Origin of the sequence: Alteromonas sp. CH_MED4-4, from assembly GCF_037029575.1 — a bacterium.
Lineage (GTDB): Bacteria > Pseudomonadota > Gammaproteobacteria > Enterobacterales > Alteromonadaceae > Alteromonas > Alteromonas macleodii.
Window position 1 is genome coordinate 1 of the sequence record NZ_JAYMEU010000016.1, and the last position, 57,671, is coordinate 57,671.

Consider the following 57,671-nt stretch of genomic DNA (forward strand, 5'->3'; position numbering starts at 1 on the left):
CCAAAGATGAGTAATAGATCAAAATGGGGGATCGGTGTCAAGAAAAATAAATCAGTTAATTAGGTGCGGAATGACGGTTACTGTTAAATACGACTGGCTATACTTCCCGACATGCCTGCAATAAGCTATGCTGTTGATACTAAAAATCAACTAGTTATACCTCTAGGCTGCTATCTATCATACAACGAGCATACAAAAAGTGGCGTGCAAAAGCATATGGCTGAATCAAATACGTTATCTATAGTTTGTGAGCAATGCCATACTCAGGTACACATTCCCGCGCTAGCACACAGGCAACGGGCCGTGTGTCCAGTATGTAACCACACACTAATATCTCATCGCGATGGCGCAAGCGAAAAGTTGCTCGCTTATACCTTCAGTGCCCTGATATTTTTATTACTTTCGTTACCTTTTAACTTTCTGACATTTAAAGCAAGCGGTCAAAAGCACAGTATTGACTTGCCCACCGGTATTACCGTACTCATCGAAAACGATTATTTATCACTAGCGATAGTAACCAGCTTAGCAACATTATTGCTGCCCGGAATGGTACTAGGCGGCCTGCTATTGTTATCGTTAGCTCAAATACAAAACCGACGCCCCTTTTACTTGCCGCGGCTTTACAAACTTGTGAAAGCCCTCTTACCGTGGAGCATGGCAGAAATTTTTCTGGTTGGTACCTTGGTTAGCCTTATCAAAATTACCGAGTTGGCCGACGTTTCCATAGGCCTGTCATTTTACGCATTCGTTGGCTTTTCAGCGTTCACGGCTCTTTGTATATCCCAATTTGATCCCACACGCTATGCCATGTGGATGTCTCAAGGCCAACCACCACAACCTAAACCATTGTGTGAAGCGCAAGCGCGAGAGAGTATTCAGCGTACGTGGGCGTTGTTGATCACTGCTTGTATCTTATATATTCCTGCTAATGTATTGCCAATTATGTATACTGAATTTTTTGGCCAAGAGACGCCCAATACCATTATTGGTGGTGTCATATCGTTGTGGGAATCGGGCTCATACCCAGTGGCGATAATTATTTTAGTTGCCAGCGTGGTAGTGCCAGTGGCAAAAATTATCATTCTTGCTTGGCTCAATTTTTCCGTACAGCGAGAGAAAACCACTTCAAAACAATTACGTATACGTTACTACCGCATCACTGAGGCGATAGGCCGCTGGTCGATGATAGACGTTTTTGTTGTAGCAGTGCTGGTATCCCTTATTCAGATGGGGAACACCATGTCTATTTATCCGGGCCAAGCGGCACTCGCCTTTTGTGCCGTTGTATTTGTAACGATGATAGCCGCGATGACGTTTGATTCGAGGCTAATTTGGCAGCAGTGGAAGCAATTACCATGACCACAAACGATCCGAACATTAATGAAGCTAAGGTCAAACCGACCTCGTCCATTTCTCGCATTTGGATTATCCCAATTCTTGTTATCGTTATTGGTGGCTGGATGGTGTACTACCAATGGAAGAATCAGGGCCCTCTCATTACGATAGAGCTGCATTCGGCAACAGGTATTGAGGTAAACAAAACACCAATAAAAGTGCGGGACCTAGATATTGGACAGGTAAAAAAGATAACGCTAAAGCCTGACTTAAACGGCGTACTTGTCACGGCCAGAATTGATGCTAGCGCGGCCCATCTACTCAATGAAAATGCAAAGTTTTGGGTTGTCGCCCCCCGTATAAGTTTTTCAGAGGTTTCAGGGCTTAACACCCTCTTGTCTGGCAGCTATATTGCCATGTCAGCCCGTGATAAAGGCAAAGAGCAACTCCATTTTACGGCACTTGAGCGCCCACCGGTTACGCCTCCTGGCACTCCAGGGCTTCATGTTATGTTAAAAAGTGACGACGAATTTGCCTACAAACCTGGCGATCCCGTTATTTATAAAGGGTTTAAAGTTGGCGAGTTTGAAGACGCTACCTTTAATATTGAAGAACGTGTGGTGTATTACGACGCATTTATTGAAGCGCCTTACCATAAACTCATAACCAACACGACACGTTTCTGGGATGTCAGCGGTGTTAAATTGTTGCTTGAATCGAACGGTGTAAGCATTGAAACAGGCAGCTTGGAAACCTTATTAGCAAACGGTATTACCTTTGGGATCCCTGACGGCGTGCCAAAAGGTGAACAAGTGCTAGATAACGCCTTTTTCACAATTTATGGGGATAGCACATCCGCCTCAGATGCACGTTATAAAGTCGCCGCTGAATACTTGCTACTTATCGATGAAAGTGTGCGAGGTCTAACCGTTGGCGCACCGGTTGAATACCGTGGTATTGAAATTGGCAACGTAACTGCTATCAACTCCTTCCCTGCTTTAGATGGCAACATTTTGGAGCGAGATTATCCCATCCCCGTGCTTATTAATATTTACCCCGGTAAAGCAAGGCAGCCAGATACCAAAGAAGGCCTTAGTGCAATAAAGCAAACCATTCGAAACTGGCTAGAAAGAGATCTTCGCGCATCGCTACGCATGGGTAATGTATTAACAAGTGGTTTGTATGTAGATTTACAGCATGTACCTGATGCCGACAGTAACGGCGGCATTGAAGTGATTAACGGCTACGAAGTAATTCCTACTGTTAGTAACGAGTTCACGCAATTGACGCAAAAGGCCGACGCAATTTTAGACAAAATCAATCAGCTTCCGCTTAAGGAAATGGTGGAAAATGTGCAGTTAGCCGTTGAAGACATGCGTTTAGCTGCTGAGTCTGTGGAAACGGCGAGCAGCGACTTTGATGTACTTATCGCTGATATTGATGCGAAAGCATTAAATAGTAATCTTAATCAGGTTCTTGTTAGCCTTGATGGCCTGCTTAAAAATTACAGCGAGGGTGGTTTTAACCAGTCTGAGATAAAAGAGACCGTTGATGCGCTGCAAGAAACCATGCGCAACATTCAGCCTTTATTGTTAAAGCTAAACCAGTCTCCGAATAGTTTAATATTTTCAAAGGATGATGAAGCGGACATTCAACCTAAAGCGAAGAATTAGCGCAGTAGAGTCAAACAAATACGCGGTTAATTTTCGAGCAACAATGGCGTAAAAAATGAATGCTCTTTATCCTTGATAATTAGCCGATATTAAGAAAGTAATACGCTACAGTGAATGTCAATTGACAGTATTGCCATAGCGAAACATCCAAAAACAAGGATGGAAGGAATAAATAGAATGATACAGCAGTTTAAGGTTTTCCCATCTCAACCTACAGGTAAAGCACTGTTTATCGGTGTATTTGCGCTTTTCACCTGCGTATTATCGGCGTGTAGTAGCGCGCCTCGTTCGCTGACATACTACTTACTTCACACCACGGGTGACAGTGCATATACCGTAAACAAAGCATCAACGGCTGTTGTAATAGATAAGATAACCCTACCGGAATATCTCAAACACCGTGGGCTTGTGTACCAAACCAGTGACACCAACTTGCATATCTCAACCAGTCACTTATGGGCCGAACCTGTAGACGAAGGGCTTACTAAGGCGCTAACCAGCGCGTTAGCATCAAAGCAAGTGTCATTGCTTCGCCCCGATCACTACGCAAGTGAAGAAGCCATTCATATGGCGTTGCACCTCAATGATTTTGTCAGCACCTATGAAGGGGAAGTTATTCTATCTGGCCAATATGTGATTACTCACGTGGAAGGCCAAACGCAAAGCTATCCATTTTTATTCAAAACGCCCCTTGAAGATGATGGATTTTCTCCAAGTATCAAAGCAATGAGAAATACTATCCAACAACTCGCAGAAGATATTAGAAAAACTGTGACAAAATCTGTTTAATCATGTTCGGCGCTCTCAAGCAATACGTATTTAGTGGCGTAAGCCGTCACTACAAGGATGAAACCAACAGACGCATTATGGTGGTGAACCTTTTTGCGGCAGTGGGTATGTCTATCACGTTCTTGCTTGGCTCTAGGGCTTTTATTGACGGTGAATATTCTCTTTCAACTACGCTCTATACTGCCAGTGTAGTATTTGCTATTTCACAGCGCTTACAAGTTCGGTTTGCGTCAGCCAAAGCTCGTACATGGTCTATAACACTTCTCATTATCTGTTTAATGGTACTGACTCTCCTGCTGCTGATTACCGGTGGAAAAGACAATACCGGTCCCCTTTGGATTTACTTGGTGCCGCCAGTCACTATGTTTTTTGCAGGCTTTGTCAGAGGCCTCATCGCACTTATTGCCTATACGCTAGTTAGCGCCATCGTGCTGTTCGCCTTCAATGACGCTTCATTTGTAGCAAACTACACCTACGCGTTTAAAACTCGTTTACTGTATTCTTTTTTAACCGTTTCATTTCTGTCGGCGTTTTATGAGTACAGTAGACAAAAGAGTTACGACACAGCACTTTATTTAAGTGAGCAGTTTGAGCGCCAGGCCAAGCATGACCACTTAACTCAGTTATTAAACCGGCGAGGTGCGCAGCAGTGTCTAGAGCGCGAGTACGCAAGAATGCTGAGAAGCAAACGTAAATTTTCAGTCGCCATTGCAGATATTGACCGCTTTAAAAGTATTAATGACACCTTAGGCCATGAACAAGGTGACGAGGTCCTTCGTCAGATTTCAAAAGTGTTTAGTTCTCGTCTGCGAGGACAAGATATTCTCGCACGGTGGGGTGGCGAAGAATTCATGTTCATCTTTACCGATACTGATGAAGCGGGTGCTGTAAATGCCTTGGAAAATATTCGAGATATTTTGAACAACGCACCGCTTAATATTAACGGTAGCGAGATCCATGTAACGAGTAGTTTCGGGGTGAGCGAAGTAAATCCCGATATAGATATTTCCTGCGCCGTTCGTCGAGCAGACCAAGCACTTTACTATGCCAAAGATAATGGTCGAGATTTCGTGTGTGAATTTTCGTCGTTGAGCTCCCCCTCTTTTTCGGAAAACTAAACCAATTTCCCTGTTTAAATCAGTACGGATAACTGACTTTACACAAAATTGACTCATGTTTAGTTACATTTGCGCTGTATTCCTGAAACACTTTAGCGCTACACTATGTAAAGTATTCGCTATAAAAGTAGATTTAGCCATGAAATGGATGAAAGTTGCACTGCCTATTGGTGTTTTATTAGTAGGCTACTTAGGTATGAAAGGAATCGAAGCCTCTGCCTCTGATAATACTATTACAGAAGAAGTTGATACCCGCCCAACGGTGACTATTGAAGCTTTATCGCCAGAAGACGTGCGCGTTCAACTTACCTCGTATGGCGAAATAACGCCCCTTGAAACCACAAACCTTGCAGCTCAGGTATCGGGAGAAGTTGAGCGCTGGAACCCTAAGTTTGTGAGCGGCGGTCTGGTTCGACGTGGCGAAACCTTATTTGAAATAGAAGCTGACGCATATGAAGCGGCATTGTTGCTGGCTGAAGCTAACCTCGCTAGCGCGCAAGCACAGCTTATCCAAGAGCAAGCCCAAGCTGATGTCGCTGCCAAAGAAGCGAAAACGATGCCTAACGCACGGGTTACTGACCTTTACCTTCGCAAACCTCAAGTGATGAGTGCGCAAGCTGGCGTAAAATCAGCTGAAGCGCAGCTTAAAATCGCAAAGCGTGACTTAGACAACTGTAAGGTAAAAGCACCATACGATGCACTTATAGTATCTAGAGATATCAGCACTGGTGACTATGTAACTCAAGGCACGCCAGTCGCTGTCATTAACAACATCGAATACGCTGAAGTAACCTTCCCTGTAGCCGGCTTTGACCGTGTTTTTCTAGCAGACAACACCATTGGTAGTGAAATCGCCATCGAAGTAGATGATGTGCAGGGCGCTACTGTAAAAGGTACCATTCACCGTGATACGGGTGTGGTAGATAACACCACGCGTATGAGCTATTTCGTTGCCCGTATTGAAGATCCTTACGCCATCAATTCGTCGAAGCCTATCGTAAAGTTTGGTTCGTATAGCACAATCGCATTTGAAGGAAAAACCCTTAGCGACGTATACCGCGTACCTCAAGAGTTGGTAACCAATCGATTGTTGTGGACGTTAGATGACGAAGACAGATTAAAATCGCAAAAGGTTAAAGTTGTTCGCGAAGAAAATGGCGACTTCCTTATTCAAGGCGATTTCAATGCCAAAAAAGTCGTGATGAGTTTGCCCGAATATCCTCAAAACGGTATGCCTGTTAAGGTCATTGAGACCACGACCGAAATTGTGACAGCAAAAGCGAACTAAGGAGCTGTCATGGAAAACCACAACGATACACAAACCGGCATTATTTCTTGGTTCGCCAGAAACTCCGTGGCCGCCAACCTACTGATGATTTTTATCATCATCATGGGGATAGCGAGCTATTTCACTATTCAGCGTCAGATGTTTCCAAACATCGAAATAAACTACATCACCGTTGAAGCCAACTACCCTGGTGCTTCACCTCAAGAGATTGAAGAGAGTATTTTCATTAAAGTTGAGGAAGCAGTAAAAGACATTACTGAGATTAAGCGTACGGTTTCACGTGCATTTCGCGGTGGCGGTGCAGTTACACTGGAAATTGACACTAAAGCTGAATTAACAGATGTACTTGATAAGGTGAAGCTTCGCGTTGACAGTATTGCCACCTTCCCCGCTGGCATGGAGCCGGTTAATGTTTCCCAAGTAGAGTTCCAGCAGCAAGTTATTGAAATGCCTATTGTCGGTGACTTGCCTTTATCAGAACTCAAAGTGCTGGCAAAAGAGGTGGAAGATGAGCTTCTACAACTTGGCTCTATCTCTTTGGTTGAAGCCAATACGCCGGACGATGAAATTGCCATTGAAATTAAACCTGATACGCTTAGGAAGTACGGCTTAACTATTGCCGATGTCACACAGGCAATTAATAGTTACTCTGCCAACATTTCCGCAGGTCAGCTTAGAACTAACTCAGGTATCGTATCGGTACGTGTTGAAAACCAGTACTACAGCGGCGATGAGTTTAAGCAAATCCCTATTAAAATTGGCACAGGCGGCGCTAAGGTAACCTTGGGCGATGTCGCTTATATCAACGATGGATTTGTTGAAGGTGAACGCTACTTTAAATACAACGGCATGAACGCTATCTACATTGCCGTTAAAGCCACTAAAACCCAAAACACCATTCCTGTAGCCGAAACCGTAAAAGCCTATATTGATCAGAAAAACGAAAGCCTTCCTCAAGGAGTAAGCCTAGAAATTCTGGTTGATATGACCTATTACCTTAACGCTCGTTTAGACATGATGTTGTCGAACCTGGTTCAAGGCTCAATTCTAGTGGCGCTAATGTTAACCCTGTTCTTGCGCTTTAGGCTTGCCGTGTGGGTTATGGTTGGTTTACCGGTATGTTTCCTTGGTGCCATGATGCTAATGCCTTTGTTTGGTGTAAGCATAAACATCCTTTCGCTGTTCGCATTTATCATGGTACTGGGTATTGTGGTTGATGATGCGATCGTTATTGGCGAGAGTGCTTACACCGAAATTGAAAGCAAAGGTGGCGGTGTTGACAATGTAATCCGCGGTGCCAAGCGCGTAGCTACGCCCGCCACATTCGGTGTTTTAACCACTATCGCCGTGTTTGCTCCGTTTACGCTAAGCAGCGGGCCTGAAGGCGCGTTCTTCTATAATATCGCTGTTGTCGTAATCTTGTGTTTAGCATTCAGTCTAGTTGAATCTAAGCTCATTCTGCCGGCCCACTTAGCCCACACTAAATTTTCCCCAGTTAAACAAAATAGCTGGCGGTCGCGTTTTAACAAGCGATTCTTTGCTTTTGTTAACGGTCCTTACAAGCGTTCTCTAGCGAAAGCGATTGAATGGCGCTGGGCTGTACTCATGATGTTCGTCGCAATGCTAATGCTAAGTATGGGGCTTATTGGTGCTAATTACGTAAGAATGGTCCCCAATCCGAAAGTACCTCATGACTTCCCAAGCGTTAAAATAGAGATGAATGAAAACGTCTCAGATTTAGCAACCATTAACGCGTTAAAAATTGTTGAGCAAACAATCTTAGACGTTGAAGAACAAATCATCGATGAGTTTGGTCAAGGCATGATAAGAGACCGCCTGGCGTTTAACGATGACAGAACTGAAGGCCGTATTTTAACGCCGTTAGTTAATGAAGAAGACCGCCCTATTGACACGTTTGAGCTTGCTCGTCGCTGGCGCGAAGCCATTCCTGAAATTACCGGCATGAAATCATTTACCGTAGTTGATGACGTAAACGGTGATGGTGATGACGGCGAATTTGGTTATTTACTCTTTGGCCCTGATATCGACACCCTAAACGCAGCAGGTCTTAAGTTTATTGAAATGCTGCAGCAGCAAGAGGGCTTGTTTGACGTTAGCTCAACTATCGACCCTCCAAGCAAAGAAGTACAAATGACATTGCTTCCAGTTGCGTACGACTTGGGTCTTACTTTATCTAATATCGCTTCTCAAGTAGGTGCAGGCTTCTACGGCGGCGAGGCACAACGTGTTATTCGAAACGGTGAAGAAGTGAAAGTAATGGTGCGCTACCCAGAACTTACCCGCGAACGCTTCGCCGACTTGAAGTACTCTTTGATCACCACGCCTAATGGTCAGGAAGTTATGCTGGGTGACGTTGTGGCCTTAGAGGAGAAACCAGGTATAAGCTACATTCGCCGTGAAGGTGGATACCGTAGCGTTTACATTTGGGGCAATATCGATGAAGAAAAGATTGAGCCAAACGAAGTGGTCACTGAAATTAGAGAGAAGCTACTTCCTCAATTAAAAGAGTCGTTCCCGTCGGTTATGACTGAACTTGGTGGTGACATTGAGGAGCAGCAAGCGCAACAGAATGAGCAGATATTGTTTTTCTTAGCTGCCATGATCATGGTGTATATCCTTCTTGCTGTACCACTTAAAAGCTATGGGCAACCACTTATTATCATGTCGGTTATCCCGTTTAGTTTTACAGGCGCAGTCTTCGGCCACTTTGTGCTGGGCTTAGACTTATCTATGATGTCTAACTTTGGCCTAATCGCTGCTGCGGGGGTTGTTATCAATGACTCACTAGTCATGACTGACTTTGTGAACCAGCGCCGTGCACAAGGCTACAGCATTAAAGAAGCGGTGACCGAAGCTGGTACCGCGCGCTTCCGAGCGATTACGTTAACCTCAATCACTACGTTTGTGGGCGTACTGCCCATTATGTTTGAAACAAGCCTACAGGCAGCGTTTGTTGTACCAATGGCTGCAGCACTCGGCTTTGCAGTACTTTACGCTACGCTTGTAACGCTTATATTGGTGCCGTGCTTGTACTTAATATTGCTTGATTTACGTGGTCCGTTTACGTTTATTAAGCGCAAGATTGTACGCAAAAAGCCTACTAAGGATAACGACGGCAATAGTACTTCACACACACATGTACCTCAGCCAAGTGCATCGATGGACTAGCTTTTATCGCTGAGAAAAGCTACAAACACCTAACTGTTTTAAAATGAGCCTTTATTGGCTCATTTTTTTTGATTATTTATGATGGGAGTCACCATGAGCAACGCCATTTCAATAAGACCCGCCACGCCTGAGGATATTTCACAAATTCGCCAGTTCATTCTGGAACTTGCTATTTATGAAAAAGCAGAGCATGAAGTAGAAGCAGATGAAGAAGCGCTATTAAAAACATTATTCGGAGAAGGCGCAACCGCGCATTGTGTAATGTGTGAAAGCGATGACGCACCTATTGGTTTCGCTGTGTATTTCTTTAATTACTCAACGTGGCAAGGACGCAATGGTCTCTACCTTGAAGATTTGTATGTTTCACCAAAATCACGTGGCCTGGGTGCAGGGAAAGCGTTATTGCAACACTTAGCTAAAACAGCGGTAGAAAACGACTGCGGGCGTTTCGAATGGAGCGTTTTAGATTGGAACAAACCAGCTATCGATTTTTACGAGTCACTTGGCGCTAAACCAAAGAGTGAATGGTTAGGCTATCGTATGGATGGACAGACACTTATCGACTTTGCAAAGCAAGGCGAATAGAGCACAAAGCCTCTAAATACAAAGTGCAAAGATAAAAAAAGCCACTCGCTTTCGCGAATGGCTTTTAAACAATATTTTAAAACTGACGGTTAATTTAGAAAGAACCAATCAGTGATAGACGCGCATTAATTGGCGCACCTACTGTTACCTGATGCGTAGAGTGTGCATTCGGGAAGTAAAGCGTATCAGTCAAGTTTTCAACGTTTAACTGAAGGCGCATTTTGTCGCTAAGCGTGTAGTAAGCAGACGCATCAACACGCGTATAGCTAGGTAGTACAGGCGATGAAGCACTTGTCGATACCTTACTTTCGTCCTGATATGTAGCACCAATGCCGAAGCCAAATACTTCATTCACTTCGTAGGTTGTCCACACAGACATCGTATTTTCAGGCAGCTCACGAAGCTCTACGCCACTTGCGTTTTCGCCGTCAAGGTTGCTGTAGTTTGCAGTAATATACCACTTGTCTGTGATATAACCTTGCAGCTGTAGCTCAAAACCAGATACATCTGAGTCAACTTCAACAAAGCTTTCAGGGTCATTCGGGTCGTTATCCAATGACGTCTGCTCGTTCTCAAAGATAGCTGCTGTAAAGCTCATGCTGTCGTTGAAGTCCCACTTAACACCAATTTCTTGGTTCGTGAACGTGTCTGGATCTAGCGCGTTTGCGTCGCCATTAATATTCGCATATTGCTCGCCGCTGCGTGGCAAGAATGACTCACTGTAGCTAGCGTATATAGAGATATTTTTCTGTGGCTTATACACTAGGCCTGCACGCGGTGACACTTCTTCGTCTTTTCTGCTGCGTGTCTCTAAAACTTCAGGGTCCGCGTTGAATACTTCAATATCGAAGCTGTCAAAACGTGCACCTAGTACAAGGTCGAAGTTGTCTGATAGTGCAATTTCATCTTGAACATAGAAAGAGTATACATCCAAGTCTACATGCGTATCGTCGTTCAAGTCAGAGAAGTCTGCTGTAACTGTTACGCCTTCAGCATTTGTACCAGTTAAACCACGGAAGCTTAACGGACGTGAAATATTAAACGTTTCTCTATCACCGTCAGTGGAATCAAACACAGGGTTGTAACGATCTTGGTTTGACTTGGTATTAATAACCTCACCACCGAAGATAACCGTGTGCCCAATGCTTCCCGTTTCAAATTCGCCAACTAGGTTAGAAGACAAGATCATGTTTTCACGCTGCGTAGTATCAACGTATCCGTCTAGCGTTACTTGCTCAGTCTCAGCGTTATAACCTGCCGCATAAAAGGTCGAGTAAACTTTGTCATAGTCACCGTAAAAAGCGTTGAAGTTACCTTTCAGGTTATCTGAGAAAGTGTGCTCAACGTTTGCACGGAACACGTCAGCGCCCAATGTTTGGTAATTGTTATCTGGATCGCCAAACACGATTTCTTCAAACGCTTCAACTGGCTCGCCGTTGGCTGTTGGCACACCGCGGTCAATAAAGCGCTCGTGGTCGATATATTCATACGACACATCAACAATTGTGTCATCGCTTAACTCAAAGCGTGCCGTTGGGTTGAAGCCGTAACGATCTCCGTAAAAGAAGTCGCGATGATTATCTAAGCTTTCGTACATGGCGTTAATGCGCAGGGCCGACTTATCGCCCGTGTCAACATTGGTGTCTAACTGTAAGTTGTATGCACCAAACGTATTAGCAGATACGTTGTAGTTTACAAACTTATCGCTCGTTTTCGCTTTCTTAGATACACGATTTAAGATACCGCCCGTACCACCGCGACCGAATAGCAATGCATTTGGACCACGAAGAATTTCTACCTGTTCAACATTGTAAAGTGCACGGTAGTATTGAACGTCATCACGGTTACCATCTAAGTAGAAATCTGCAGTAGAGCGCACACCACGGAATACTACCGAGTCGCGGTGACCTTCACCTTGCGATGTATTAACACCTGGTGCGTAGTCAATAATTTGTCCAATGCTAGTAATACCGCGAGCCGTTATTTCTTCAGCCGTAATAATCGACAAGCTCTGTGGCACGTCGATAATAGGTGTAGGGCTTTTAATTGAGTTGGACTGGTTAACCGAAAGGTACTTCCCTTTCACCGTTAGTCTCTCAATATCTTCCATATCAGCAGCAAAAGTTGCTGGGCTTAGAATTATCGCAGCAGCAATACTCGTAAGTTTGAATTTCAAAATTGCTCTCCAAGTGTTCTGTAAGTGTTGTGTGTTTACTTTTAAAAATCTGTAAAACCCTATTATCACGACCCGGCTTTCTGCCGAACTTTGCAATTGCAAATAATAATAGTTGTTATTTTTGGTCGGGATATTATAAAAATTTAGAACAAATGACGAGAGCAAAAGCGACAAAATTTAAAAACTCTTTATAAATTTTCTTAATTTATTAGATGAATAAGACTCAAATTGCACCAAAATAGACTAAAGAATAAGCAGGTGAATATATTTCGTACGATTGTAGAGGAGCATATTGCAGGTGTCGGAGGACGAGCGACAGGGAGAACAAACAGCTAAGTGAAAAGGTATTTACTGGCTACATCATCTGAAGTGTAGTCCGTTTGAATCAAGAGGGATCTGTGAAGTTAGCGCGAAGACGGATAAGCGGAAAAAATGTTTGGGAAGTAAAAGTTCAATGGCCCTTCAATACTGAAAGAGCCTTGAACAAACTCATTGATATAGCCTGCCAACTACACAACAGCATAGCGGCTTAAAATCAAAGCCACTGTGTGTTTTGCTAAGCTCTTCTTATCGTTATCGCTGAGGGAATCTTCAATTTTGAACAGCTGAGGCCAAAAGCACTGCCCTTTTACTAAGCTATCAATTTCATCGACAACCCGATCCAAGTCGTCAAACGCGAGTTTATTGTCGGCTTTGGCATCCTTTAACCAGCGGTGCATAGCCGTCTCTTGGGCTTTTAATTGCGCAACTTCATCTTTTAGCTTTTCCGGCTCGTAGAAGAAGTGGCCAATCGCAACCCGAGCTAAATCGAGGTGTGATTCACTCACCATAAACTCAATGTCTTGCAAAATAAGGTCTTCTAGCTGCTCGTCTAGCGGAAGCGTAGCATCGTACTTTTTATTAATATTTAAAATAGCCGTTTGCCACTGCTGCGTAACCAAATGCATCACCAGCTCTTCTTTTGTAGAAAAGTGATTGTACACAGTGCGCTTTGACACATTTGCCAGTTCAGCCAGCTTATCCATGCTTGTGCCGTTAACGCCAAACTCTTGGAATGCCTGTGTTGCCGCCTGAATAATGGCTTCGCGTTTGATGTCGCTACGCGTACGTGTGTTGCCTACCATATGGAAATTCTCAAAATTAGTTATCCGCTACATTAACCCGATCATTTTACACCGAACAGTTTACTTTTCAATGTGACCGCACTAAAATGCACTCACCAGTTTACTTTAGGTAATGACTATCTTTGCTGCCGTTGTGCATATCATCACTACCTTGGTTTACACATCTATACTTTAATTACCCTGACTATGGATTACATACACCTATGTCCATGATGCGATTCTCTCACATTTTATTTTTAAGCGTTTTATCGGTTTCCACTTTAAGTGCATGTTCTTCCGAAGAGCCTGCCGAGCAACAAGCAAACGTTGCACCTCGTTATGTCAAACTCGCTACGGTTAGCAACATTCCAGATTTTGACGAATTCACCTTCCCTGCCGTTGTATCGGCAGTGAAAACCGTCGATTTAAGCTTTGAAGTTTCAGGCCGCCTTATCCAGACCGACTTGGTGACAGGCAGTGATATCAATAAAGGCAAGTTACTGGCCACTATTGATCGTAAACCATTCGAAAGACGCGTGGACGAGTCTACGACACGACTTGATCAGGCTAAACGAGAGCTTGATAGAATTGAGAAAATGTTCGCTCAAAAGCTAGTTGCACAGAGCTCTCTGGATACTGCAAAAACATCTTACGAACTAGCGGTTATCGACTTAAAAAATGCAGAGCAAGATTTGAGCTACACACAGCTTTATGCTCCTTTTGATGCAAAGGTATCTCAACGACTTGTTGAAAATAACAGTTTTGTTGCCGCAGGTACGCCGATTGCTCGCCTGCAAGATGTGTCTAAAATATACTTCAACATAAATGTTCCTGAGCGCTTACTTACTGCCAATATTGGCCGTGGGATAAAACAAGCCAGCGCCACATTAGCCACCAATCGCAGCCAGTGGTACCCGGTGAACTATGTAGAGCACTCTACTCAACCCGACCCTGTGTCGCAAACTTATGAAGTGGTGTTTGCCATGGAGCCTCGCGAAGAACTACCGTTAACGCCAGGCGCCCGCGCAGTGGTAAAAGTCAGCCTACAAGGTAGTCTGTATCCAGAGGGCTTTGTTGTGCCTGTAAGATCACTTGTGGGTAACAAGGACTCTGGCTTTGCCGTATGGGTATACAACGAAGAAACGAATGCAGTAACAAAGCGAGCTGTAAATGTTAAGCATATTGAAAATGAACTAGCAATTATCGAAGGTAAAAGCCAAGGTGAAATCACTCTTGGCCAGCAAGTGGTTGCTGCTGGAGCAACACAAATGCGTGCAGACATGAAAGTACTTCCTTACCAAGGAGAGAAGTAATTTATGGATATCGCACGCTATTCAATTGATAAGCCCGTCAACATTTGGCTAATGGTAGTCATCCTGCTTTTAGGCGGCATTTTGGCTATGAGCAAAATTGGTCGCTTAGAAGACCCTGCGTTTACCATCAAACAGGTAAAGGTATACACCAACTATCCTGGAGCCAGTGCTGAAAAGGTAGAACGTGAAGTCACTGAACGCTTGGAAATTGCCATTCAGCAAATGCCGCAGTTAAAGGAAGTGACGTCAGTTTCATCGCCGGGCCTTTCCGAAATTACCGTTGAAGTTAAGAGTACTTACGACAGTAACCTCTTACCACAGATATGGGATGAGTTGAGAAAGCGACTTCGCGACACCGCAAGCTCGTTGCCAACGGGTGCACAAAACCCAGTGGTATTTGATGATTTCGGTGACGTTTACGGGCTTTATTACGCGTTAAGTGCACCTGATTTCGATACCCGGGAGCTTCGAGAATTCGCCCGAATTATTCGACGTGACCTGCTTACTACAGAAGGCGTTGCCAAAGTAAATGTCACTGGCGTTCAAAAAGAACAGATAGTGGCCTATATCAACCCTTATCAACTCGCGGGCTTAGGCATTTCATTTCCTGATCTCGCCTCTCTTTTTGAAGACAACCTGCGCCCGTTCAACGGCGGCCGTATTAAAGTTGACGAAAAAAATGTGCGCCTAATTGTAGAGCGCGCGCCAGACAGACTAGAAGAAATATCTAATCTGTCAGTGGTAGTGCCTGGCACAAACCGTTCCCTTCGGGTTGCTGATATTGCCACGCTAAAGTTAGAGCCTGCCGACATACAGCCCGTTCATGTACGCTACAACGGCGAAGAAGCACTTACGCTTTCAGTATCAGCGTTGACCGACGTTAACATTGTTGATGTGGGCGAGCGTGTTAACGCAAAAGTAGAAAAGCTGCTTCAAGAACTGCCTGTCGGTATTACGCTTACGCCTATTTACGATCAGGCCTCAGTCGTCGACGAATCGGTTACTGGCTTTATAAATAACCTCGTTATGTCGGTGGCGGTTGTTACCTTAACGCTATGTTTGTTCATGGGATGGCGCTCAGGCGTGGTAGTTGGCTCTGTGCTACTTGTCACCGTACTAGGTACTATTCTAATCATGTGGCTTATGGATATTCAGCTTCAAAGGATATCACTTGGTGCCATGGTTATCGCCATGGGTATGCTGGTAGATAACGCTATCGTAGTTGCTGAGGGGATGATGCTGCGCATGGCCACCGGCTCTACAGCCAAAGAATCAGCCAGCTTTATTGTTAAGCGTACACAGTGGCCTTTACTTGGCGCAACCGTTATCGGTATTGCGGCTTTTTCAGGCATAGGCCTTTCAAACGATGCTACAGGCGAGTTTCTTTATTCATTGTTTGCCGTAGTGTTGGTTTCCCTCATGATAAGTTGGGTATTAGCGGTAACCTTGGTGCCCGTGCTTGGCGCGTATTTTTACCGCAAAGGTATTGGGCAAACCACAGGTAACGAACTCTCTGCATCGCAACGCTGGTTTAAGCGTGCACTTTTAGGCGCACTTAAGCTTCGTTGGGTAACCATTGGTGCACTGTTTGTTATTACTATCGTGGCTTATGGAAGTTTTGGCATGGTAAAACAAGGCTTCTTCCCTCCGTCAAACGCGCCGCTGTTCTTTGTGCATTATTGGGGCCCGCAAGATAGAGATATACGTGCCACTGAAGTCATTGCAAAAGAAGCTGAAGCTCGTATTTTGGGAATGGAAAACGTCACGGCTGTAACCACCTTTATAGGGCAAGGCGCCGATCGTTTCACCCTCACTTATGCACCTAAAAGTGCTAACGAAAACTATGCCTTTTTCATGGTTCGTGCGAATGAACTTGATAATATTCCGGCTATTCAAAGCGCGCTTGCGAGTAAGCTTACCGACCTAGACTTCGACGCTAGCTTTTATATGGAGCGCATGCAGTTTGGCCCCGGCTCTGGTGCAAAACTTGAGGCCCGTTTTTCAGGCCCAGATACTGAAATACTTCGCGAACTGGCGGATGAAGCCAAAGCACTGCTTTTTGCTGACGGACAAGTGAAAGACGTTCGACATAACTGGCGTGAAAAAGGCTTTGCTATTAATACGCAATTTGACAACTACAACGCAGGGATTGCTGGCGTTTCGCATAGTGACTTTAGCCAGACTATACAGTATGCAAGTAGCGGCGTTCAGCTAGGTACGGTGCAAGACGGTGATTATGCTTACAACATTATTGCAAAGATGGGTAAGGCAGAAGATACCGAGCTTCAATCAATACGTGAATCACAAGTATGGTCTACGCAACAGCGCCAATATGTGCCTTTCACGCAGGTATCTCAGGGCTTGGAGTTAATGACCGAAGAAATGCGTATTCACCGTCGCGACCGCGTTCGCACCATTACGGTAGAAGCTGAGCCGGGTGACGATGAAACTGCTGCCAAAGCGTTAGCGAGAATCCGCCCACTTATTGAAGACATAGAACTTCCAGCTGGATATTCATTAGAATGGGGCGGCGAATTTGAAAGCTCTAGCGATGCACAAAAAGCGCTGGGCGCTGGCTTGCCTGCTGGCTTCCTAGTCATGTTTATTATCTCAGTGTTGCTATTCGGTCATGCTCGTCAGCCGCTGATTATCTGGCTTGTAGTACCTATGGCTATTGTTGGTGTAGTCTCTGGTCTATTAGGTACCGATATGCCGTTTGGCTTTATGTCGCTACTCGGCTTCTTAAGCTTGTTTGGCATGCTTATTAAGAACGCTATTGTACTTATTGAAGAAATTGACCTTCAGATAGAAGAAGGCTTAGCCATTCGCCAAGCGATTGTTGACGCTACGATCAGCCGTGTACGCCCTGTTTCACTGGCGGCGGTAACGACCATTTTAGGTATGGCGCCGCTGCTGTTCGACGCCTTCTTTGCCGATATGGCAGTGACCATTATGGGTGGCCTGGCCTTTGCGACGGTACTTACACTTATCGCTGTGCCCGTACTCTACAGTTTGCTGTTTAAAGTCAGCTACCGCAAAAGCTAACGCTTTAAAACTAACGGTCTCTTTACCGCAATTTATAAACGCAGGTAGAGAGACCACTCCCCTTTAAAGCGGTGTTCACTATTAATAACATACGAGTACCGACCTAACGCTTTGCCTCTACCCTACTTTGCATAAACTTCATCACATCGCGCCACGACACCATTCCTACTGGATGCCTTTTCGTGTCGATAATAGGAATGCAGGAAATTTTATGGGTATTAAAAAGCTCAATAGCCGAATAAACAGAGTCACTTGGGTTAAGTGTAATGACTTCACGAGTCATGATTTGGTGCGCTTTTTTATCCAATGTAGCGCGATCAAGCTTTCGTTCGCTTAGGGTATCTACAAAAGGACTAATCGATTTCATCAAGTCTCTGTCAGATATAATCCCCTGCAGCTTATTGTCATGCACCACGACCAAATGATGAAACCCCGTAGCAGCAAAGAGCTCGCGCAATGACTGTAAACTGTCATCCATGTGCACGCTAACCACCCGCGTAGACATAATTTTAGCAATGCTCATTAATACTCCTCGTTAATTCCAGCGCTTGGGCTTTAATTTAGTTATAGCAAGCACACGACAATTGTACTCAACATGGGTTTAAACATAGCGACACCTGATGAGGCGTTCACATGTTACGTGTACGGATTTTCTCCCATTGATACGGCCACACAGAACAAGCGTAAATCCAGCTCTAGTTGATGATAATCTGGCTCCATATAGCAGCAAAGTTTATAGAAGGCTTTATTGTGGTCTTTTTCTTTAAAGTGCGCCAGTTCATGCACTACAAGGGCTTTTAACAAGGCCTCTGGGGCATAGAGTAAATCGTTATTAATGGCCAAGTCGTGTTTGCGCGTTTTACCCTGCATACGGTAAGTATGCGTACCTAGCGCGTTAGTTATCATATCACCTTGCTTTTTAAACGCGGCGCGCCCAAACGGTGGCGCATTTTTTAAGTATCGCTTTTTTAATTCCGTCGCGTACTGATACAGCAATTTGTCGGTGGTTATATCATGGGCCTCTGGGTATTTTTTTAGTAAATAACGCTGTAGCCGATTGCTGGAAATGAGCTGTAAGGCTTGCTCCACAATAGTTGAAGGGTAGCCGTTAAAATACCGAGCATATTCATTCACGTTTTTTCTCCTTTACGTCAGGAATTATAAAGCAAATTGGAGCCGTAGACAGTGAAAGCCGCTTACAAACATTTCTGTTGAAAATAAAAAAACAGCAGTAACAATAAGTCATATTAGGAATCCCCCCTACAGTAACGACAAGCTAAATGATATGCTGGTCAAACAACGCTCGAAGATACCACTCGCATTTATCAAGCGCTCGGTTAAAAAAATAAAAAAAGCTGACTTTTCATACGTTTTCCTGTTTCTTTACTATTCTTACTGTAACCAGCAGCTCGAAAGTATGATTTTTAGGTGTTAGCAAAGACAAGCTTGAATTTGGATACGCATTGATGATTAAAAAGCCCTTCTCAGTTATCGCTATGGTGATGAGCTTCCTCATTGTTAATAGTGCGTTTGCTGAAAAAGAGAACGTAAAGGTTAGTGGTTTTGGCACCGTTGCAACAGCAACTTCCGATTCTGACAGGTATCAGTTTCGTTCAGACCGGTCTCAAGCTGAATCGGCGAAAAAAGGCGGCCTTGCATTCAAGCCTTTGAGTTTAGTTGGCGTACAGCTTGATTACAGCGTTTCTGATAACCTAGACTTTGTGGGTCAATTCGTTTATCGAGAGCAAGATGAGCAAAACCTGGATTCGATAACCCAGATGGCTTTTCTAAGATACGATATAACCCCATCGTGGCAAGTAAGAGCAGGAAGACTTGCGGCCGATATTTTTCACTTCAGTGATACCAGAGACGTGTCGATAGCCTATCCTTGGGTGAAAGTCCCCACCGAGGTTTACGGTATTGTTCCCGCAAGAAGCTTTGATGGAGGAGACATTAGCTACACTAAGCCTTACGACAACTTTAATTTATTGATTAAAGGCTTTTGGGGAAGCGGAGAGAGTGACTTTTCTAGTGACGATTACAACCCGATTAGGTTTAATAACTTACGTTCAATTGGTGTTGAATTTGTCTCATTCGACTGGAGCCTTGCTCTTAAACACACCCAAACCGAAGCGGACAATGACGACGAAGATTTAGCAGTTGTAGCTGCTTCCGTTGCGCAGCTACAGCCATTTTGGAGCGGCGCCATAGACTTTGCTAAAGAAGTAAGCCTTAAAGATACAACCATTCACTATACGTCCGTTTACTTCAACCGTTATTTTGATGCGTGGGAGCTTTCTGGCGAGCTATCATATATCGATTCAAATTCAATTGCGTTGAGACCCTCTTTTAATGGCTTCCTCAACCTCAGCTATCTTTATGGTGCGCATACATTCTACGGTTTATACTCATTTGCAAAAACAGACACATACTTTCTTAGCCAAGAGCAACCTGGCTTCCCAATAAACGAGAGCACTGCTCAACTAGCCGTTTTTGTAGAAGAAGTAGCGAGTAGCTTGGCACATCATCAACAAACACTTTCTCTCGGATGGCGTTGGGATTTGCAAGAAAACCTAGCCTTTAAAGTGCAGTTTGAGCGAACTGATGTTGAAGCTAGAGGAACTGGCCTACGCGCCAGAGATGGTCTTGTTGTAGATGATGAAGATGGGGTTGTTCACACTCTCTTTGTTGCGTTAAGTTTCAGCTTTTAGGGGGAGGAGATGACTTTTTATAAACACTTCTCACCCCTACTGGCTGTCGTGCTTGCCTTGTATAGCTTTTCCTCTGTAGCGCAATCACAAGAGAAAATCGTTGTTGTTACTAACTTAAACAATGATGTGCAGGTTTTAGATAAGAAAGGGATTATAGATCTCTTCATGGGCAAGTACTCGGCTTTCCCTAACGGTAGGCAGGCAACGCCCATCGATATAGAGCTTAATGACGAGCTAAAAGGTCAATTTTATAAATCGCTGGTGGGCCTTCCCCTTGCTCGCGTTAATGCGTATTGGTCTAGACTGAAGTTTTCTGGACGTGTTAAACCACCTGCGATAGAACAAACTATGGAAGATGTTAAACAACGGCTAGAAGACGATGAGTCAGCCTTAGCCTATGTATATGAGTCGTACGTCACCGACAAAATGAAGGTAGTGTACCGCTTTGATTAACATCCACGGCTTAGGGTTTCGTTTTTCACTCATATTAGTAGCTGCTGCTATGCTGGTAGTACTTACGACCGCCGAATTTTTTTATCGCGCTACGTATGAACACGAAATTAGTGAAGCGAACAACGATATTCAAGAACTTTACCAAACCGTTGCCGCAACGGCGTCTATCGCTGCTTTTTTAGAAGATGAAGATCTGGCAAAAGAGGCGATCAACGGCTTGGTTAAAAGTGAAAAAATACTCGCTGCGTCTATAAAAAGCGATGCAATGTATTATCAATTCAACGTGAACGATGCCATCAGCAAAGACGTCAAGCCTCGGGTATTTTTGGTGAGGCACCCATTCATTCCTGAAGACACCTTGGCTGAGGTCAATGTTTACCCTAACTTTGCCCACATTATTGAACAGGCGAAAAAAATAAGTACTGACAATAATTATTCATTGTATGTTGAAGCAGTGGTTGTCGGCATTGTTGCGTTGATAATTACCTACTACATCATAATCTCTCCTATGCTTCGCGTGGGTCGTTCACTGCATAAGATTACTCCAGGCACAAAAGAAAGAATTGAAATGCCGGAGTATCACTCCCGAAGTGAAATAGGCGAGCTGGTGCAGGACACCAATCAACTGTTAAACAAAGTCGAAGAGCAATTCACTCAAGAGCGTCAACTTAGGGAAGAAATCGAATTTCTGGAAAAGCGTTTCAGAATGCTTTTTGAAAACGCAAAGTCTGCCACTGTGTTAATGGCGGAAAATGGAATTATCGAGCTTAGAAATAAGGCCTTCAACGACTTGGTAGAAAAGATTGGCCTAGAGATAAAGCAAGGTTATGGCGAGCTACTTGAGGAGCTATTTGAAGCGCCTACTGCAATGAAAACTTCGCTTTCGGAGGCATTTGCACGCAATGAGTTTGCAACAGGTGAATATAAACTAAAATCAGAGAAAACTGACGACGCCACATGGGTTCAACTAATCGCAAGCCCTTTAGTCACTGATGATGGCGAACGCTACTATCAGCTGACGCTGAATGATATTTCTAGTCGAAAACACGAACTCCAGAAACTGGCCTTACAGGCAGACTTCGATGCACTCACAGGTATTTATAATCGCAATGGCGGTGAAAAGCTGATTGCGAAGTTAATGAGAAAAGACCACCACTTCGCTCTCGCGTTAATTGACCTGAACGGCTTCAAAGCGGTGAACGATATTTTCGGTCATGATGCGGGCGACGAAGTACTCATCTTTGTGGCTGAACAGTTACAGGAAAAAATTCGCAAAAACGATGTAGCGATACGTTGGGGCGGCGATGAGTTTGTATTATTACTTCAAGCTGAAGACGAAGTTTCCGTAAAACGCGCCATAGAAAAAGTGAATGACGGGGTGAAGCAACCTTTCTACTTTAACGGCGACCCAGAGCCAACCTTTATTTCAATGAGTGTCGGCGTTTCCTTTTTCCCTGCCATGAGCGATGACATGAATACGTTAATAAAACTGGCTGACATTGCCATGTACAAAGCGAAACAAAACAAGGTCTCAGCGCCCAATGACTATCTCTTCTTTGCTGACTCAGCATCACGTAATGGCAGCCAATAAATGTTGAAGAAAAAAAGCCGAGCAAAAATAGCTCGGCTTCTACGTGAAAGTTATCTACCTGTTCTCCCAAGGTGCAAACTTCAGTCAAAATACTTTTACGATGACGAAGGTATACACAAAAACTAGGATATTAAGCACTACTCCCCAATGGTTTTGCCTAGCATGCGCTTCAATGTGCCATCTTTATCAACGAAATGATGCTTAAGAGCGCCAGCAATGTGTAGCAAGAGTGCGACAATAACGGTATAACCAAGATAGAAGTGTATAGCGCCACCTGCTTTGGAAAGCTCATAATTTATCGGTAGCGTTTTCTCAGGATCTTCAACACTATAATTTGGCGCGAAAACCTCCAGACCAAAAACTGACAGCCCGTGCCCACCCAATACCGACGCCATCAAGCCTGAAATTGGCATTAAGAGCGTGGCGATAATTAACACCCAGTGCACAACTGACGCTAATTTATGCTCTATTGGCTTATAGTTAGCAGCAGCGCTAGGCCAACCATTTTTCATGCGCCATACCACACGTGCTAGTGCGACAAAGAGTACAAGAAAACCAATCGCTTTGTGCCAGGGGTATAGTGCATACACACCGTTTTCCGACATGTAAATCCCAGTGGCAAGCAAGCCAATAATGGTTAATCCAACCAACCAGTGCAAAAATACCGTAGTGGTAGCAAATTTGTTATGACTATCGTACTGCATGCGTTCCTCACTTTTATTTTCATATTAAGAACTACGTTTTCCTTAAAGCGTATCTCAATATTGTATATCTCCTCACACATTGTGAGGGATTAATTCTATTTATAAAGCAATTTTTAGACCGTAAGCAGTGCATAGACACAATGAGGGGTTAATACAGGTTCACTCTCTACCCTGCGATTTGATTGCTCCTTCAAGTGTTTTATTTAAATTTTTTGCCATGAACTAGCCGTTTCTAAAATGCTTATATCAGCGATAGATTATTTATAAAAACCATCTAGCCAGCGGGATAAATAACACTTAGACTGCAAAGACAAAAATAAAAACGACAGGTATTGCGCCAGCACAATAAAGCAGCGGCGTTCGACATCATTCTACGTTCAATTGATAGACACGTTAATTCAAAAGTACATGTGTTAGCGTTGAGCAAAAGGCGTAGGTGGTGAAGTACTTTTCATTTTAGTAACAAGGGTTCTCAATTTAATGTCACAACAAAAAGTAGGTTTAGTGGGCTGGCGCGGTATGGTTGGCTCAGTATTAATGCAGCGCATGCAAGAAGAGCAAGATTTCGCGCACATTGAGCCCACCTTTTTCACTACCTCGCAAAAAGGTAGTGCAGCACCAGATTTTGCTGGAAAGGATGCTGGTGTTCTAGAAGATGCGCACGATATCGAAGCGCTATCTAAACAGGATATCATTATTACCTGTCAGGGCGGCGACTACACAAAAGCCGTGTACAACGATTTAAGAGCCACTGGCTGGAACGGTTATTGGATTGATGCTGCGTCAGCGCTTCGTATGAAAGACGATGCCGTAATTATTCTAGATCCAGTAAACCGTAAAGAAATTGATAGTGGCATTGAAAAAGGCATTCGTACCTACGTAGGTGGAAACTGCACGGTTTCCCTTATGCTTCTGGCACTCGGTGGCCTGTTTGAGAAAGACTTGGTTGAATGGGCTTCGCCAATGACCTATCAAGCCGCTTCAGGTTCAGGTGCACAGCACATGCGTGAGCTAATTAATCAAATGGGTGCAATTCACAGTAATGTGAAAGCTAAAGTTGAAGATCCTGCTACCGCGATTTTAGAAATTGACCAGCAAGTGTCTGAGTTTATTCGAAGCGCAGACTACCCTAGTGAACAGTTCGGTGTTCCGCTTGCGGGTAGCTTAATTCCGTACATCGATTCGCAACTACCTTCAGGTCAAAGCCGCGAAGAATGGAAAGCCCAAGCGGAAGCCAACAAGATTTTAGGTATTAAAGGCAGTGAAGTGCCGATTGACGGTATTTGTGTACGTGTTGGCGCCATGCGCTGTCATAGCCAGGCTATCACACTTAAGCTAAAGAAAGACTTGCCTCTAGCCGAAATTGAAACAATTTTGGCTAACCACAACGACTGGGTAAAAGTGATTCCTAACGATCGCGACGCGACGATGCAAGAACTTACGCCGGCGAAAGTGACCGGTACACTGTCTATTCCCGTAGGCCGTATTCGCAAGCTTAACATGGGTCCTGAATATATCTCGGCATTTACTGTCGGCGATCAGCTATTGTGGGGTGCCGCAGAGCCACTTCGCAGAATGCTGCGCATTGTGCTTGAGCAAAAGTAACGACAAGCCAATAGCTAATTAATCTGAATTTAGAGCGCCTTGCTGTGTCGTTACACGCAAGGCGTTTTTTATCAGACTATAAAAGCCAGAATCACTAGACATCGAAGATACGATAGCGCTACTTTGCCGACTCAGACCAAACAGCAAGCTCATTACCACCTGGCTCGACAAAATGAAAGCGACAGCCCCCCGGGAAGTCAAACAGCGGTTTAGTAATTGCTCCACCTGCTTTTTCTACACATTCTTGCGCTTCAGAAATGTTAATGGAATACAGCACCAATAAAGGCGCACCACTTTCTGCCTTCATCACACGTTGTGCAGAAAAAATCCCTCCGTCCATGCCAGCATTGCTAAACGCACTGTATTCACTGCCATAATCGGTAAAACACCAGCCAAACGCACTTTCAAAAAACGCTTTTGAGCGGCGAATATCTAGAGATGCAAATTCGACATAGTTGAGTTTGGTGCTTTCTTGCATGTCACTCTCCTCTTTTTAAAAAATGATGAGCTCATACTATCACCAACTTTAGACTTATTGATTAAATTCTAAACGTGCTTAATCGTTTAACATAAGACAAATAGCATTTATTCGGGTCACTTAGTTTGCAGCATTTTATTAGTTTGGCTTTATTGCTTGCCCTAACTTGGAGTATGGGAACGGTTAGTGCTCATGCATCTATCTCAGACAAGGTCAGCGAAATTAAAGTGGACGTTGAAACCTTAGTGCCTATGCCTATAGGGGCAGCAATAAAAAAGCTTGAAGCTTGGTTGTTATCTGACACATTAACGCAAGATGAAAAAAGAAAAGTGGGCGCGCTTTATGTTCAGTACCAACTTTCGATACACCAACGCCCTTCCGAGAAAATCTTAAATTCTCTGATTGCGTTGCAAGACAACTCGAGTGAAGGTCTCACAATCGCTACTGGCGTAGCGAGAATGTATGGTATTTCAGCAGACTACGACAAAGCCTACGAGCACTTTAACCGCGTTGTTGCAACGCCTGATATTCCACCAAGCGTAAAAGCCTACGCGCTTATTTACCAGGTATTAACTTACAGCGAGGGGCAGGTTTTTGCGCCTAACGCTGAGCTTATCAACACGGTAAACGATATACTAACCAAACATACGCTTACCAAGCTTCGACCGTTGTACTATGCAATTGTGGCAGACTACTATCAATCAGTCAGCGCTTATGACATTGCGCTGTCTTACTATAAGAAATCGCTTGAGGGCGCCAAAGTTGAAAACCAGCGAATTTTGGTCAGTGACAACCTATACGCCATTGGTATTCTGTATAGAAATCTAGGAGACTATAGCAAGGCCATCGACTACTTTGAGCGCGCCATAGAATTCGATTCACAAATTGATATCAACTATTCTGAGTTCCTTGCCACTTACGGTATCGCCACCACCTATTATCGTTCAGGTAACCTCCAGAAAGCACTGACACTGTCTGATATCGTTCTTGCTCATCCTCTCTCATCTTCTTTTTACAACAGCGAAATTTACCGTTTAAAAGCGGAAGCTCACCTTAGTTTAGGAGAACTGGATAAGGCGACAAACGCGCTCAATAAAGCACGTGTACTCTACGATGAAAACCGCGAAGCCGAGCAAACGACTTGGCGCGCACAGCTGGACAAAACAGAAGCCTACATTACTGCTGCGAAAGGTGATCACGCGCTGGCATTCAAACAATTTGAGGTTTTCCATGAAGCCTATTTGAATGCAAAGAAATATGAAGACTTAGAGCTAATAAAAAGCGCCAACTTAATTGATCAGATAACCCAAGAGAAAGACAGAGCAAATCAACTTGAGAATGAGAATAAAGCATTCGAGGAAGCGCTTTTGTTGAAAACAGAGGCTCAGCGCACCCAATCACTTTTTTCCACGTTGCTCGTCATACTTATCACACTCACACTAGTAACAATTGTTATCATTCTGATTTTATTGAGTAAATCAAGACAGGCTAATGCGCTTTACTTAACGGCGAAAGAAAAAGCAGAATTAAACAATCGGTTAAAGTCTGAGTTTATTTCTAATATTAGTCACGAGATTCGCACGCCTTTAAATGCCATTATTGGTTTTGGACAATCATTAGCGAGCCGCGCAGCAGACGTGCAAGCAAAGGATCTTACCAAGAAAATCGTCAATGCATCTGAAATGCTGCTTCAACTTATTAACGACCTACTCGACTTTTCAAAGATTGAAGCGGGCAAGCTAACGTTGGCTATCAGGCCTCACGACATCAATGAAAGCCTGTGTACATTAGTCGACATATTTTCAGACCAAGCGGAACGCAAAGGATTAGTGCTCCAGCTTCATATCGACAAAAACCTTAATAACGATTTGATGTTTGACGAACTTAGATTTAAGCAAATATTGGCAAACCTAATAAGCAATGCCATCAAGTTTTCTGATAAAGGAATTATAGAAATTGGATTATCCGTATCAGAGTCGAACGATAGTCATTGTGCCCTGCACTGCTGGGTAAAAGACAACGGGATTGGTATTTCGAAAGAAAACCAAGTAAAGCTGTTTACGCCTTTTACGCAAGCTGAAAGCTCCATAGCGAGAAAGTATGGCGGCACAGGCCTAGGGCTTAACATCAGTAATAATCTGCTTAAGCTAATGGGCTCTTCACTAACGCTTGAAAGCGAATTAGAACGAGGCTCTACTTTTTCTTTTGATGTCACGTTTGCTGTTGCAGCAGATATTGATGTTTCGCTGTCTGAGACAACTCAGCAACACGTTACGCTAGAAGGCGCTCGTGTCCTCCTTGCAGAAGACAACGACATTAATGTTGAAGTAATAAAAGCGCTTCTTGATGAATTCCATTTAGATTTAACACACGTATCAAACGGACAAAAGGCCATTGATGCATTGAAAGCGTGCACTTATGATTTGGTACTAATGGATATTCAAATGCCTGAAGTTGATGGGCTTAGCGCCACACGGCATATAAGAAATGTGCTTAAGTTAAAAACCCCCATTATTGCCCTGACGGCTAACGCCATGCAGCAAGATATCGACAACTGTCACGCGGCAGGAATGGATGCCCATGTGGGCAAGCCCGTAGACAAGGCTCGCCTTGTTAACACACTAGGCGAGTTTCTTGCTCGCCCGGCGTGAGTAGTTAAAAACTGACGTCCCACTGCAGAGAGTAGATGGTCTCGTCCCCTACTTCAGCATCGAACTGATCCAGTGAAACCCTGCTTACCTCTGCGGTTAGTTTGTTTTCGTGGCCATTAAAAAAATAGTTGAATGCTACTGTCTTTTCAAAAAAGCGTTCGTCTTGTTCACTGTCTCGGGGCGAATAGGTCCCGAAGCGTGCAGCCATTTCAAGGGGCTCTGGCCACCAGCTGATTGATTCACTCAAAAAATAACCCGCCTGCACATAATAGCCGCGCAGCGTAGTTTCTCTATCGTTGTCCGCTAAATCCACAATATCTTTTTCATGATATTCCGCTTGAGCATTAAACCCTTTATAAAAATAGGCACCATCAATCACAAACTGCTGAATGTCGTACTGACCTTCGATCTCGCCCGCACTAAAGTTGGCTAAATTACCAGCGCCAGACGATGAAAAACGCGTAAACTGGCTTTTGAACTTCGCACCTGCTATTGCTAGAGCGGCTTTGGGCGTAGCTGTTCGTTTAATGTCACTGTTTTTAAACCCGACAGACTCACCTAAGAAATTCCACTGTAATCGCCCTGTATACATATTCTCGCCATCGTGATTGCTATAATCACCACGGCCTGAGCCATTGAATACTCCTACCCAGTAATTGAAATTGGCCGCGCCTGGGCCATCAAAATTACCGTACAGGGATGCCCCCATTTGCCTATCTAGCGTAAATATTCTGTTGATGATTGAACGATCCATCATTTGCTGGCCGCCACTGCTAACACTGCGCTCTCTGGAATACTCGACTTTCCACTGACCAACCTTAAACCGAAGCGCGTCATACTTTTCAAAGGATAGTGTAGCGGTCAGGGTGCGCTGATCGACAGCATCATATTCCACACCATATTTAATCCAAGGCAAACCAATGTGACCGTCTAATTTGACCCGCGCCCTGTTAACGCCAAATTGATTACCGGCGTTATGCTCAAAGTCAGCACGCTCGGTAGGCTGGCTTATACCGGGATTGGCATAGCGAAACTGAAGTCTACCGCGCACGCGTAGTGAGAAGGTATTGCTGTCGCTTTGAAATGAAAGGCCGTTGCCATTGTATTGAGAGAACGTTGCGCTAGATTCGCGCTCGGCATCAACCTCAGACGCTACAACCGCCGTATGGAAAAGCGACGCCCATAAAGCACTCAACAGAAGACAAGAAGAAAAACGATTTTGAAAAAGCAAAGCACACTAAATATAACGGAAGTTTGCGCGCAGGATATATACTTTAGTATAAGAATCAAGTGCTCTGACATAAAAATGACACAAAACTGTAATATTTAACGTTGAAATACACCGTTAGATAGACCTGTCACTTTAACAGTAAAGCATTTGCTGGTAAGTGAGGACTTCCTTTCTGAGCAACTTCGTGTTGTTTGATCAGGTTAACAATATGCTTATTCACTGGCGTAGCTATGTGATTTTTTTCACCGAGCCTGACTATCTCGCCGTTCAAATAATCAATCTCCGTTCGTCGCCCCAGCGCCAAATCTTCATACATTGATGAACGTGCTTCGGGATCTATTTTAAGCGTAGATGAAGCCACCACATTGAATAAAAAATCAGGTAGCTTCATAATTTTTGGCATCAGTTTGGGAATGACCTTACCGGTTCTTGCTGGTGCAATTCCTTCCGCTTTTAGTACTGCTAACGCCTCGGACAACACCTTTGCCATAACTAACCTATATTGCCTATCTCCTAGCTGTGATTTCAGCGGTATACCCGACAGTGCATTGACCGCGTTATTCAAGTTCATAATGAGTTTGCCATACTGTACAGCTTTCATATCGTTATAAACCGTAACGGCCAACGACGCGTTACTAAGCGCTTTTATGACGTCACTACATTGGTTATTGGGATCTTCAAGGGCAATATTACCCTCAGTACCACGGTGAAAATGGCCGTTACCTTTATAAAAAACATTGAAAGGCACCATACCTGCAATTACGCATTGTTTTATGTGCTGGCGAAGCAGGTGTGCATTACCCACTCCGTTTTGAAGACTGACTACGACTGCTGATTGCTTTGCATGCTGATTGATTATCTCAGCAGCCTGCTCGGTATCTTGGCTTTTAACGCAAAGCAAAATGACGTCAGCATCAACTAAACTATCGTTCTCAATTGAAAATGCGATATGCTCAGGCTTTGTTAGCTGCTCACGCCCTTGCCAATCCGTTACTTTAAGACCATTGGCAGTAATATCATCATATAAACGCTGACGGCCAATGAGCGTAAGTGCATTAGCGGCGCTCAATGTGGGGTCAGAGGCTAACAGGCAGCCCGCTACATAACATCCAATACTTCCCGCACCTAACACGGCAATTTTCATTATTGACTCCCAATGAAAGTTTAGCTTTCAATACTTTGTTAGACTGCGATTAAACGATCGAAATGTAAACACAAAAATCACAATAAAATAACAAAAAGTGTTTCAGTATCAGTTATTTCCTATCAGTCCGATTTATTCTTTCAATTTTCCCCGGCGTCGTGATCTCCCTACAATTAGACCAAGTAGTCAATTTATAGTCATGGTCAAATAGAGGGTTATCATGTCGGGTCAACAATCTGCTCCTTGTCTCGCTTATTCAAAAGCACACAATGCTGAAATGTCGAACAATGGCAAAGTTGCCTTGGTTGCGGAAGGTGGTGGACAGCGAGGAATTTTCACGGCAGGCGTACTCGATACATGGTTAGACGCCGGACACGACCCTTTCGATATTCTTATCGGCACATCAGCAGGTTCACAGAACTTAACGAGCTTTGTCGCGCGTCAAAAAGGCTATGCAAAACGTCTTATTCGCGGCTTAACTCGACACAAACGCTTTTTCCAAATGGGAAGAGGTTTAATGGGAAAGCATATTGTCGATTTAGATTGGTATTTTGACAAAACCCAAGAAGCGAACCGTTTACTTGATCTTGATACTGCGAAGGCTAATGTTGCGGACAGAGAAATTTTATTTACCGCCACAAATTCCAGAGACAGACAGGCGTATTTTCTTGATCCAATGAAAAGTACTCACAACTGGGTCGATCTTATCAAGGCTTCGAGCGCCCTCCCCTTACTTTACAAACAGGGCGTACCGCTGCACATTGATGTCGAGACAAAAAAGGCAGCCAATACCGATTTCTTTCTAGACGGTGGTTTGGCTGCACCGTTGCCTGTTACCGAAGCGTACAAGCGCGGCGCGACGAAAATCGTAGTTATTCGCACCGTAGATAGAGGCTTTCAAGTACAGTCGCCTTGGCTACAAAGGTTAAGCGCGGTAATGTGCGCAACGGGCACGTGCCCAAAGACCATCGACTATCTGCTGCAGCACGAACAAGCGTATCAAAAAGAACTGGCATTTATTGAAAACCCGCCAGAAGGCGTAGAGGTTATTCAAATTTTTGCGTCAGATAAGCTTCAAAGTAAATTGTTAGGTAGTACAGACGCACAACTTCGTCATGATTATAAGCTTGGTAAGCAAGCTGGAAGTGCCTTTTTAGAAACCGAAAACAAAGTCATTGCTTACCAGCTAGAGGAAAACAGACAGCCTGTTGCTCCGCTTTTCGATGTAACTGATACACCCAAGGGCATGCATAGTAAAGACAGCGCTAATTATAGTGTGAAATCAGAACATGCTGCATTAAATGGTAAACGTCCAATTAAGTTGCCTTTCCCAGCACGTCGAACAGGCAAAATAGATAAAGTAGACAAAGAGAATAGGATCTCCGCGTAGCCCGTTTACTCATTTGATAAAGGGTGCTTGGCAGCAGGTGCCTTTTCTCTATTTTGCTACTCTTTCAGTAATATTTCTGTGTTATTTCGGTGCTATTTCGGTGCTTTGTTCGCCATGTTTACATCATGACTTAGTAAGCTCCTCTCCCGTTCTTGCCTCTATTGGCGGCAAACGGGTTGACATTGTCTGGCAGAATATTTATAACGCGCTCACCCACATAATCTTTAAATGTAACCATGTCAGAATTATCAACACCCGTAAAACAAACTGAAGCCCATAAACTTATCGACAGCCTATTGAAGTCGAACGACCCAACTGCTGATCTAGATAAGATTGCTGAAGAATTCAACATTGCGAACTGGGGACAGTCTAACGCTGTTTCTGCTGATTTATACTCAGCAGTTAGAGACTTGCTTGGCAAAGGCGTTGTGACTGGTAATGACCTAGTTTCTGGAAAAGACACCATGGACCCGATTGTACACAAAGTACAAGCGGAGACAGAAAAGCTTATTGCTAACCCAAGTGATGCAGACGCTGATCGCGTTCAAACGTTTGTACTTGGCTTCCTACGCACGTTCGTGAGCCAATTACTTCACCCAGGTACAAAGAAAGCGATTTACGCGAAAAAGCTTCCTGACCTAATCAAGCTTCACCAGCAGGTTGCGAAGTAATTAGCAGCGGCGCGACATCACAGATGAAAAGCCATTAGCTTTAGCATACCAGCGTCGCAACAATCGCGTTTAAAAAGAAACCCGCTTCATAGCGGGTTTCTTTTTACGTAAGCGAAAAGTATCCGCGCATCATCCAGCGCTGATCGGCAGGCACAAAAAAACCGGCCTAAAGCCGGTTCTCAGTATTTGGCGGAGAGAGAGGGATTCGAACCCTCGACAATAACCACAAGATTAAAATATTTATATATAACAGTAAGTTGAGAATATCAGCAAGATTTGTTTTGTACAACGTTTTTGTACATATATTACAGGATGTCTCACTTGTCATGACGTGACTTAAACGCTCTTGTATGACGCTCAAACAATTCGTCATTCCCATCAAAGTTGGGCCTCAAGACTTCCAAATCTGGTAATGCTTCATTTTCAAAGAAAGCATGCCTTCTCTCTAAGTCCCAATCTTCAAATTGTATAATTGGAGTAAGTAAATCTTTTGGTAGTGCTGGATTGAGCCTAGGTTTATAAGCATGGTGAAACTCTGCTAAGAAATCCCCAAAGTCTACATAAAGCTCTCTCGACAAACTGACAACTCTTTCTGTTAGCGACATAAGCGTTTGTTTAGTTATTGGGTCTAGAAATGAATACAACTGTGTCTCAGGATAGCCAAGGGGAACATTACGTGCTGTTAGCATACGCTGAATATCTTCTCTAAGGACGTTACGTTCCATCCACAACCTAGCCAGTGTGTTATAGTTTGCTAGTACCATTTCAATATCACCAAGTTGAGACCACTTCTCCCCCTCTTCCCCTTGCGGCGGAACAAGGAAAAAGAGTCTCGTTAACACCTGCTTGTCTACAGGCTCTAGGACTACACCCTTGAGTATTGGAACTTGGAACATCCGCTCATTTATGTCGTTTGATAGAAGGTCACTGTAGTTTTCTCTAACGGCTGCCAGAGTGGTATAGCAAGTATTAATCAAGAGAATTAATTCATTGATAGCCTCTCGATTCAAGTTCTCTCTTATTACTAATTGGTCCTCCTTATGACGTCGGTCTTGCTCTGCTTGCTCTTCAAAGTACCTTCTCCTTTGATCTATCAGTGATTTGTTGTAGCGCCACTCAGCAGCCTTTTCTGCTTTATTGTGTAGATGATAGGTGTACCAAAAAGTTATGCCTGACGCGATTAGGGCCACTATAGCGGCTGTGATAACGGGTGCTCCAAAATCCCACCACCAATCTTTTGATGCTATATCATTTAACTCTTGAGCTATCTCAGAGAGAGAGCTATGCAACAGCACTGCGTCTAGTTGCTCTACGTCCTTTGCCATTCTGATCATCCTTTTAGTAGTTTATTGAGCAGCCATAGAGACAACCCTTTGAATAGAGTCTGTAGATTATTGCACTGATTCAATTACTTAGAAACTCACATTACATTGAGAAGCTTTCATATCGCTCGTGAGTGCATCATACTAGACCTCTACACAGGTCCCCTAGTAACTATCAAAGTCTTCTCACAGATCTTCTAAGGATCTTCTGTTAGGTAAAGGGGGGGAGGTGCTAGGTAATGACCCTTAGTAACGATTGCGTCGTACCATGACTCTACAAAAAAACGTTATTATCGTTTGCTCATTTTTTCAGTACATTCTATTAACAAGCACTGAAAACCGTGAAGGGTCAATTCGAGTCGATGGTATTCAGTGTACGATTCAACACACTCTATTTTTGTGACTTTGGAGAAGGGCTATTGTATCGTCAGGTCGTGCGCACAAGGGGCTCGAAGAACCCCCTATCACCCTTTAAAATCAAGGGATCCACAGGTATCATCAGCGTGTTTATCGTGGCAACGGTGTGACCCTCTGAAGTAACCTAAAAGTCTTCTTCTTGACACTCTTTAGTTCCATCATAGAACTCATCGAGCTCACCACTACCAAGACCAATTCCATAGACAAGAGCAGATGTGTACGAGTCGTTAGCGTTGCTGATTGTATGTCTCCACGGGTCAGTGCTGCCTCCTTTAAATCTTCTTAGTTGATGTTCCAGCATTGTCTGTGGTGGCACTCCTTGTGGTAAGAAGTCAGGGTTTATATCACCACTGCTGCTTTTCTTAGGTGCGTACTTCTTGAGCTCTAATTCCCTTACAAGCCCTGTTAAGTCATATTGACCTCCACACCACTCTCTTACCTTTGCAGCTGTACCAAAAGGCCTCTTATCAGTATAGACCCTAAACCCATGATCTATTGACTCATTGTTATAGGCCATCTTATTGGCTTGAGCGGTAGCTATGATTAGGTTCGCAGTGGTAAAACGACCTTGAAAGCCTTCTCCCTTCGCTGGGTCTCTGTGACTAATGTGGTAATCATAGACTGGCTTTAGTTGACCGTTAACTCTAGTATAACCTGTGGCTTCCTTACGCTCTGTCCAGAGAGCATGAATGCCTTTAATATCACTCTCATCAATGGGCATACTTACTGGCGACTGTCTTTTGGCAGCCTCAGCAAACCAGCGACCAAATTCAGAGAGCCAGAATTGTCCCCCAAAACACTCTTTACACTTGGTACTCAATCGCCCATTCGACCGCTTAGCTGGAATTCGACGCTTACCGCACTCGCTACACTTTCTTGGTGTTACTACTTTTCTCATTGATGGTTACTTAAGGCTTCTCTGAGGCTGCTAGAGCCCGTTGTACAGTGGATAATGACACACCTACGATAATCGCTATCTTACGAAGCGATACACCTTCTGAGCGCAGTGTGTGAATGCGCTGGTGGTTAGATTGATTAGCTGGACGCCCACGGTATTTACCAGCTTGCTTGGCTTTCTCTATGCCTTCCTGACGTCTCTCTTGAATCATTGACAGCTCAAACTGGGCTACAGCTCCCAACATGCTCAGCATCAAGTCAGACATAGCATCAGACCCACCAGCATTGAAGCACAGTGCCTCTCTATGGAACTTTACGTGGATGCCTTCTGAGTTCCACTGGGTTACTAATGTCTTGAGGTCTACGAGGTTTCTAGCGAGCCTATCAATGCTGTGTACATGTATGGTGTCTCCCTCTCTAGCATATTCCTTAAGCCCTTCTAGTGCTGGACGGTTAGTAGTACCACCACTACAGCGGTCAACGAATTGCTTCTTGAAAGAGAGCCCAGAGTCTGACAACTGACGGTCTGTGTTTTGGTCCGCAGTAGAGACCCTAATATAAGCTAAATCAGCCACTTCCTGTACCTGTTTGATTCTAAGAGGTGGCGGAGGGTAAAGTACCCATAAATAAAAATCAAGCCATACGGATACATCGAGGAGCAATTTTGACTATGCCCGTGTGGGTATACCTAATGGGTACGTACAGCGAGACTATGCTTGTAAAGTCAGTTAAGATTGGAAGACTAGCAAAGGACGGATGCATATGAAAACACTTAAATATTTCACTTCCCAAACACTAAGAAACTTTCAGCAATTTCAAGAGCTCTTGGTAAGTGACGAACCATTAGGAATGGAGACCTTTAAAGCGCAAAGTGGGGTCGTCGCAATGACTTTCAATCATAATTTGGAGCTATTAATTGCAGAGAAGGAAGAGCAGTTTAGTAGTTTTCTTGGAGTCCAAATTGACAAAAGTAAAAATGCTCAAAGCCCAAAAAACCAGATACTCAATGCGATATTCAACCAAAACTTCACATTCAACGGTGAGTTGCTTCACGGACATATTTTAAGGCTAATACATAACATAGGTGATTTATCAAAGCATGGTCGACTTGACCGTAAAGATCGACTGGTTTCAGACTTTGCGCAAGTCGAAGAATGCATATTCATCGTGATGCATCCACATGCTAAAGAGCCTTACTATTCATTTCACAAGAGCGTGATGGTGACTGATGACAAAAACAAACCATCTAACCTTGAGGCATTGTTAAATTGTGGTATCGACTTTGTGGCATCAGTGCTCTTTGAACTTGAGATCATCGATACAAGAGTTGATATTCGTTCCATGTGCAGAAGTTTTGCTCTCAAACGCGAGGACGCAGAGAATACATTTACTCATTCTAAACCTCCATGTGTGGTACCTCAATACGGTGATAATCAGGGGCCGCCTATACTACCTATGATATACGATTCGCGGCTGCAAAGAGAGATACGAATATGCCAGCGAGGAGAAGGCTTTAACTTCCAACTTAAATTTCCAGTTGAAGTAAAAGCAACCCCCTATCTAACGAAGCCCAGATAAAATAGATTTCGTTGCTATTTAGCTCCAGCTTTTGTGAGATGTGGAATATTCAGCGTTTCTATCTGCTCGATAACATCCTTCTTAGTCTTCAGGTAGACAGTGCCGTACTTATCACCTACTGAGCCTGACGTATGCCCCGTGATGGCATCATTAACCCTGTCACTCGCTCCTAGCGTGCGTAGCATGGTCTTGAATGTATGCCTGAAGGCATGAGTAGGTTGGTGAATATCAATGCCCTGCTCTCTAACGACCTGTCCCCACCACGTAGCAAACTTAGTGGATTTAGCTCCATACTTGTCAGCTGGCACATCAGGGAATAGCCAATCATTGGAGCCCTTAACGAACTCTAAGAAGCCAAGCTCAATCAAGTGGTCATGTAATGGGATATGACGGAGAGAAGCATTGTTCTTCACTGACTGCCCTTCTCCGCGTCTTACGTTGATGTAGTGGATACCATCATGGTCAGCATCAATATCAGACCGCCTTAACTGAAGAATTTCTCCGCTTCGAGCTCCAGTGTAGCGACAAAGGAGAGGCACCCAGTAACACGCCATACCGTATTTCTTTGGAGCATTGGGGTCAGTGAACAATGGCAAACTAAATAGCTTAGTGACCTCTTCAGACGTATACCCCCTGTCTTCGTCAGCCTCTATGCGTTTAGCAATCTTAGGAGGCTTCACCTTCAAGGCTGGATTTTCATCTATTAACCCCAACTCCACTGCAAAGGTAAACACACTGGAAACGAGGTTGAAGTTTTTCTTAGCGACTGCTCTAGACAAAGTTGGCAAGCGTTCCTTTTTGGCCTTCTCGACTTGCTTAGCAACTGGCAGCGAACGCACATCCTGACTCTTCTTTTTAGGTAGCTGTAGCAGTGTATCTCTGAACACTACGAAGTCAGCAGAAGTCACCTCCGCTAAGTCCTTATCACCATGTAGCGAGATAAATCGCTGAATATTGTTGTAAGTCTCATTTAGGGTCTTTGAGACCTTCTCACCGCCCTCTGAATTGACTTCGCGCGACACTTTGAACTTCTTATAAACCTCAGACAGAGCGTTCTCAGAGGCTCCTGACGTCCTCCTTAGATGCTTTGGTTTGAGAGGTGATTCAACCATTTTCATGGGGCTAGGCTCACTCTCCCAATCGTTCTGAGCTCTGGCAAGGCAAAGGCTTTCAAACTTATACAGATAGTGATAGAACTGGGTAGTCAACTGACGATAGGACTTACTGCGCTTGGGTACGGTAATTCCCTCAATGTCCAACTGGCTTGCTATGTTAGACTCCAACTCATCTCCCAGTATATCGAGTTGCTGTTCATTGGCTCTTTCAATCTCACTCCCTTGAAGACTCAGGGTGTCAGACAGACCAAAGGTTTGATGACCCTTACTAACATTAATGAGCTCATACTCATCACGAGAAACATGAGAGAGCATATTCCCCTGAGACTCCACCTCATCGCGCATACGAGCATACCAACGCTCAGCAATGATAACGCATTCCCTAAGGGACAACTCTACATCAGACTCACCAGACAGTTTACGTCTAGCCAGTGCCAATTGTTCGTAGGCTTCCTTCAGCCACGGTATAGCTCGTAGTTGAGCTTCACTCTTATCTGTGGTCTTCAGTGAGGACTTAAACTCTCGCTTGCCAACGATAGAACGAAGGTCTTGAGGGACTACAATTCTGATGTAGTAATACTTGGAATATGAAGGAATATAAGGAGAAGCCATGATGCCCATTTGTACCACCTTTTTGTACAAGTAGGTGGTTATGCTGTTTCTCTGTAGCCCAGATACAACAAAGCCCCTAGGGTTTTAGGGGCCTGTAGGTATTTGGCGGAGAGAGAGGGATTCGAACCCTCGATACGCTATAAACGTATACACACTTTCCAGGCGTGCGCCTTCAGCCACTCAGCCATCTCTCCAAATTTTGTATCAAGAAGATTTCAACTACGAAAACCCTTGAGCGCGCGTATAGTAGGTAAAGCCGCGCGCTTAATCAAGAACTTGCTGGAAAATATTCAGCAAGTGCTTATAAAACGTGCGCTTATAGCCCGCCTTTCGCTTTTAACTCGGCTGAGAAGTTAAGCATGCGATCAAGTGGAATAAGTGCGCCTTTACGCAATTCATCATCAACAAAGATTTCATGCCCATCAGTTTCGCCCGTTAAAGACGCCTTAATCGCTTCTAAGCCGTTCATTGCCATCCAAGGACAGTGAGCACAGCTTTTACACGTAGCGCCGTTACCGCCCGTTGGAGCCTCTATAAACGTCTTCTCAGGAGTAAGTTGTTGCATCTTGTAAAAGATGCCTTTATCGGTAGCAACAATAAAGGTGTCGTTATCCATGGTTTGCGAGGCTTTTATTAGCTGACTGGTTGAGCCAACTGCATCTGCCATCTCTACCACACTTGCGGGTGATTCAGGGTGAACCAGTATCGCGGCATTTGGATACAGTGCTTTCATGTCTGCTAGTTTCTGTGCAGAGAACTCGTCGTGAACGATACACTCGCCCTGCCACATTAGCATGTCGGCACCCGTTTGCTTGGCAATGTACGAGCCTAAGTGCCTGTCAGGGCCCCAAATGATTTTCTTGCCCTGGCTGTCTAAGTGCTCAACGATTTCAAGCGCGATGCTTGACGTTACTACCCAGTCAGCGCGCGCTTTTACTGCCGCTGATGTATTCGCGTAAACCACTACAGTGTGGTCAGGGTGCTGATCACAGAATTCGCTAAACTCTTTTACCGGGCAACCAATATCAAGCGAACACGTTGCTTCAAGTGTTGGCATTAGTACGGTTTTTTCAGGGCTAAGAATTTTTGCCGTTTCACCCATGAAGCGAACGCCAGCAACAATTAAGGTTTGTTCTTGTGCATCTCTTCCGAAGCGCGCCATTTCCAATGAGTCTGCCACGCAGCCACCAGTCTCTTCAGCGAGTGCCTGAATTTCATGGTCGGTGTAATAGTGTGCGACAAGCACAGCGTTACGGGCTTTAAGTAAAGCTTTGATCTCAGCCTTTAATTCAGCTTTACGTGCTTCTGACAATGGCTGTGGTTTTGCTGGGAACGGGTACTCTACCTGATCCACTCGAAATGCTACTGACATTAACCTACATCTCTGTTGCGACAAGGGTGCGGATTATACCCAACTGTCATAAAAATTACACACTACCTAATCAACATAAGGGTAATTAAATAGTCGTAGTTATGCTTACTTGTTCTACTACATGGGGTTAGGTAAACCAGATCAAAGTGCAAATGAGACGAGTAGCGTTTCAAAACACAATAAGCATTGGCGTTTTGTACTGAGGAGATTATTTAAAAAGGGAATAGTTGAGTTTGACACTTGATGGTGGGTCGTGCTGGATTCGAACCAGCGACCAATTGATTAAAAGTCAACTGCTCTACCAACTGAGCTAACGACCCATCAAGTGACACACAGATAAGTTTAGCAATTTAAATGATGGTGGGTCGTGCTGGATTCGAACCAGCGACCAATTGATTAAAAGTCAACTGCTCTACCAACTGAGCTAACGACCCATCATTTGATGCTAGGAGAGAAAGTGGTGGGTCGTGCTGGATTCGAACCAGCGACCAATTGATTAAAAGTCAACTGCTCTACCAACTGAGCTAACGACCCTTTCTTTCCTGTTGTTGCCTGTGTCTTGGCAACGGCGGCATATAATACTCAGATTTTTATTCGACGCAACCCATAACGTCCTTTTATTTTCATTTTTCTGTCAAATTACGACTAAACGGTCAAAATGAAAACAAATCGCTGAGTATTTATACCAGTACTAATTGAGTTTAGTCAGGTTTCTACGAAATACAGTGAAATTTGGTGCAGAAGTTTTATGCACTCTAAATGGAATATTTTGAAAAAAACTTTTCTCTAACTCATAAAAAAGCCTCTTTAAAAGAGGCTTTGTTCATTACAAGTTATTTAACCGAGATTCAGCGAGGCGTTTTGCCGATGAATCAGGGTAATCATTTACAACTTGTTGGAAAAGCTGACGTGCTGTTGAACTGTCTCCCGTTCGCTCAGCAATGACACCTAGTTTTAATAAGGCATCAGGACGCTTGGAAGAATCGGTAAAGCGATTAGCTACAATATTAAATTGCTCACTTGCTTCGCTCCACTGCTGCTTATTAAACAGCAGTTGCCCTAACCAATAGTGCGCGTTTGGTGCGTAACCACTGTTGGGAAAGCGTGAAATGAACGATTGAAACGCAGGAATGGCTTTATCGTACTCACGAGACTTAAGGATCAAATTCACCGCATTTTCGTAGGCTTCATCTTCACCTGCTTGCGGAGCTTGCGTTGGCGTAGATGCTGTTGGAGAGCTCACAGAGCCCGAATCAACACCTGCACTAGGCATGGCACTACCTTGTAGCGCGCCGCTTTGCTTAAGTGCTTCCACGCGTTTATCTATTTCAAGGTAAAGCTCACGCTGACGCTCAAGTACTTTTTGAAGTTCATTGGTATTGACTTCAACCGCACCACGCAGCTGGTCGACTTCCATTTGCATATTGTCTAGTTGCGTTTGAAGCCTGTGTTGCATTTCGGTTCGGCTCTTAACAATACGCTCTAGCACAACAATACGCTGTTCTAATTCACTGCCGCCATTGGCGTCTACCACAGGCGCTTGCGCAAATGCGGTAGAAACAGCAAGGGCGGCACATAAAGTGACGCCCATTTTTAATGTCTTATTCGTTAGAATAGTCATTAGCGGTAAACAACCACTCCGCGACGGTTTTGAGCAAATGCATACTCAGTAGAACCCATCACTGCTGGTTTTTCTTCGCCGTATGAAACTACTGTTACTTGGCTGCTGCTTACGCCAGCATTAAGTAGGTAAGTTTCAACAGACTGTGCACGACGTTCGCCTAGCGCAATGTTGTACTCTGGCGTACCACGACTGTCTGTGTGACCTTCAATAGTCACTTTAGTGCTTGGGTTTTTCACCAAGAACGCCGCGTGCTTGTCTAGAATACGCTGGAACTCTGGCTTGATGCTTGAGCGGTCAAAGTCAAAGTAAACGGTTTGTTCGTTTTTCAGCGCTTCCATTTCTTGCTGAACCATTTCTTCCTGACGCTTCATACGCTGTGCAGCTTCTGCTTTAACGCGCTGTGCTTCTGCTTCACGTGCTTCCGCTTCCGCAGCCGCTTGTTCTTGTGCAAGGCGGTTACGCTCTGCTGCCAATTCTTCTTCGCTAGGGCCTGAAGAACATGCCATCATTGTCACTACTGGCAATGCGATAATGAAGCTCTTCATCACTTTATTCATTTGCATCCTACTAATCCTTAAATTTTATTGTTTAGTCGTTAAATTGTTAGAACAAAAATGGTGACCAACTTGGCGATTTAACTTGCCCATTGGCTGCTGGTAACCTAGCTTTAAAACGCCCATCTAAAGAAACCAGTGACAACACTTGGGTTCCCTCGTGAAGGGTGCTGTATATAATCATGCTTCCATTCGGCGCTACGCTTGGTGATTCATCTAAGTACGTCCGTGTCAGTACTTGAGGTGATCCACCATCCAAAGACTGCTTCGCAATGTGATAGTTCCCATTGGTTTGGTTAACCATAATCATTTGCTTGCCGTCTGGGGAAATCGTACCGCCAAGGTTCTGTTCACCTACAAAGGTAACTCGCCTTACTTTCCCAGAATTTAAATTTACGCTATATATCTGGGGTTTACCACCCCGTTCCGAGCTAAATATTAACCCACTGCCGTCTGGTAGCCACGCGGGCTCCGTATCAATCGCTCTATTTCGTGTTACTCGGCGAAGATTTTTTGTCGCTAAGTCCATCACATAGAGTTCAGGGTTTCCATCTTTCGATAAAACCATTGCAAGTTGCTTGCCATCTGGTGAAAACACCGGGCTACTATTTATTCCAGGGAAATCAGTAATGCGCGTACGCTCGCTGGTGTAGATATTCTGAATGAATATTTGCGGTCTACGATTTTCAAAACTAACGTAGGCAAGCTTCTCGCCATCAGGCGACCACACTGGCGACATAAGCGGCTCTGGCGAAGACAATAAGCGCGTTTCGTTCTCACCATCGTAGTCTGCAATGACTAATTGGTAAGGTTTTTCTACCGTGTCACGGTCGCGAACAATGACGTAAGCAATTTTCGTTAAAAATGCACCGCGAACACCGGTCAATTTTTCATACACAATGTCGCTAATTCGATGCGCATACTGGCGAAAATCTCGGCCGTTGATCACTGCCTGACGGGCAGCTAGTACGTGATCATTACTCGATACCAAATTGCCGTCTTTGAGTACTTTAGCTTGCCCATTGTCAACTTGCCCTTTAAGTACATCAATCAACTCATAGGATACAAGGTAACGGTCGCCTCCTTGTGGCTCAATACTTCCTACTAAAACCGTGTCCACACCTAAGGTTGCCCATGCAGTGAAAGACACTTGCTCCGCTGTCTCCGGGTACTGTGGCATTTTGTCGACAGATACCGGGTTAAACTTACCACTACGCATTAAGTCGGCCATCACCACTTTAGAAATATCGCCAGGCATACTGCCCTGACCTTTCCATTTAAATGGCACAACCCCGATTGGACGTGCACTATCTACGCCCTCGGTTATCACAATTTCTAAGGATGCAAACACTTTGGCACTGAATGCCATCGTAATAAGCGCTATCCATAAACCTAGTTTTTTCATACCACTATAATTCCACTTTTAAAGTAATGTCTTTTAACTGCTCGTAAACGTCTGGCGCATCAGATACCGGTAACTTTTCAGCCCTGCGAACCGCGCTTTCAGCCGCTCTACACAGCGCATCATTGCCGCCGAGTACACGAATACTCGTAACAAACCCTGTCGTTGCTAATCGAATATTCAATCGACAGGTTTTACCTTGATAGCTGTCGTCCGAATACAAATTACGCTTTATGGTTTGCTGAATAAGCGCGGTATAACGCTCTACTTCAGTAAGTACCTGTTTTCGCCTACGTTCTTGCTGAGCTGCTTGTTCTTTTGCAAGCTGCTCTTGCATGATCCTTTCCATTTCAGCGCGTTCAGCTGCTTCTTTTTTCTTTCGCTCAGCCTCAGCTTTCGCTTTTGCTTCGCGCTCCTTACGCTCTTGTTCCTTCTGCGCCGCTAAGCGCTCCAAGTCTTTCTGACGTTTCGCTTCAGCCGCTTCTGCTTCACGCTTCTCTTTCGCACGCTTGGCTGCTAGCTGCTGCTGGCGTTTTTTCTCTGCCGCGGCTTCTGCTTTTCTTTGCCTTTCTTGCTCTTCGGCTCTTGCTTGAGCTTCAGCTTGTGCCTGCTCCCTTTTTTGATCCGCAATCGCTTGCGCATCAATAAACGTCGCTTCTATCACAGGCGCATTCGACGGCATACTTGGCAACGGGTCGGGAGAGAAACTGACGCTAATTAGCAACAGCGCAGCAATAAAAAGATGCAAACCAATGGACTTGTACAAGCCTACTTGTTCTGGGCTTATACTGTTGGCTTGCTTGGCACTTTTGCCGTTCTTTTTATCACCACTTACACCGTTACTCGCGTTGTTTGAGTGGCTAGCGGTTGACGTGCTTTTCGACACTTCAGGTTTCGACATATCTATATTACTCAACCGGATCCGTCATTAACCCTACTGAAGGCACACCCGCCTGCTGTAATAACACCATTAGCTGTATCACTTCGTTATACGCTACTTGTCCATCGCCTTTTACCACTACGGGCGTATTGGGCTCTTTGGTCAACTGTGCTTTTACAATAGCGCCAAGTTCTTCTTCGCTAATTGGCGATTCCTGGTCTTCGCCTACATTAAGGAAGTAGCGACCTTTAACATCCACTGACGCAATAATAGGTGGTGTATCTTCTTGCTCTATCGGGTTGGCACTTGCTTTAGGCAAATCTACCTTTACCCCTTGAGAAATAAGCGGCGCCGTTACCATAAAGATAATAAGCAACACCAACATCACGTCGATGTAGGGCACTACGTTTATCTCTGATACCGGCCTGCGGCGTTTTCTTACGTACATAACAAGTCCTCCGTTTGGAATGTAAACGCTTAGGCTTGTTGTTGTGCTTGCGCAGCAACGGCTTGGCGATGAAGGATTGCAGAGAACTCTTCCATGAAGTTGCCGTAGCTATTTTCAAGCTTCTCAACCTGATGGCTGAAACGGTTGTAGGCAATAACCGCAGGGATAGCAGCAAACAGGCCGATAGCAGTTGCAATAAGTGCTTCTGCAATACCCGGCGCTACCATAGCAAGGGTAGCCTGCTGCACTTCACCTAATGCGATGAAGGCATTCATGATCCCCCACACAGTTCCAAATAGACCGATGTAAGGACTAATTGAGCCCGCCGTGGCTAAAAAGGGTAGACGACTTTCTAATTCTTCGACTTGGCGAGACATAGAAACGCGCATGGCACGGTATGTACCGTCAACTATGCCGTTGGTGGCGGTGTTAGATTTGCGCAGGCGAACAAACTCTTTAAAGCCTGAGCAAAAGATGCTGCCCATGCCTGTTAGGTTAGTTCTGGCGGAAAGCTCTTGATAAAGACGATTCAGGTCAGCGCCTGACCAGAACTTATCTTCAAACTGACGCATTTCGTTGCGTGCCGCCGACAACGCTTTACTGCGTTGGAAGATAAACGTCCACGACGCTATCGACACGCTTAGTAACAAAAGCATAACTAGTTGAACAATAAAACTCGCTTGTAAAAACAAGCCAATAAAAGTGAGATCAGATGACACGCGAAATTTCCCCTAACAAAGTACGTGGTAATCTTTTTGGCTTCATAACGGCCAAATCGACGCAGGCAACCTTGATATCTCCCGATACCAATGTAACGCCTTGTTCATTTTTAATAATTTGTTGAAACGTCATACTAGCGCCTTTCAATTCTACAACGCGAGTTTCAATACTCAACAGTTGATTGAACCGTGCAGGCGCATAGTTATGCATTTCAACGTGTTTGACGACGAAAGCGATGGATTGTTCCATCAGCGTGTCTTGTTCAAAACCTAGCTCGCGAAGCCACTCTGTACGGGCTCGCTCCATAAACTTTAGGTAATTCGCATAATAGACGATACCGCCTGCATCGGTATCTTCGTAATACACTCTTACCTGATGTAAATGCATAACTATTCCTTCACCCAAAAATTTAATAATCCAAATCGGAGTTAAAATAACTAATTAGCGCGACAAAATGCAGAACAAAAATACTCCACAAGCCCCACCAAAGCTAACATTTAATCAAAAGTAAACCAATATTAAACACGCAGTTAACACATTAGTTTTTCTAATTCAAAACAACAATTTTACTCAATTGTGCTTTTTTCTGTGCTCCCTATAATGCACAGCATCAGTCGTACAGAGCGTGATGGTGCTTAGCACGGTCATGCAAGAGTTATTCTCCTGTTAGACATGAGTTCCCTGGATTTATTTCCTTCAACACTTGTTGTTTTAGCCCGCTCACTGAGCGGGCTTTTTTTTGCCTGTAGTTTGTCACTTGTATCTAGCAAGATAAACGGCATCCACACTAGCCGTACGCTTTACCCTCGCGCTCTACCAAGAGTCGACTTAGTTTCTAATCCAGCGTAACTTTCGCTTACGCTATTTACTAAGCCTAAAAAAGCCCAGCTATCCAGCTAGGCCTCTAGTACAAACCTATATCCTGTTAAACAAAGCGATAGATTATTCTGACGGAGTAAAGCCAAAGTGCAGATAAGCGCGCTGTGACACAATACGACCACGCGGGGTGCGCTGTAAGAAGCCCTGCTGAATAAGAAAGGGTTCAATCACATCTTCTATGGTTTCTTTTTCTTCACCAATGGCTGCTGCCAAGTTATCTAAACCTACTGGACCACCATCGAACTTTTCAATAATAGCAGTAAGCAATTTGCGGTCCATGTAATCAAAGCCTTCTTTGTCTACATCAAGCATGTCTAGGGCTTTAGCAGCGACATCAGCGCCCACAGTGCCGTCAGATTTTATTTCGGCATAGTCTCGAACACGGCGAAGTAAGCGATTTGCGATACGAGGTGTACCTCTAGAGCGACGAGCGACTTCCTGTGCACCTTCCTCATTCATTTCTAAATTAAGATAGCTTGCGCTTCTTGCAACAATGCTAGTGAGGTCTTTTACGTTGTAAAATTCAAGGCGTTGTACAATACCGAAACGGTCCCGTAATGGCGACGTTAATGAGCCTGCTCGGGTTGTAGCGCCTACCAGCGTAAAAGGAGGAAGGTCTAGCTTAATTGAACGGGCGGCAGGCCCCTCGCCTATCATAATATCAAGCTGGTAGTCTTCCATGGCAGGATAAAGAATTTCTTCTACCACTGGACTTAAGCGATGTATTTCGTCTATGAACAATACATCATTGCGCTCAAGGTTGGTAAGCAGTGCAGCCAAGTCGCCAGCTTTCTCAAGCACAGGGCCTGACGTGGTTTTAATGTTCACGCCCATTTCATTTGCGACAATATTCGCAAGCGTGGTTTTACCCAGTCCTGGCGGACCAAAAATAAGTAGATGGTCTAGCGCATCGTCGCGATTACGCGCAGCTTGAATAAAAATTTCCATTTGCTCACATACGTGAGGCTGCCCCGTATAGTCTTCCAGCATTTTAGGGCGAATGGCGCGGTCGATGACCTCGTCTTCGGTGCTTGCTTCAGGCGTAATCAGTCTGTCGGCTTCAATCATGATAGTTCTACTTTAAACGGTGACGTGAAGACAGTCAGACTAAGAACCGCTGTCTTCGTTGAGCGCCATTATATGGCCGCTTTTAATGATTCGCGAATAAGGGCTTCGCTTTCCATGCCCTCTTTATATACGCTGTCGACTAACTTGCTCGCTTGAGCAGGTTTATAGCCTAGTGCAATAAGCGCGCTTTGCGCTTCTTCCCGAGCGTCGTTTACAGCAACAATAGTGTTGGTGGATAACAAGTCGCCACTTGGGGGCGGTACAGCAATACTCTGCGCCTTGCCAAATTTTGCTAGGCGGTCTTTAAGCTCTACCACTAAACGCTCTGCGGTTTTCTTACCTATACCCGGTAAGCTGACGAGAGCAGAAACATCTTCGTTTTGTACGCTTGCTAAGAACTGGCTTGCTGACATACCAGATAAAATAGCAAGGCCTAACTTCGGGCCTACACCATTGGCTTTGATCAATTCTCGGAAAAGCCCTCTTTCCATTTTATCAGCAAAACCAAACAGCAATTGGGCGTCTTCACGAACCACAAAGTGTGTGTACACCACCACTTCTTCACCCACCGCGGGAAGCTGGTAGAAACTGGTCATAGGCATGTGAATTTCGTAGCCAACACCGGCTACATCTACAAGAATTTCTGGAGGCTGTTTCTCAGCCAACGTACCGCGAATTCGTCCAATCATGAATTATCTCTGTAAAAGCGTGAGCTTCGAGCAGTATTAGCGCAAACGACCACGAACGGTTTTTCGGGCTTGCCCTGCCATGTTTATCAGGCTCTGTTCAGTGTGTGCATGACACAAGGCAACGGCTAATGCATCGGCAGCATCGGCCTGTGGCGTGCCGCTTAAATTCAGCAGGTGTTTTACCATGTGCTGAACTTGCGTTTTATCTGCGCCACCTTTTCCAACTACCGACTGCTTAATTTGCCTTGCGCTGTATTCAGCAACAGGAAGTTGCGCTTGGGTGGCTGCCACAATGGCGGCTCCTCTGGCCTGACCAAGCTTTAACGCTGAATCAGGGTTTTTCGCCATAAATACTTGCTCGATAGCAAACTGGTCGGGTTTATATTGACGAATAATATCGCCAACACCGGTAAAAATATTAGCAAGACGAGAGGGTAAATCTGCCGTTCCAACGCGAATGCATCCGCTTGCTACATACACCAGTTTACCTTGCTTGCGTGCAATTAAACCGTAGCCTGTGATCCGAGAACCTGGATCTATACCCAGTATAACCATTAAGGCACACTCGGTACAAACAAAGATACCGCTTCTTTATTAGAGGGAGACCATAAACGCGCCAGTGCTTCGTCTTTCGACACCCATTCGTACTGCAAGTGCTCTGTTAAGACAAGGGGTAAATCGCTGTTTATTTGAAGGGAAAATACGTGTTCTGTGTTGTGCACAGTACCAGGAGGATAACGATGTAGCCAGCGGCTACGAATTTCATATTGGTTTTGCTTATCGTGGTCGTTAACCACAAAGCCGTGTGCTTTGGCATCGATGCCAATTTCTTCACACACTTCACGATATGCCGTTTCTAAGGGTAACTCCCCCTCTTCTAACGCGCCGGTTACCGACTGCCAAAAGGTGGGGTCGTCTTGTCGTTGCAAAAGCAGCACTCGGTAGTGTTGGTCATACAACACTACCAGTGCAGATTCAGGCTTCTTATACGCCATAAATTACGATTGCTTTTTCACCGTTGCAATAGCTAGCTCTTCAAGCTGCTGTGGGTTCGCAGGGCTAGGCGCCGATGTTAACGGACATGCCGCTGTGGTCGTTTTAGGGAATGCCATCACGTCACGAATAGACGTCGCGCCAGTCATAAGCATTACCAAACGGTCTAGACCAAACGCAAGACCTGCATGCGGCGGCGCACCAAAGCGCAGCGCGTCAAGCAAGAAGCCAAACTTGTTCTTCGCTTCTTCATCGTCAATGCCAAGAATGTTGAATACCGTAGACTGCATGTCTTCATTGTGAATACGTACAGAACCACCGCCTAATTCAACACCGTTCAATACCATATCGTAAGCGTCAGATAAGGCTTCTGCTGGGTTAGCTTTAAGTTCTTCTGGCGTTAAACCTCGTGGCGCGGTAAACGGGTGGTGAATAGCGTGAAGCTGACCGTCAAACTCTTCGAACATTGGGAAATCAACAACCCAAAGTGGTTTCCACTCGCCTTCAAGAAGCTCAAAGTCTTCACCAAGCTTAAGACGAAGTGCGCCCATCGCTTCGGTAACCACAGTGTAGTTGTCTGCACCGAACAATAGAATATCGCCACTTTGTGCGCCAGTGCGCTCTAGCATGGCGTTAGTGATATCTTCCGTTAGGAATTTAAGGATTGGCGACTGCAGACCTTCAAGACCTGCACCAGCATCGTTAACTTTAATCCAAGCAAGGCCTTTCGCGCCGTAAATACCTACAAATTTGGTGTATTCGTCAATTTGCTTGCGCGAAAGTGAAGCACCGCCTGGTACGCGAATTGCCGCAACGCGACCTTTAGGGTCGTTTGCCGGGCCGCTGAATACTTTAAAGTCAACGTTAGCAAGCAAGTCGGCAACGTCTGTTAACTCTAACGGGTTACGTAGGTCTGGCTTATCGCTACCAAAGCGCGTCATGGCATCGGCGTACGTCATGCGCGGGAAGTCGCCAAGGTCAACGTTTAGCATTTTGTTGAACAAGTCACGAATCATGCGCTCGGTAATAGACATTACGCCATCGGCATCTAAGAACGTGGTCTCAATATCGATTTGGGTAAATTCTGGCTGACGATCGGCACGTAAGTCTTCGTCGCGGAAGCACTTAACAATTTGATAGTAACGGTCCATGCCCGACATCATCAGAAGCTGTTTGAAAAGCTGTGGCGATTGCGGAAGTGCAAAGAACTCACCTTTGTGTGTGCGGCTTGGCACTAGGTAGTCACGTGCACCTTCTGGCGTTGCCTTAGTGAGAATAGGCGTTTCAATATCAAGGAAACCTTCTTCTTCTAGGAAGCGACGTACAGCACCGGTTACTTTTGCACGAAATTGTAAGCGCTGGCTCATAACAGGACGGCGAAGATCTAGATAACGATAGCGAAGGCGCTGTTCTTCTGAGTTTTCTTGGTTCCAGTCCAGTGGAAGCACGTCAGACTTGTTGATCACTTCAAGGCCTGTGCCTAGGATCTCAATCTCACCTGTGCGCATGTCTTTGTTAACTTGACCTTCAGGGCGCGCACGCACTTTACCCGTTAGCTTTACACAGAATTCGCTACGCAACGTGTTAGCTACCGATAGCACGTCTGGTAAATCTGGGTCGAACACCACTTGTACGATACCTTCGCGGTCGCGTAAGTCGATGAAAATTACACCGCCTAAATCGCGACGCTTATTAACCCACCCGCAAAGGGTAACTTCTTGTCCAATGTATGATGAATCGATATTCCCACAGTAATCTGTGCGCATGGTCCTTGACCCCTGATGTTTTTTCTTGCTTCGCATGCAGTAAATTGGCGTTCAAAACCGCTTACTTTTAGGCTTAAGACTTTGCCAAAAATCGCGTAAACTTGCTGGCCAATTAGCTGGCCCGCCCACAACATGCATAATGTAATGATTTAAAGGCCGCATAGTATAAACAAATGCTTGATAAAGCCCAATGACAAATATGCACAAATCAGCCATATCACAAGGAAATCTCTATATTGGATTGCCAATGTGGCAACACAGCCATTGGCCAAGCACGTGGTTTGTTAATTATCCCAAGTCTGATAATGGATTGTCGCTGTATGCCAAGGAGTGTAATACGGTTGAAGGGAATACCACATTTTATTCTCTTCCCCACCAAGACGCTGTAGCAAGGTGGTGCAATTCAACACCCGACCACTTCAGGTTTACTTTCAAGTTTCACCAGAACATTACTCATGTACACCAATTACAGCATTGTGATGAAGAGGTTGCCCAACAGCTTGCTTTATTAAGCCCGCTTAAAGAAAAGCTAGGAGTCATGATGCTGCAACTACCCGCATCTTTTGGGCCAGAAAAGCTATCAATTTTGGATACCTTTTTAGCGGCGTTACCCCAAGAATTAAACGTAGCGGTTGAAGTGCGCCACCTAGCATTTTTCGCTAAGGGTGATGAGGAAAAGGCGCTTAACCAACTATTAATTCGCCACGGTGCGAATAGAATCATTATGGACACCCGAGCGCTTTTCACGGGCTCTTTAGACGCAGGGGGAACAAATAGACGAGCGATGCTAAAGGAAGTGCGAGAGAAAAAGCCCCGTGTACCGGTAAACGTTATCGCTACAGGACATACTCCCATTGTGCGCTTTGTCGGTAACGATATAGATGATGACAACCAACGCTGTTTATTGCCTTGGGTGAAAAAAGTGAAGATTTGGCAAAGTGAAGGAAAAGACGTGTACTTTTTTTGTCACCGTCCCGACAACAAAGATGCTCCCTGGTTAGCGCAGCAGTTTATCGATTTGTATAACAACACTACTCCATCACTCGTGCTAAATAACCTGTCTATTAAAACTCAACCAGAGCAGAATTCACTGTTTTGATGACGAGCAACTGACATTGAGCCTATCAATATTTTTTAATAGATAGCGTTTTTCTAATTCAGCGGTAAACTACTGCTCTTATCTATTTTGGTACTACACCATTATTTACCGTGAAATAACCTTAATGAACCATGAATATGAGAAAGCGCGTATTGCTGCGCTTGAATCGTTAGATATTTTAGATACTTCCCCAAGCGAACAACTTGACGAGCTCACCAAAGCTGTACAAGAAGAGTTTAATGCTAAAACCTGCTTGGTAAGCCTGGTTGCAGAGGATCGTCAATGGTTCAAGTCACGCCAGTGTATGGATGCTACCGAAACACCGCGTAATATCTCGTTTTGCACCTACGCGATTGCCGAAGAAGAGTACTTAATTGTTCCCGACGCTAAAGCCGATAAGCTATTTGCTAATAACCCGTTAGTCACTGGAAACCCTTTTATTAGAGCGTATGCAGGTGTCATTTTGCGCAATAAGGACGGATACGAGTTGGGAACCTTATGCCTTCTGTTTGATGAACCACGTAGCTTTACAGTTCCTGAAATAGAAAGTTTAAAAAACTACGCTCGCACAGTTGAAGCCATTATTTTTTCAGAACACCTGCCAGTATAATCCCAGCCCTACGCTTTTAGTATCGCAAAACAAAAACGCATCACTAAAAAGTGATGCGTTTAATAACTCTCTCAGCTCGACTATGTCTATCTGAAATCGGCTGCATCTAACTCATGCTTTTTCATAAGCTTGTGCATGTCTGTACGGTTTCTTCCTGCAAGCTCTGCCGCTCGTGTCACGTTGCCGTCGGTCATTTTAAGAAGTTTGTGCAAGTACTGCTGTTCAAAGGCATCGCGCGCTTCTGTAAGCGTTGGCCAGCTTTGCTTGGTTGCTGAAAGAGCCTGCTCAACCAAATGAAGCGGAATAACCGGCGTTTGCGTTAGTGCCACGCACTGTTCAACCACGTTCACGAGCTGGCGTACGTTGCCAGGCCAAGACGACGTCACTAACTGCTGCATTGCGTCATCTGAGAACTGACTCACATTTACGCCATGACGTTGTGCGCTTTGCTGCAACAGCGAGCGAGCCAGAAGTGGAATATCTTCACTTCGCGATTTCAGCGAAGGAAGTTTCAGGTTCACCACGTTTAGACGGTAATATAAATCTTCGCGGAAGGTGCCTTCTTCCATTTCTTTGTGCAAGTCTTTGTGCGTTGCAGAAATGATACGCACATCGATGTCTACGTGCTTGCTGCTGCCTACTGGACGAATTTGGCGCTCTTGTAATGCACGCAGCAGTTTTACCTGCAGCGTCATCGGCATATCGCCAATCTCATCCAAGAACAAGGTACCGCCGTCGGCTTCTCTAAACAGACCTGGGTGAGCAGCTACAGCACCGGTAAACGCACCTTTGGCATGACCAAATAGCTCGGATTCAAGTAAGTTTTCAGGCAATGCTCCACAGTTAATAGCTACAAATGGTTTGTCGCTGCGGTTACTGGCTTTATGAATGGCATTAGCAAGTAACTCTTTACCGGTTCCACTTGCCCCGCTAATAAGTACAGATACTTCACGCTGAGCTATGCGGAACGCCTGGTCTAGTACATTTAGCATTTCTGGAGAACGGGTAATGATGTCCTTTGCCCAATCCCCAGGCTGTGCAGCTTGAGACTGGCTAAGTGCTTTTTGCAGCAGCGCGCGTAATTCGTCGTGATCGACAGGTTTAGGCAAAAACCCAAATACACCACGCTGAGTGGCTGCTACCGCATCAGCGATGGTGCCGTGAGCCGTCATCAGAATTACAGGAATATCTTTTCTAATTCCCATAATTTCTTCAAACAAACTCAGACCATCTAAGCCCGGCATACGCAAGTCACTTAATACTACATCGTAGTTGTCGTTTTGAAGCTTTCTTAACGCTGATTGACCGTCTTCCACTGCGGTCACCTCATAGCCTTCGCCTTCCAGACGAATGGTTAATAAGCGCAATAAGCTCTTATCGTCATCTACCAACAATAAGTTAGGGTTACTACTCGCCTTTTCGCTCACTGTTGTGTACTCCTGTTTTTATCCATCAGTGTTGCTTCAATCTGCAACAATTCTTCTAGTTTTTTGCGCAGGTTAACTGCTTCAATTTCAAGTGCTTTTACTTTCTCGCCACGAGAAGTATTTTCTTGCTCCAACACCACCATGGCAGATTCAAGCTGCATAATCTGATTGTTATGCGACGCAGCAATAACAGTCACCACTTCTTGCGCAGTGGGTGTAAATGTTCCTGCAATATCATTTAAGGCAAGCTGCGCGCGCAATCTGTCTTGATAAGGTGTATCTGTTGGTAGTGTTAAAACGTAGGCGTGAAGTGTGTCAGATGCTGTATCACCTAACGCTTTTAATGCTTGCTTACGCTCTAACCAAGGTTGGTTAGCCGCGTCAATCCACGCGTTAAGCCAATAGGTTGCATCGCAATTGTGCTCGAACCCCTGTGGAGGCTCAACAAATAAACAAAGGCCACGTTCTATTTTAGCTACAGGCGTCACCTTTTCTGGCTCACCTGCGTTGTCGTTGTTCCTGGTTAAACTCTGACATCCTGTCAGCACCAGTAAGGCGACAATTAAACCACTTATTCTCATTTTATTTTTCCTGTTGCCCAATGGTCACTCTAAAGCAAACATCGGCATAGTCTACATCTACAACACGCACATCACCATGCATCAGTCGAGCGCAATCGGCAACAATTGATAACCCTAAACCCGTCCCAATGACATTGTCGTTTCTCGGCTCGGTTCCTCGGATAAAAGGTTCAAATAAAGTATGTACTGACTCTGGAGCAATACGCTTACCGCGATTGGCAACATCGAGTACAAGATTATCGTTTTCGTTATAAAGGCTAATATTTATCGGTCTTCCCACTGCGCCATGCGCGACAGCATTGGACACCAAGTTATCAAGTATTCTTCTAAACAGCTCCTCGTCTATACGCACCTCGGACGCGGTTATCTTTACTTCCACTTCTCTATCCTGAATAGCGAGCGCGTAATCTTCTAAACAAGCAGAAACTAACTTGCTAACGTCACTTTGTACCATTTTCGGCTGAGCTTGTTGCAACAGCAGGTTGTAGTCGAGCAGCTTTTCCACCAGCGTGTTGAGTCTTTGCGTACTAGCAGTAAGTAGCGAAAGTACTTCGCGTTGACTGTTATTCAACTCGCCCACCACGTTTTCAGACAACAAGCTGCAGCCTTCTTTAATACTGGCAAGCGGAGTTTTGAGCTCGTGAGCAGCGTGTCGCAGCAAGGCGGTTCTAATATGCTCCAACTGCTGTAGTCGATCATAAAGCCAATGTAAGTCTTTCTCTACATCAATCAGTTCTTTTGGCGCTTGTCTTGAAAGGGGTGGAAGCTGACCATCGCTGTGGGCCATGATCCTTATAATCTTTTTTAAGTTGTTAACGGGGTTCACAATAAGTTGACTCCCCATCAGTATTAGCAATAACGAAACGCTTACAAGCATGGCCGTAGACCAAGCTTGTTTTGCTTGCATGGCATTTAAATCATCTTGCTGGACTTTGACACGTTCAGTAATAGCGGCTTCTACATCGTCGCGAAGCTGGTCGACGCTATCGCCCACCGATGCAAGGTAAGCATTAAGTAAAAGCTGGTCTTCAATCGCTCGATATTCGGCTAATTGATTTAGCTGTTCTGAAAGTCGTGTGCAGGTAGTTGGTACCGAGAGAGCCTGACATAGATTGTCAGCGGCCACTGCAAATTGATCGATGGCGTTATCAGAAAGGGATGCCACCCTATCATTTCTCAACACAGCAAATTGGCGAATGCTGCGCTCTACATCAACGACCGCGTTATCGAGTCTTTGCATGTCGCTAACAACATCGACAACAAACCGTGTTTCAAGTGTTGTCATTTGACCCACTTTGGCTAAGTCGCTTTGACTTTGCCAAAGTAAGGCTATAAGAGGAATAAGGGCCAGTACAAAACTACCTAGCGTCAACTGCCTTAGTGAACCAAGTTGTACCAAGCGTTCACCAAACGAAACCTTGTTTATCAGAACCTTACCCTCTTAAATATATTATTTTATCTACTCACTTGCTGTGAGCTTTTCATTGCCTGGCGTCAACTTGCTTTTTGCCAATTCGGCTTCGGAAAGTTTGCCATCTTCGTTGTCATCAATCAGCCCAAAGTTACGCAGTAGACCTGTGTGTCGAACCGCTTCTTTAAGTGATATCAGACCGTCTTTATCTGTGTCTAATTCCTGCATCAACGAGCGCGCTGGACTTGCGTACGCGTCCGCTACTGAAATGGCTTGTACTGCAGCAACAGCACAAAGTGCTAAGAAAACTTTTTCGAGACGTTTCATCATGAATCCTCCGCTAAACGCTTTTAAAATCCTTCTCAATCCGCTTTGATACCAGCCCTGTGTTATCAGGTTATGCTGCTATTAAAGCTCATGGATACTACCACTAGTCTTCAATTAACCACTATCATAATTGCATTCAAACTGCTTATGCGATTTTCAGACCAAAAAGAAAAAACACATTAAAAACAGAAATATACATAAATCAATATACTATTAAGCACTCAGCATACAGGTTAATTGTTGCAAAAAAGAAACACCACTTTGAAACACTGTATGACAAAGTGGTTTTATCGATACCTTGCTATACAGAGAAACTGCTATCGCTGTAATGGGAGGGAGAACAAGTGAGCTCCGATAAGGGGATGGGCTTGCTAAACATAAATCCTTGCACATTGTCACATCCATGCTCTCTAAGGTAATTCCACTGTTCAAGGTTTTCTATGCCCTCAGCACATACCGAGAGTGACAGTCTTTTTGCCAAATCAATAATTGCCCCAGTCACAAGACGGCTTCGTTCTGAAGTTTGAATTTCCATTACAAACTGTCGGTCAACTTTTAGCGTGTCGATATTGATTTGCGTCAGGTAACTTAACGAGGAGTAACCCGTTCCAAAATCATCTAGAGCTATGGCGCACCCCATGTTTCCGATGCGTCTGAAGAACTTGTTTGAAAGAGTAAAGTTTTCTAGATACGCACTTTCTGTCACTTCAAATTCAATGTTTTCTGGGTTGATGTCATAGAGCTTGAAAGTATTGTAGATGTAGTCAAACAGCTGCGAGCTTCGCAAATCATGTCCAGATAAATTGATTGAGGCTCTAAACGGAGACGTGGCCCATTGTTTTAGATCTGGCATATCAATACAAACGCGCTTAATTACCCAACGGGTAATTGCAGTGATCTTACCGCCCTGCTCAGCAATGGGGATAAACTCGTTCGGCATGACCAAGCCAAATTCAGGATGTTGCCAACGAATAAGCGCTTCTACGCCTATTACATTCCCTTCGTTGTTAACTTTAACCTGGTAATAAACAACAAATTCATCGTTGCTGATTCCTTGCTCAATACCGTTAGCTAAGTGGAGTTTACGCTTATGTGACTCAACCATATCAGGTGTAAACAGTGTGTAGCTGCCCCGCCCTCGCGCTTTTGAACGATACATTGCAAGGTCTGCATTGCTCATCAGCTCGCTTAGGTCGTAGCCCGCATCGGAAGCCGTAGCGATTCCAACGCTTAAACCTACCGTTAGTGATAAGCCACGCAGTTCAAAAGGCTCATCAAATGCGGTAATAAGTCGCGTTGCCAAGCTTTGCGCTTGGTCGGTAGTCACATCTCTATCGGGCAGTACTAAGAACTCATCACCTCCCAATCGCGCGAATAAGTCGCCGTCGCGCAGCAAACACTGAACTCTGTCAGCAACCTCAATGAGAATGAGATCTCCGGTTTCATGTCCTAAAGAATCATTGATGCCCTTAAACCCATCTAAATCAAAAAACAGGAGCAGTAAGTCTTCATCATTTCTTTTGGCTCTGGCTAGCTCAAGTCTTAAGTTATCGAGAACAAACTGTCGATTGGGAAGACCGGTTAAACTATCGAAGTTTGCCAGACGAGACATGGTTTCTTGTTGATCAACCAATGTT

49 protein-coding genes and 4 tRNA genes (1 of these 53 running past the window's edge) are annotated in these 57,671 nt (G+C 44.6%); 19 read left to right on the forward strand and 34 right to left on the reverse strand.

The window, feature by feature from the left end; translation table 11 throughout:
* Positions 1–216: 216 nt before the first annotated feature.
* The 7 genes from WA381_RS12260 (at position 217) to WA381_RS12290 (ending at position 9,977) form a co-directional block, all read left to right on the forward strand.
* A complete protein-coding gene (locus WA381_RS12260; protein WP_156086139.1) occupies positions 217–1,359 on the forward strand; it encodes a paraquat-inducible protein A in 1,143 nt (380 codons plus the stop codon).
* Positions 1,356–3,008 carry an intermembrane transport protein PqiB gene (gene pqiB / locus WA381_RS12265; protein WP_049585894.1) on the forward strand — a complete coding sequence of 551 codons (1,653 nt, stop codon included), beginning with the start codon at positions 1,356–1,358 and terminating at the stop codon, positions 3,006–3,008. The genes WA381_RS12260 and pqiB overlap by 4 nt, the downstream gene beginning before the upstream one ends.
* A gap of 177 nt (positions 3,009–3,185) precedes the next feature.
* Positions 3,186–3,797, forward strand: coding sequence for a PqiC family protein (locus WA381_RS12270; RefSeq protein ID WP_069943996.1), 612 nt, complete (start codon positions 3,186–3,188; stop codon positions 3,795–3,797).
* Between the two features lie 2 nt (positions 3,798–3,799).
* Positions 3,800–4,915, forward strand: coding sequence for a GGDEF domain-containing protein (locus WA381_RS12275; RefSeq protein WP_069943995.1), 1,116 nt, complete (start codon positions 3,800–3,802; stop codon positions 4,913–4,915).
* 139 nt (positions 4,916–5,054) lie between these two features.
* On the forward strand, positions 5,055–6,203 hold the full coding sequence (locus tag WA381_RS12280; protein WP_014948891.1) for an efflux RND transporter periplasmic adaptor subunit: 1,149 nt from the start codon (positions 5,055–5,057) through the stop codon (positions 6,201–6,203).
* Positions 6,204–6,212: 9 nt separating this feature from the next.
* A complete protein-coding gene (locus WA381_RS12285; protein WP_156086138.1) occupies positions 6,213–9,392 on the forward strand; it encodes an efflux RND transporter permease subunit in 3,180 nt (1,059 codons plus the stop codon).
* Between the two features lie 93 nt (positions 9,393–9,485).
* Positions 9,486–9,977 (forward strand): GNAT family N-acetyltransferase, encoded by a 492-nt coding sequence (locus tag WA381_RS12290; RefSeq protein WP_049585890.1) that lies wholly within the window; start codon positions 9,486–9,488, stop codon positions 9,975–9,977.
* 94 nt (positions 9,978–10,071) lie between these two features.
* Here WA381_RS12290 and WA381_RS12295 read toward each other — a convergent pair whose 3' ends face one another.
* On the reverse strand, positions 10,072–12,153 hold the full coding sequence (locus WA381_RS12295) for a TonB-dependent receptor (protein WP_049585922.1): 2,082 nt from the start codon (positions 12,151–12,153) through the stop codon (positions 10,072–10,074).
* A gap of 509 nt (positions 12,154–12,662) precedes the next feature.
* Complete coding sequence (locus tag WA381_RS12300; RefSeq protein WP_014976048.1) at positions 12,663–13,277, reverse strand: TetR/AcrR family transcriptional regulator; 615 nt, start codon at positions 13,275–13,277, stop codon at positions 12,663–12,665.
* A 209-nt stretch (positions 13,278–13,486) separates the two neighbouring features.
* Here WA381_RS12300 and WA381_RS12305 point away from each other — a divergent pair, with 209 nt between their 5' ends.
* Positions 13,487–14,569 (forward strand): efflux RND transporter periplasmic adaptor subunit, encoded by a 1,083-nt coding sequence (locus WA381_RS12305; RefSeq protein ID WP_061485276.1) that lies wholly within the window; start codon positions 13,487–13,489, stop codon positions 14,567–14,569.
* A gap of 3 nt (positions 14,570–14,572) precedes the next feature.
* Positions 14,573–17,614 (forward strand): efflux RND transporter permease subunit, encoded by a 3,042-nt coding sequence (locus tag WA381_RS12310; RefSeq protein WP_069943992.1) that lies wholly within the window; start codon positions 14,573–14,575, stop codon positions 17,612–17,614.
* A 103-nt stretch (positions 17,615–17,717) separates the two neighbouring features.
* Here WA381_RS12310 and WA381_RS12315 read toward each other — a convergent pair whose 3' ends face one another.
* Together WA381_RS12315 and WA381_RS12320 are read right to left on the reverse strand one after the other, a co-directional pair.
* Complete coding sequence (locus tag WA381_RS12315) at positions 17,718–18,137, reverse strand: CBS domain-containing protein (RefSeq protein ID WP_014948884.1); 420 nt, start codon at positions 18,135–18,137, stop codon at positions 17,718–17,720.
* 113 nt (positions 18,138–18,250) lie between these two features.
* A complete protein-coding gene (locus WA381_RS12320) occupies positions 18,251–18,748 on the reverse strand; it encodes a M48 metallopeptidase family protein (RefSeq protein ID WP_014976045.1) in 498 nt (165 codons plus the stop codon).
* Between the two features lie 332 nt (positions 18,749–19,080).
* On the opposite strand from WA381_RS12320, the gene WA381_RS12325 reads away from it, so the two are divergent.
* Genes WA381_RS12325 through WA381_RS12335 form a run of 3 tightly spaced genes read left to right on the forward strand, consistent with a single transcriptional unit; the run spans position 19,081 to position 22,369 of the window.
* Positions 19,081–20,325 carry a hypothetical protein gene (locus WA381_RS12325; RefSeq protein ID WP_069943991.1) on the forward strand — a complete coding sequence of 415 codons (1,245 nt, stop codon included), beginning with the start codon at positions 19,081–19,083 and terminating at the stop codon, positions 20,323–20,325.
* Between the two features lie 9 nt (positions 20,326–20,334).
* Complete coding sequence (locus WA381_RS12330; protein ID WP_069943990.1) at positions 20,335–20,778, forward strand: hypothetical protein; 444 nt, start codon at positions 20,335–20,337, stop codon at positions 20,776–20,778.
* On the forward strand, positions 20,771–22,369 hold the full coding sequence (locus WA381_RS12335; RefSeq protein ID WP_069943989.1) for a sensor domain-containing diguanylate cyclase: 1,599 nt from the start codon (positions 20,771–20,773) through the stop codon (positions 22,367–22,369). Before WA381_RS12330 ends, WA381_RS12335 begins: the two co-directional genes overlap by 8 nt.
* 137 nt (positions 22,370–22,506) lie before the next feature.
* Here the strand turns inward: WA381_RS12335 and WA381_RS12340 are convergent, their stop codons facing one another.
* Positions 22,507–23,073, reverse strand: a complete 567-nt coding sequence (locus tag WA381_RS12340) for a cytochrome b (RefSeq protein ID WP_014948879.1) — start codon at positions 23,071–23,073, stop codon at positions 22,507–22,509.
* 480 nt (positions 23,074–23,553) lie between these two features.
* On the opposite strand from WA381_RS12340, the gene asd reads away from it, so the two are divergent.
* Positions 23,554–24,678: an aspartate-semialdehyde dehydrogenase gene (gene asd, locus WA381_RS12345; RefSeq protein ID WP_014948878.1), complete on the forward strand. Its 1,125-nt coding sequence runs from the start codon at positions 23,554–23,556 to the stop codon at positions 24,676–24,678.
* A 118-nt stretch (positions 24,679–24,796) separates the two neighbouring features.
* Here asd and WA381_RS12350 read toward each other — a convergent pair whose 3' ends face one another.
* Positions 24,797–25,156 carry a VOC family protein gene (locus WA381_RS12350; protein ID WP_156086137.1) on the reverse strand — a complete coding sequence of 120 codons (360 nt, stop codon included), beginning with the start codon at positions 25,154–25,156 and terminating at the stop codon, positions 24,797–24,799.
* Between the two features lie 125 nt (positions 25,157–25,281).
* Here WA381_RS12350 and WA381_RS12355 point away from each other — a divergent pair, with 125 nt between their 5' ends.
* Positions 25,282–27,807 carry an ATP-binding protein gene (locus tag WA381_RS12355; protein ID WP_231506445.1) on the forward strand — a complete coding sequence of 842 codons (2,526 nt, stop codon included), beginning with the start codon at positions 25,282–25,284 and terminating at the stop codon, positions 27,805–27,807.
* A gap of 4 nt (positions 27,808–27,811) precedes the next feature.
* On the opposite strand, the gene WA381_RS12360 is transcribed toward WA381_RS12355, so the two are convergent.
* Both WA381_RS12360 and WA381_RS12365 read right to left on the reverse strand, forming a co-directional pair.
* Entirely contained in the window at positions 27,812–29,002 is a 1,191-nt protein-coding gene (locus WA381_RS12360; protein WP_231506442.1) for an OprO/OprP family phosphate-selective porin, read from the reverse strand.
* 163 nt (positions 29,003–29,165) lie between these two features.
* Positions 29,166–30,182, reverse strand: a complete 1,017-nt coding sequence (locus WA381_RS12365; protein WP_061485264.1) for a 2-dehydropantoate 2-reductase — start codon at positions 30,180–30,182, stop codon at positions 29,166–29,168.
* 220 nt (positions 30,183–30,402) lie between these two features.
* On the opposite strand from WA381_RS12365, the gene WA381_RS12370 reads away from it, so the two are divergent.
* Together WA381_RS12370 and WA381_RS12375 are read left to right on the forward strand one after the other, a co-directional pair.
* Positions 30,403–31,572 carry a patatin-like phospholipase family protein gene (locus WA381_RS12370; protein WP_061485262.1) on the forward strand — a complete coding sequence of 390 codons (1,170 nt, stop codon included), beginning with the start codon at positions 30,403–30,405 and terminating at the stop codon, positions 31,570–31,572.
* A 236-nt stretch (positions 31,573–31,808) separates the two neighbouring features.
* Entirely contained in the window at positions 31,809–32,243 is a 435-nt protein-coding gene (locus WA381_RS12375) for a hypothetical protein (protein WP_039233464.1), read from the forward strand.
* Positions 32,244–32,560: 317 nt separating this feature from the next.
* Here the strand turns inward: WA381_RS12375 and WA381_RS12380 are convergent, their stop codons facing one another.
* The 3 genes from WA381_RS12380 to WA381_RS12390 all read right to left on the reverse strand — a co-directional run bounded on the left by WA381_RS12380 (position 32,561) and on the right by WA381_RS12390 (position 35,454).
* A complete protein-coding gene (locus tag WA381_RS12380) occupies positions 32,561–33,568 on the reverse strand; it encodes a hypothetical protein (RefSeq protein ID WP_061485260.1) in 1,008 nt (335 codons plus the stop codon).
* A 538-nt stretch (positions 33,569–34,106) separates the two neighbouring features.
* Positions 34,107–34,880, reverse strand: coding sequence for a hypothetical protein (locus WA381_RS12385; protein ID WP_061485259.1), 774 nt, complete (start codon positions 34,878–34,880; stop codon positions 34,107–34,109).
* Between the two features lie 10 nt (positions 34,881–34,890).
* On the reverse strand, positions 34,891–35,454 hold the full coding sequence (locus WA381_RS12390) for a recombinase family protein (protein ID WP_061485256.1): 564 nt from the start codon (positions 35,452–35,454) through the stop codon (positions 34,891–34,893).
* Between the two features lie 187 nt (positions 35,455–35,641).
* On the opposite strand from WA381_RS12390, the gene WA381_RS12395 reads away from it, so the two are divergent.
* The gene (locus WA381_RS12395) at positions 35,642–36,457 is read left to right on the forward strand and encodes a hypothetical protein (protein WP_061485254.1); all 816 of its coding nucleotides are present in this window, start codon (positions 35,642–35,644) and stop codon (positions 36,455–36,457) included.
* A 14-nt stretch (positions 36,458–36,471) separates the two neighbouring features.
* On the opposite strand, the gene WA381_RS12400 is transcribed toward WA381_RS12395, so the two are convergent.
* The 18 genes from WA381_RS12400 to aspS all read right to left on the reverse strand — a co-directional run bounded on the left by WA381_RS12400 (position 36,472) and on the right by aspS (position 50,579).
* The gene (locus WA381_RS12400; protein ID WP_061485252.1) at positions 36,472–38,193 is read right to left on the reverse strand and encodes a site-specific integrase; all 1,722 of its coding nucleotides are present in this window, start codon (positions 38,191–38,193) and stop codon (positions 36,472–36,474) included.
* 94 nt (positions 38,194–38,287) lie between these two features.
* Positions 38,288–38,378: transfer RNA gene (locus WA381_RS12405), tRNA-Ser, on the reverse strand.
* 122 nt (positions 38,379–38,500) lie between these two features.
* A complete protein-coding gene (gene nadA / locus WA381_RS12410) occupies positions 38,501–39,556 on the reverse strand; it encodes a quinolinate synthase NadA (protein ID WP_014948872.1) in 1,056 nt (351 codons plus the stop codon).
* A gap of 244 nt (positions 39,557–39,800) precedes the next feature.
* Positions 39,801–39,876 (reverse strand) — tRNA-Lys (locus WA381_RS12415).
* A gap of 38 nt (positions 39,877–39,914) precedes the next feature.
* Positions 39,915–39,990: transfer RNA gene (locus WA381_RS12420), tRNA-Lys, on the reverse strand.
* Positions 39,991–40,014: 24 nt separating this feature from the next.
* Positions 40,015–40,090 (reverse strand) — tRNA-Lys (locus WA381_RS12425).
* 292 nt (positions 40,091–40,382) lie between these two features.
* Positions 40,383–41,177 carry a tol-pal system protein YbgF gene (ybgF, locus tag WA381_RS12430; RefSeq protein WP_014948871.1) on the reverse strand — a complete coding sequence of 265 codons (795 nt, stop codon included), beginning with the start codon at positions 41,175–41,177 and terminating at the stop codon, positions 40,383–40,385.
* On the reverse strand, positions 41,177–41,743 hold the full coding sequence (pal, locus tag WA381_RS12435) for a peptidoglycan-associated lipoprotein Pal (protein ID WP_014948870.1): 567 nt from the start codon (positions 41,741–41,743) through the stop codon (positions 41,177–41,179). The genes ybgF and pal overlap by 1 nt, the downstream gene beginning before the upstream one ends.
* 40 nt (positions 41,744–41,783) lie before the next feature.
* A complete protein-coding gene (tolB, locus tag WA381_RS12440; protein ID WP_014948869.1) occupies positions 41,784–43,139 on the reverse strand; it encodes a Tol-Pal system beta propeller repeat protein TolB in 1,356 nt (451 codons plus the stop codon).
* A 4-nt stretch (positions 43,140–43,143) separates the two neighbouring features.
* Positions 43,144–44,037, reverse strand: coding sequence for a cell envelope integrity protein TolA (gene tolA, locus WA381_RS12445; protein WP_014978756.1), 894 nt, complete (start codon positions 44,035–44,037; stop codon positions 43,144–43,146).
* Between the two features lie 7 nt (positions 44,038–44,044).
* Complete coding sequence (gene tolR, locus WA381_RS12450; protein ID WP_014948867.1) at positions 44,045–44,464, reverse strand: protein TolR; 420 nt, start codon at positions 44,462–44,464, stop codon at positions 44,045–44,047.
* Between the two features lie 29 nt (positions 44,465–44,493).
* Positions 44,494–45,183 (reverse strand): protein TolQ, encoded by a 690-nt coding sequence (gene tolQ / locus WA381_RS12455; RefSeq protein ID WP_014948866.1) that lies wholly within the window; start codon positions 45,181–45,183, stop codon positions 44,494–44,496.
* On the reverse strand, positions 45,173–45,571 hold the full coding sequence (ybgC, locus tag WA381_RS12460; RefSeq protein WP_014948865.1) for a tol-pal system-associated acyl-CoA thioesterase: 399 nt from the start codon (positions 45,569–45,571) through the stop codon (positions 45,173–45,175). The genes tolQ and ybgC overlap by 11 nt, the downstream gene beginning before the upstream one ends.
* Before the next feature lie 555 nt (positions 45,572–46,126).
* Positions 46,127–47,131, reverse strand: coding sequence for a Holliday junction branch migration DNA helicase RuvB (ruvB, locus tag WA381_RS12465; protein ID WP_156086136.1), 1,005 nt, complete (start codon positions 47,129–47,131; stop codon positions 46,127–46,129).
* 68 nt (positions 47,132–47,199) lie between these two features.
* Positions 47,200–47,820: a Holliday junction branch migration protein RuvA gene (ruvA, locus tag WA381_RS12470; protein ID WP_014948863.1), complete on the reverse strand. Its 621-nt coding sequence runs from the start codon at positions 47,818–47,820 to the stop codon at positions 47,200–47,202.
* Positions 47,821–47,856: 36 nt separating this feature from the next.
* The gene (gene ruvC, locus WA381_RS12475; protein WP_014948862.1) at positions 47,857–48,375 is read right to left on the reverse strand and encodes a crossover junction endodeoxyribonuclease RuvC; all 519 of its coding nucleotides are present in this window, start codon (positions 48,373–48,375) and stop codon (positions 47,857–47,859) included.
* Entirely contained in the window at positions 48,375–48,815 is a 441-nt protein-coding gene (gene nudB / locus WA381_RS12480; RefSeq protein ID WP_014948861.1) for a dihydroneopterin triphosphate diphosphatase, read from the reverse strand. Before nudB ends, ruvC begins: the two co-directional genes overlap by 1 nt.
* 3 nt (positions 48,816–48,818) lie before the next feature.
* Positions 48,819–50,579 carry an aspartate--tRNA ligase gene (gene aspS / locus WA381_RS12485; protein WP_156086135.1) on the reverse strand — a complete coding sequence of 587 codons (1,761 nt, stop codon included), beginning with the start codon at positions 50,577–50,579 and terminating at the stop codon, positions 48,819–48,821.
* Between the two features lie 247 nt (positions 50,580–50,826).
* Here aspS and WA381_RS12490 point away from each other — a divergent pair, with 247 nt between their 5' ends.
* Both WA381_RS12490 and WA381_RS12495 read left to right on the forward strand, forming a co-directional pair.
* Positions 50,827–51,678, forward strand: a complete 852-nt coding sequence (locus WA381_RS12490; protein ID WP_156086134.1) for a DUF72 domain-containing protein — start codon at positions 50,827–50,829, stop codon at positions 51,676–51,678.
* 124 nt (positions 51,679–51,802) lie between these two features.
* Positions 51,803–52,288, forward strand: a complete 486-nt coding sequence (locus WA381_RS12495; protein ID WP_156086133.1) for a GAF domain-containing protein — start codon at positions 51,803–51,805, stop codon at positions 52,286–52,288.
* Between the two features lie 86 nt (positions 52,289–52,374).
* On the opposite strand, the gene WA381_RS12500 is transcribed toward WA381_RS12495, so the two are convergent.
* The 5 genes from WA381_RS12500 to WA381_RS12520 all read right to left on the reverse strand — a co-directional run.
* Positions 52,375–53,715 carry a sigma 54-interacting transcriptional regulator gene (locus WA381_RS12500; RefSeq protein ID WP_014948857.1) on the reverse strand — a complete coding sequence of 447 codons (1,341 nt, stop codon included), beginning with the start codon at positions 53,713–53,715 and terminating at the stop codon, positions 52,375–52,377.
* On the reverse strand, positions 53,712–54,296 hold the full coding sequence (locus tag WA381_RS12505; protein WP_014948856.1) for a hypothetical protein: 585 nt from the start codon (positions 54,294–54,296) through the stop codon (positions 53,712–53,714). The genes WA381_RS12500 and WA381_RS12505 overlap by 4 nt, the downstream gene beginning before the upstream one ends.
* 1 nt (position 54,297) lies before the next feature.
* Entirely contained in the window at positions 54,298–55,695 is a 1,398-nt protein-coding gene (locus WA381_RS12510; RefSeq protein WP_014948855.1) for a sensor histidine kinase, read from the reverse strand.
* Positions 55,696–55,755: 60 nt separating this feature from the next.
* Entirely contained in the window at positions 55,756–56,037 is a 282-nt protein-coding gene (locus tag WA381_RS12515) for a calcium-binding protein (RefSeq protein WP_223866688.1), read from the reverse strand.
* A 298-nt stretch (positions 56,038–56,335) separates the two neighbouring features.
* Positions 56,336–57,671: the 3' portion of a putative bifunctional diguanylate cyclase/phosphodiesterase gene (locus tag WA381_RS12520; protein ID WP_156086132.1), read on the reverse strand. The gene runs 737 nt beyond the window's last position; the window shows 1,336 of its 2,073 coding nt (coding positions 738–2,073); its start codon lies off the right edge, out of view; the stop codon is at positions 56,336–56,338.

What these genes read in the sequence shown, in the direction of transcription:
- WA381_RS12260 (WP_156086139.1), top strand. Translation starts at nt 217, where the DNA reads ATGGCTGAATCAAATACGTTATCTATAGTTTGTGAGCAATGCCATACT.
- pqiB (WP_049585894.1), top strand. Translation starts at nt 1,356, where the DNA reads ATGACCACAAACGATCCGAACATTAATGAAGCTAAGGTCAAACCGACC.
- WA381_RS12270 (WP_069943996.1), top strand. Translation starts at nt 3,186, where the DNA reads ATGATACAGCAGTTTAAGGTTTTCCCATCTCAACCTACAGGTAAAGCA.
- WA381_RS12275 (WP_069943995.1), top strand. Translation starts at nt 3,800, where the DNA reads ATGTTCGGCGCTCTCAAGCAATACGTATTTAGTGGCGTAAGCCGTCAC.
- WA381_RS12280 (WP_014948891.1), top strand. Translation starts at nt 5,055, where the DNA reads ATGAAATGGATGAAAGTTGCACTGCCTATTGGTGTTTTATTAGTAGGC.
- WA381_RS12285 (WP_156086138.1), top strand. Translation starts at nt 6,213, where the DNA reads ATGGAAAACCACAACGATACACAAACCGGCATTATTTCTTGGTTCGCC.
- WA381_RS12290 (WP_049585890.1), top strand. Translation starts at nt 9,486, where the DNA reads ATGAGCAACGCCATTTCAATAAGACCCGCCACGCCTGAGGATATTTCA.
- WA381_RS12300 (WP_014976048.1), bottom strand. Translation starts at nt 13,277, where the DNA reads ATGGTAGGCAACACACGTACGCGTAGCGACATCAAACGCGAAGCCATT.
- WA381_RS12305 (WP_061485276.1), top strand. Translation starts at nt 13,487, where the DNA reads ATGATGCGATTCTCTCACATTTTATTTTTAAGCGTTTTATCGGTTTCC.
- WA381_RS12310 (WP_069943992.1), top strand. Translation starts at nt 14,573, where the DNA reads ATGGATATCGCACGCTATTCAATTGATAAGCCCGTCAACATTTGGCTA.
- WA381_RS12315 (WP_014948884.1), bottom strand. Translation starts at nt 18,137, where the DNA reads ATGAGCATTGCTAAAATTATGTCTACGCGGGTGGTTAGCGTGCACATG.
- WA381_RS12325 (WP_069943991.1), top strand. Translation starts at nt 19,081, where the DNA reads ATGATTAAAAAGCCCTTCTCAGTTATCGCTATGGTGATGAGCTTCCTC.
- WA381_RS12330 (WP_069943990.1), top strand. Translation starts at nt 20,335, where the DNA reads ATGACTTTTTATAAACACTTCTCACCCCTACTGGCTGTCGTGCTTGCC.
- WA381_RS12340 (WP_014948879.1), bottom strand. Translation starts at nt 23,073, where the DNA reads ATGCAGTACGATAGTCATAACAAATTTGCTACCACTACGGTATTTTTG.
- asd (WP_014948878.1), top strand. Translation starts at nt 23,554, where the DNA reads ATGTCACAACAAAAAGTAGGTTTAGTGGGCTGGCGCGGTATGGTTGGC.
- WA381_RS12350 (WP_156086137.1), bottom strand. Translation starts at nt 25,156, where the DNA reads ATGCAAGAAAGCACCAAACTCAACTATGTCGAATTTGCATCTCTAGAT.
- WA381_RS12365 (WP_061485264.1), bottom strand. Translation starts at nt 30,182, where the DNA reads ATGAAAATTGCCGTGTTAGGTGCGGGAAGTATTGGATGTTATGTAGCG.
- WA381_RS12370 (WP_061485262.1), top strand. Translation starts at nt 30,403, where the DNA reads ATGTCGGGTCAACAATCTGCTCCTTGTCTCGCTTATTCAAAAGCACAC.
- WA381_RS12375 (WP_039233464.1), top strand. Translation starts at nt 31,809, where the DNA reads ATGTCAGAATTATCAACACCCGTAAAACAAACTGAAGCCCATAAACTT.
- WA381_RS12380 (WP_061485260.1), bottom strand. Translation starts at nt 33,568, where the DNA reads ATGGCAAAGGACGTAGAGCAACTAGACGCAGTGCTGTTGCATAGCTCT.
- WA381_RS12385 (WP_061485259.1), bottom strand. Translation starts at nt 34,880, where the DNA reads ATGAGAAAAGTAGTAACACCAAGAAAGTGTAGCGAGTGCGGTAAGCGT.
- WA381_RS12395 (WP_061485254.1), top strand. Translation starts at nt 35,642, where the DNA reads ATGAAAACACTTAAATATTTCACTTCCCAAACACTAAGAAACTTTCAG.
- WA381_RS12400 (WP_061485252.1), bottom strand. Translation starts at nt 38,193, where the DNA reads ATGGGCATCATGGCTTCTCCTTATATTCCTTCATATTCCAAGTATTAC.
- nadA (WP_014948872.1), bottom strand. Translation starts at nt 39,556, where the DNA reads ATGTCAGTAGCATTTCGAGTGGATCAGGTAGAGTACCCGTTCCCAGCA.
- ybgF (WP_014948871.1), bottom strand. Translation starts at nt 41,177, where the DNA reads ATGACTATTCTAACGAATAAGACATTAAAAATGGGCGTCACTTTATGT.
- pal (WP_014948870.1), bottom strand. Translation starts at nt 41,743, where the DNA reads ATGCAAATGAATAAAGTGATGAAGAGCTTCATTATCGCATTGCCAGTA.
- tolB (WP_014948869.1), bottom strand. Translation starts at nt 43,139, where the DNA reads ATGAAAAAACTAGGTTTATGGATAGCGCTTATTACGATGGCATTCAGT.
- tolA (WP_014978756.1), bottom strand. Translation starts at nt 44,037, where the DNA reads ATGTCGAAACCTGAAGTGTCGAAAAGCACGTCAACCGCTAGCCACTCA.
- tolR (WP_014948867.1), bottom strand. Translation starts at nt 44,464, where the DNA reads ATGTACGTAAGAAAACGCCGCAGGCCGGTATCAGAGATAAACGTAGTG.
- ybgC (WP_014948865.1), bottom strand. Translation starts at nt 45,571, where the DNA reads ATGCATTTACATCAGGTAAGAGTGTATTACGAAGATACCGATGCAGGC.
- ruvB (WP_156086136.1), bottom strand. Translation starts at nt 47,131, where the DNA reads ATGATTGAAGCCGACAGACTGATTACGCCTGAAGCAAGCACCGAAGAC.
- ruvA (WP_014948863.1), bottom strand. Translation starts at nt 47,820, where the DNA reads ATGATTGGACGAATTCGCGGTACGTTGGCTGAGAAACAGCCTCCAGAA.
- ruvC (WP_014948862.1), bottom strand. Translation starts at nt 48,375, where the DNA reads ATGGTTATACTGGGTATAGATCCAGGTTCTCGGATCACAGGCTACGGT.
- nudB (WP_014948861.1), bottom strand. Translation starts at nt 48,815, where the DNA reads ATGGCGTATAAGAAGCCTGAATCTGCACTGGTAGTGTTGTATGACCAA.
- aspS (WP_156086135.1), bottom strand. Translation starts at nt 50,579, where the DNA reads ATGCGCACAGATTACTGTGGGAATATCGATTCATCATACATTGGACAA.
- WA381_RS12490 (WP_156086134.1), top strand. Translation starts at nt 50,827, where the DNA reads ATGTGGCAACACAGCCATTGGCCAAGCACGTGGTTTGTTAATTATCCC.
- WA381_RS12495 (WP_156086133.1), top strand. Translation starts at nt 51,803, where the DNA reads ATGAACCATGAATATGAGAAAGCGCGTATTGCTGCGCTTGAATCGTTA.
- WA381_RS12505 (WP_014948856.1), bottom strand. Translation starts at nt 54,296, where the DNA reads ATGAGAATAAGTGGTTTAATTGTCGCCTTACTGGTGCTGACAGGATGT.
- WA381_RS12515 (WP_223866688.1), bottom strand. Translation starts at nt 56,037, where the DNA reads ATGATGAAACGTCTCGAAAAAGTTTTCTTAGCACTTTGTGCTGTTGCT.